The organism is Nonomuraea angiospora (assembly GCF_014873145.1).
In the GTDB taxonomy this organism is placed as follows: domain Bacteria; phylum Actinomycetota; class Actinomycetes; order Streptosporangiales; family Streptosporangiaceae; genus Nonomuraea; species Nonomuraea angiospora.
The window spans coordinates 6253573-6311243 of record NZ_JADBEK010000001.1; the positions used below are offsets into that span (position 1 = coordinate 6253573).

A 57671-nucleotide genomic window follows, 5' to 3' on the forward strand; every position below is an offset into this window, starting at 1 on the left:
GCGCCCGATCCCCCATCAGCACCGACCGGCCGACGACGCCTCTCCGGCCTGACCGGGGGCGACCGCGCGGTTCATCGAGCGAAAGCGAGCGAGGACATGGGAGCAGACCGCTGAAGAAGCGGGAGTACGACGAGGACGACGTACGGGTCAGGCCGGGCAAGGGCTCCAGGCCGCGGACCCGGATCCGTCCTGCGCATGAGGATGCCGTGCAGGGCTTCGTGGTGGCCGTGGACCGCGGCCGCTACACGACGCTGGTCGAGCCCGAGCGCCCGAAGGGGTCCGCGCAGAAGCGCAAGCAGCAGCCGCAGCGGCGCCTGGTGATGGCCATGAAGGCCCGCGAGCTGGGCCGCAAGGGCATCGTGGTGGGCGACCGGGTGGCCCTCGTCGGCGACGTCTCGGGCCGCCCCGACACGCTGGCCAGGGTCGTCCGCGTGGAGCCCCGCACGTCGATGCTGCGCCGCTCGGCCGACGACACCGAGGACACCGACGGCATCGAGCGCCCGGTCGTGGCCAACGCCGACCAGCTCGTCATCGTCACCGCCCTGGCCGACCCGCCGCCCCGGCCCCGCATGATCGACCGCATCCTCGTGGCCGCGTTCGACGCCGAGATCGACACCCTGCTCTGCCTCACCAAGTCCGACCTCGCCCCGCCCGACGAGCTGGTGGCCCTCTACGAGCCGCTGGGCGTCCCGCACGTCGTCGTGCACAAGGGCGGCTCCCTGGAGGAGCTCCGCGACCACCTGAAGGGCCGCATCAGCGTCCTGGTCGGCCACTCGGGCGTCGGCAAGTCCACCCTGGTCAACGCCCTGGTCCCGGACGCCAACCGCGCCGTCTCCCAGGTCAACGCCGTAACAGGCCGCGGCCGCCACACCTCCACCTCGGCCGTGGCGCTGGAGCTACCGGAGAGCGGCTGGATCATCGACACGCCGGGCGTACGCAGCTTCGGCCTGGCCCACGTGTCCATGGAAACGGTCCTGGCCGCGTTCCCGGACCTGGTGGAGGGCACGGTCGACTGCCCGAAGGGCTGCACGCACCTGGGCCCGGAGTGCGCCCTGGACGCCTGGGTCGCCGCCGGCAACGCCGAGCCCGCCCGCCTCCGATCCCTGCGCCGCCTCCTCTCCAGCCGCGAAGGCACCCTCGACGACACCCCCTGACCCCCACCCAGCGTCCTCGTCCCCCACCAACCGCCCAGCCACCGAGCACCCCCAGCGACGCCCCGCGGGCCCCGCGCACCAACCAGGGCACGCCCCGCACGCGCCCACCAAGTGCCCGCCACCGTGCGTCCAGCCGGGGAGCATGCCCAGCGACGCCACGCGACCCCCGCGCCACCGAGCCACCGGGCCACCGGGCCACCGCACCGGGCACTGCCGCCGTGCCGTGTCGTCACCGTCACCCCTCGGACCCGGGCGAGGGCGACACGGGCGGGATGGACACCGTTACCAGAAAAGGGGCGTTGGTGACTGATGTTCTGTATGGCGGACACGGTAGCGTGGGCGACCGTGCAGGGTTACAACGATGATCTCCGGCTGGCGCACGTCATGGCGGACGCCGCCGATGACCTGACCATGCGGCGGTTCAAGGCGGTCGATCTCAAGGTCGACACCAAGCCCGATCTGACGCCGGTCAGCGATGCCGACCGCGCCGTGGAGGAGGCCATCCGGGGGACGCTGCGCCGCGCCAGGCCGCGCGACGCCGTGGTGGGCGAGGAGTTCGGGAAGACCGGCTGGGGCGCCCGTTCGTGGATCATCGACCCCATCGACGGCACGAAGAACTACGTGCGCGGCGTCCCCGTCTGGGCGACCCTGATCGCGCTCATGGAGTACGGCAGGGTCGTCGTCGGCCTGGTGTCGGCCCCCGCGCTGGGCCGCCGGTGGTGGGCGGCGACCGAGGGCGGCGCGTGGACCGGCAAAAGCCTGACCAAGGCGTCCCGGATGCAGGTTTCGTCCGTGTCGACCCTGGAGGACGCGTCGTTCTCGTACTCCAGCTTCGGCGGATGGGAGAAGACCGGCAAGCTCGACAACTTCCTGGACCTCAGCCGAGCCTGCTGGCGCACCCGGGCCTACGGGGACTTCTGGTCGCACATGATGGTCGCCGAGGGCTCGGTCGACCTGTCGGCCGAGCCCGAGCTGTCGCCGTGGGACATGGCGGCGCTCACCGTGATCGTGGAGGAGGCCGGCGGCAAGTGGACCGACGTCTCCGGCGTGAAGGGCCTGGAGGGCGGCAGCCTGGTCTGCACGAACGGCATCCTGCACACCGAGGTGATCGACCGCCTCAACGGCACCTCCATCATCTCCTGAGGCCCGCCCGGGACTGGATGGCGGCGGTGGCGGCGTCCAGCTCGGCGCCGTCCTTGATCGTCACGTTGTCCTCGTAGCGGACCCCGTCCGGCGGGTTGTCGTGGCCGATGGGGTCGGCGTCCCAGAAGTTGCCCCGGTAGACCACGTTCTCCAGCGGCGGCCCGACCTCCAGGACGGCGGTGCTGTCGGCCCGCATGACGACGTTCCCCTCGACCGTCACCCACGAGGCGCCGTAGTCGGTGTAGAGCCCGAAGTTGTACGGCGTCCGCGTGTCCTTGATGACGTTCCCCTGGACCAGGGCCTGGTTGTCAGGCGAGTCGCCCTGCACCCCGGACAGGTAGATGCCGCCCCCGTCGGCCAGCGTCCCCATGGTGTCCACGGTGAGGTTGCGCAGGACCTGCGTGCCCTCCCCGGGGCCGACGGTGATGCCGCAGTGCGGAACGTCGGTGACCTCGTTGTTGGCGACGACGCATCCGTACGTGCCCGTCACGCCGATCCCCGGCGAGCCGCTGAATTCGAGCCCGATGCGGTGAACCCTGTTGTCCTCGACAGAGGCGTCGCGCGTCCCGGACACCACGATGCCGCCGCCCGACAGGGTGTCGAAGTCGCAGGCCCGCACCACGACCTCGGAACCGCCGGAAACCCCCAGCCCCGTGGCCCCGAGCCGGGTGAACCGGCAGCCCTCGACCTCCGCCCCCACCACGTCCTCGAACCTCACGCACGCGGGAATCGTCACGGACGCGGTCGGATACGTCACGGACGCGCCCTCGCCGATCACCGCCGTCTCGACGCCGCCGCCCTCGTAGTAGCCGCTCCCGTGATAGTGCAGGAACCCTTCCGGACGGCTCGGCCGCAGCCACGTCGCCTCCGCGAACACCAGCCCCTTGAACGCCACGTCCCGCGCCCCCGCCACGCTCACCAGCGTCTCCAGGACCGGCGCCACCACCCGCGTACGAGCGGGATCCTCGCCGGGGAGCGGCAGGTAGAGCAGCACGTGACGCCCGGGCCGCGAGCGGTCGAGCACGAAGGTCCCGGGCTCGCGCAGGAAGCTCGGGTCGTTCTCGATCCTGGTCGGCAGCCCCGGACCGCTCGACGTCTGCCCCGCCCAGACGGAGTTGTACAGCTCGGCGGCCCACCCGAACGCCGGCTGCGCCATCGTGACCACCGTGTCCCCGGACACCGACGCCACCCCGCAGCGCGCCTCGGTCCACGGATAGACGCCCCGGTGGACGAACTCGACGTCCCCCGGGCTCCGCCACCCGAGCGGCTCGTCCGTGACGTAGCCGGTGGCGGTCGCCCGCGCGTCGCCGGGCAGGCCGGGGATCCAGGCGCGCTCGGCCCGGCGGCCGTCCACGTAGAGCTGGCGGGTGTCGAGGTCGCCGACCTCCGCCGTCCAGACGCCGTCCCGCACCTGCCATCCCGTGATCTGCCGGCCGCCGCTGACCACCGCCTCCTCCCGCTCGGGAGTGCCGTGGCCGTACGCCTGGTACACCGTCCCGGAGTCGGCCTCGCCGAGCGCGAACGGCTCCGCCAGCACGTGGATCCCGCCCCGGAGGTGTACGACGGCGCCGCCGGCCGCCTCGCGGGCCGCGGAGCGCGCGCGTCCGAGGGTGGCGAACGGGTCGTCGGCCGAGCCGGGACCCGAGTCGTCGCCGGAGGGTGCGACATGGAAGTGGAACATCGAACACCGCCTTTGCTGTTTATGCCGTACACGTAGTAGTACACCATAAACAGGAGGAGGCGACATGACAACCGACCCCGAAGTCGAGCTGCTCTGGGGGGAGCAGGACCGCGAGCCGCGGCCCGGCCTGAGCCTGGGCAGGATCGTGCGGGCCGCCATCGAGGTCGCCGGCGCGGAGGGCCTGGAGGGCCTGTCGATGCGCAAAGTCGCCGACCGGCTCGGCTTCACGACCATGTCCCTCTACCGCCACGTCCCCGGCCGCGACCAGCTCGTGGACCTGATGGTCGACGAGGTCCACCGCGAACGGGCGAGCGCCCCCGAAGAGCCCGCGGCGGGGCAGGGGTGGCGGGCGCGGCTGGAGGCCGCGGTCCGGGAGGGCTGGCGCCTGCGCCGGCGGCACCCGTGGCTGGCCGAGGTACGCGGCACCCGCCACCTCCCCGGACCCAACGCCATCGCCTACTACGACCACCTGCTGAGCACCCTCGTCGACACCGGCCTGGCCCCTTCCGAGGTGATCGCCGTCGTGGGCATGCTGGGGCGGTTCGTGGACGCCGAGGCGCTGACCCTGGTCGAGACCCGGCGCGAGGAGCGCCGCAGCGGCGTGTCCGAGCAGGACTGGTGGGGCGGCCGCGACGCCCTCTACGAGCGCCTCGACCGGTTCCCCACCCTTTCCCGTCTCTGGGCGGAGGGCGGCTGGGACCATCCTGAGGACTCGTTCGAGTTCGGCCTGCGCCGCCAGCTCGACGGCATCGAGGCCCTCATCCGCGATCGTGATGAAAGTCGTGACGAAAGCGCCGGGTGCCTGGAGTGCGGCACCCCGCTGGAGCCGGCGCCGTCCGGCCGTCCCCGCGTCTACTGCTCCCGCGCCTGCCAGCAGCGCGCCTACCGCAAGCGCAGGAGCGGCTAGAGCGCGAGCACGGCCCGGACCGCGTTCATCAGCCCGTCACGATAGGACCCGCCGAACAACACCACGTGAACGAGCAGCGGATGCAGCTGGTGCAGCGGCACCCGCTCCCGCCACCCCTCCGCCGGCGGAAACTCCTCCTGGTAGGCCCCCAGCACCCGATCGAGGTACGGCAGCCCGAACAGCGCCAGCATGGCCAGATCGGTCTCCCGATGCCCGCCGTGGGCCGCCGGATCGATCAGCACGCCCGACCCGCCCGACCACAGCACGTTCCCGTTCCACAGGTCCCCGTGGATCCGTGCCGGCGGCTCGGCAGGCCCCGCGACCTCGGCGAACCTCTCCATCGCCCGCTCGACCAGCGCCACGTCCGCGGCGGGCAGCCGCGCCTGCCGCAGGAACGGCAGCACCCGCCGGGAGGCGTAGAAGCCGGGCCAGTCGGAGCAGGGCGAGTTGTCCATCGGCAGCTCGGCGATGAACCCCGGCCACGGCGCGCCGAAGTCAGCCGCCCCCGCCCGGTGCAGCCGGGCCAGCGAACGCCCGAACCGCTCTGCCGCCGCCGCGCTGGGCGCCTCCTCCCGTACCCAGGACAACACCAGCCGGTCGGGCCCCACGTCCACCACCTCGGGCACCGCGACGGCCTCCCCCAGCCAGCGCAGCCCGGCCGCCTCCGAGGCGAACACCTCGGAGGCGGCCCCGGTCTTCGCGAACACCTCGCGCCCGTCGTCCAGCACGCCCTTCAGCAGCCGCCAGCCGTGCGACGAGCCGAGGTCCGCCGTCGGATTCATCAGCCGATCTCGTCGGCGATGTGCTTGGCGACGCCCTCGGAGGCCGACTCGACCAGCGCGAGCACCTCCTCGAACCCCTCGCGGCCCCCGTAGTACGGATCGGGCACCTCGGCCCCCTCCTCCGCCGCGGGATCGAACGACCGGAACAGCCGCACCTCCACCCCCGCCGACGCCAGCCGCCGCAGATTGGCAAGGTTGTCCTGGTCCATGGCCAGCACCAGGTCGTAGCGGTCGAACCAGTCCTTGGTGAACTGCCGGGCCCGGTGCGCCGAGCCGTCGTAGCCGTGCTGCTCGAGGATGGCCAGCGCCCGCTCGTCCATGGGGTCCCCGGCGTGCCAGCCGCCGGTTCCGGCGCTCTCCACGGTGACGCGGTCGCCCAGCCCGCGCTCGGCGAGCGTCTGGCGGAGCACCACCTCCGCCATGGGGGATCGGCAGATGTTGCCCATGCACACCAGGCATACGCGATAAGTCATAACTCCCATCATGGGGGCGACCGGGCCCGTTCACCGAACGTTCACCCTTGTCAGGGGGCTGCGGTCACCTTCGCTGCATAGCTTCATGGCGACTAAGGACCAAGTGGGAGGAAACCCAACCGTGAAGTATGCAGGCCGGCTCGCCGCCGTAGCCGTTGTCGGCGCGCTCTCCCTCGCTGCGTGCGGCACAGACAACAACGCCCCCGCGGGCAGCACCACGTCCGCCAGCGCGCCCGCCGCGGGCAATGACAATGGTCTGAGCGGTACGATCAACGCCGCGGGCTCCTCGGCCCAGGCCAACGCGATCACCGAGTGGACGAAGAACTTCACGGCCACGAACCCCGGTGTCACCCTCAACTACCAGCCCAGCGGCTCCGGCGCGGGTGTGCAGGCGTTCATCCAGGGCACGGTGGCCTTCGCCGGCTCGGACTCGGCGTTGAAGGATGACCAGCCCGCGCAGGCCGACGCCCGCTGCAAGACCGGCAAGGCCATCAACATCCCGATGGTGACCGGCCCCATCGCGGTGGTCTACAACCTGCCCGGCGTCGAGGGCCTGCAGCTGTCGCCGAAGACCCTCGGCGGCATCTTCGACAGCAAGATCACCAAGTGGGACGACGCCGCGATCAAGGCGGACAACCCCAGCGCCAAGCTGCCCTCCACGCCGATCCAGGCCTTCCACCGCTCGGACGAGTCGGGCACCAGCGACAACTTCACCAAGTTCCTCAAGGCCACCGCCGGCTGGGCCTACGAGCCCGCCAAGGCGTGGCCCGCCGAGGCCAAGGGCCAGGGCGCGAAGGGCTCCGACGGCATCGCCTCCTCCGTGAAGGACACCGAGGGCGCGATCAGCTACGTCGAGCTCTCCTACGCCGAGAACTCGTCGCTGCAGAAGGCCAAGGTCGCCAACGGCGCCAACGAGTTCGTCGAGCTCACCCCCGAGAGCGCGGCGAAGACGGTCGAGACCGCCACGGTCAAGGGCACCGGCAACGACCTCGCCCTGTCGATCGACTACGCCACCAAGACCCCGGGCGCCTACCCGATCGTCCTGGTGACCTACGAGATCACCTGCGAGAAGGGCCTGTCGGCGGAGGAGACGAAGCTGGTCAAGGGCTTCCTCACCTACACCGCCAGTGACGAGGGTCAGGCGGCCCTGAAGGAGCTGGGCTACGCCCCGCTGGCCGGCGACCTGCTCACCAAGGTCCGCACCGCTGTCGAGGCGATCTCCTAGCCGCCGATGGCCACCGATCTGAAGACCCGTGACGGCGGACCGGCCATGAGCCGGTCCGCCTCGCGGCGCAGCCATGGTGAAGGCACCTTCCGCTTCCTCTCCACGGCGGCGGGCGTCCTCCTGCTGGCGATCATGGCGGCCATCGCCGTGTTCCTCATCAGCGAGGCGATCCCCGCCCTGCAGGCGAACAAGGCATCCTTCTTCACCGAGCTGACCTGGGACCCCAACGGCCAGAAGGTGTTCGGCATCGGCGCCCTGGCGTTCGGGACCGTCCTCAGCTCGACACTCGCGCTCGTCATCGCCACCCCGATCGCGGTCGGCGTCGCGCTGTTCATCTCCCACTACGCGCCCCGCCGCCTGGCCTCGGGGCTCGGCTACCTGGTCGACCTGCTCGCCGCCGTGCCCAGTGTGGTCTACGGCCTGTGGGGCCTGGCGTTCCTGGTGCCGCTGATCCGAGAGCCGTCCCAGTGGCTCAACGAGACCTTCGGCTGGTTCCCGCTGTTCGCCGGAGAAGGCGCCATCGGCGGCAAGACCATGCTCGCGGGCTCGATCGTGCTGGCGATCATGATCCTGCCGATCATCGCGGCGATCTCGCGTGAGGTGTTCCTCCAGGCACCGAAGATGAACGAGGAGGCGGCCCTGGCGCTCGGCGCCACCCGCTGGGAGATGATCAGGATGGCCGTGCTGCCGTTCGGCCGCCCGGGCGTCATCAGCGCCGCCATGCTCGGCCTCGGCCGCGCGATGGGCGAGACCATCGCGGTCGCGCTGATCTTCCCCGCGACCTTCGACATCACGTTCGAGATCCTGACGCCCCACGCCAACAGCATCGCGGCGAACATCGCCAACGGCTTCGGCGAGGCGACCCAGATCGGCCGCGGGGCGCTGATCGCCTCCGGCCTGGTGCTGTTCGTCATCACCTTGCTGGTGAACATGGGAGCGCGCATGATCATCAACCGCCGTAAGGAGTATTCGAGGGCCGGCGCATGACAGCAATCCAGCACATCTCGACCAGCCGCCGGGTCAAGGACAAGATCGTCCAGGGGCTGGTCTACCTGGCGTTCGGGCTGGCCGTCGTGCCGCTCATCTCGGTGCTCTGGCTGGTCATCTCCAACGGTCTGGCCCGCTTCGACCTCGAGTTCCTGACCCACTCGATGCGCGGCATCGGCGCCCGTGACGCGGGCGGCGGCGCGTACCACGCGATCATCGGGACGCTGGAGCAGGTCCTGCTCGCCTCGGCCGTCTCGGTCCCCATCGGCCTGCTCACCGCGATCTACCTGGTCGAGTACGGCAACGGCGGCCGGCTGAGCCGGTCGATCAGCTTCTTCGTGGACGTCATGACCGGCATCCCCTCGGTCGTTTCCGGTCTGTTCGTCTTCGCGTTCTGGATCCTCGTCCTGGGCTTCCAGTTCTCCGGCTGGGCGGGCGCGCTCGCACTGTCGATCCTGATGATGCCGACCGTGGTCAGATCGGCCGAGGAAATGCTCCGGCTGGTGCCCAACGACCTCCGAGAGGCCTCGTACGCGCTGGGTGTGGCCAAGTGGCGCACGATCATGAAGGTCGTGCTGCCGACGGCGTTCACCGGCATCGTCACCGGCGTCATGCTGGCCGTGGCCCGCGTCGCCGGAGAGACCGCGCCGCTGCTGATGACGGTGTTCTTCACCAACTCCATCAACAACGATCCGTTCACCGGACCGCAGATGGGCCTGCCGCTCTTCGTCTTCGACCAGGCGGCCCGCCCGAACGACACCGCCATCGACCGGGCGTGGACCGGCGCCCTCACGCTCATCCTGATCGTCATGCTGCTCAACCTGGTGGCGCGCCTGATCGCCTGGTGGCGTGCGCCCGCCAGGGGCCGATAGGGGGTTAACGCCGCAATGTCCAAGCAGATCCAGGTCTCGGGTCTCGACGCGTACTACGGGTCGCACAAGGCGATCGAGGACGTGTCGATGACCATCGAACCCCGTTCGATCACCGCGTTCATCGGCCCGTCCGGGTGCGGCAAGTCGACGTTCCTGCGCACGCTCAACCGCATGCACGAAGTGATCCCGGGCGCCCGCGTGGATGGCAAGGTCCTGCTCGACGGCGAGGACCTGTACGCCCCCACCGTCGCGCCCGTCTCTGTGCGCCGGATGATCGGCATGGTCTTCCAGCGCCCCAACCCGTTCCCGACGATGTCGATCTACGAGAACGTGGCCGCCGGACTCAAGCTCAACGGCCGGGTCGGCAAGTCGCAGCTCGACGGGATCGTGGAGGAGTCGCTTAAGGGCGCCAACCTCTGGAACGAGGTCAAGGACCGCCTGCACAAGCCGGGCGCCGGCCTGTCGGGCGGTCAGCAGCAGCGTCTCTGCATCGCCCGGGCCATCGCGGTCAAGCCGCAGGTCCTGCTGATGGACGAGCCGTGCTCGGCGCTCGACCCGATCTCCACGCTGGCCATCGAGGACCTGATGGCCAAGCTCAAGGACGAGTACACGATCGTCATCGTCACCCACAACATGCAGCAGGCCGCCCGGGTCAGCGACAGGACCGCGTTCTTCAACCTCGCCGAGCAGGGCAAGCCCGGCAAGGTGATCGAGATGGACGAGACGTCCCGCATGTTCACCAATCCGTCCCAGAAGGCAACAGAGGATTACATCACGGGGCGCTTCGGCTGATGACCCAACAGCAGGCGGCATCCACGGTGTTCGGGGACGCGCGGACGAAGCCCGTACTGCTCATCGCCGACCCCGACGGCGCGGTCGTGGAAGACCTCGCCACGGCGCTCGAACGGGAGGGCGTGTCCGTCACGGGCACGCCCGACGGGGCTCAGGGCCTCCTCCAGGCGGGAGCCCTGCAGCCTGACGTGGTGCTCGTCTCGGCCACGCTGCCGGTCATAGACGCGGTGGAGTTCGTCCGCGCGGTCCGGCTGGCGCGCGCCGTGCCCGTCCTGCTCGGCGTCGGCGAGGGCCACGCCGAGCAGGCGGTACGCGCGCTCGCCGCCGGCGCGGCCGCCTGCGTGGCCAGGCCCTACCGGGTGCCGGAACTGCTGCCGTTCATCCAGGCGGCCTCGCCCGGCGCGCGCCAGGTGCTCGCCGTGGGCGGGGTCGAGCTGGACGTCCAGGCCTACCAGGTACGGGTGGGCGGGCGAGCGGTCCACCTGCCCCTGCGGGAGTTCGAATTACTGCAGTATCTGATGCGCAACGCCGATCGCACGGTGACCCGCGAGCAGATCATGCGCCACGTGTGGCACGCCGCGGCCAACACCTCGACGAACACGATCGCGGTGCACGTCAAACGCCTGCGCGCCCGGCTGGGCGACGAGGACGACCAGCTCATCCAGACCGTCAGGGGCGTCGGCTACCGCCTGGTCACGCCGGGCACCGCCGGAAGTCCTGCATGATCCGCTTTGTCACGCCTTCGACCGTCGCTATGCCGTACGCCACCTCGGGACTTCCCTCGGTGAGTACGGCAACGGCGTAGTCGTGGCCGTCGCCCCTGATCAGGCCCACGCTGACCGTGGCCCAGAGCTTGTTCGAGACGTGCTTGAGCCAGCCGTTCTTCAGCGCCACGCGGTCGCCCGCGCACGCGGCGGCGCTGATGCCCCAGTCCTGGCCCGCCACGACGTGCCCCATGAGCTTCAGCACCTGATCGCGGTCCTTGGCCTTCAACGGGCTCTTGCCGGACACCAGGGCCCGCATGAGGCGGATCTGGTCGTCCACCGACGTTCGGGTGATTCCCCAGCAATACAGGTCTACGCACTCGCCTGGGACGCCCTGGGTGTGTTCGAGGCCGAGCCTCCTGCCCGCCTGGGTGAATCCGGGCGCGCCGCCGATGCGTGACCAGAGGCGGTCGGCGGCGTGGTTGTCGCTGTAGCGGATCATGATGCCGGCGTCGTGGCGGACGGCCGCCGGCAGCTTCTTCCACGAGGTCCGCAGCAGCAGCGCCATGAGGATCTGCACCTTGGCCGTGCTGGCGGTGATCAGGCGCTCGCCCGGGTGGTAGCGGTAGAGCCGGCCGGTCGTCAGGTCCTTGACCATGGCGGTGACCTGCCCGGACCGGCCTGCGAGATAGCGGTCGAGCCGCTTGCCGATCCGCCCGGCCGGGATCGGCGTGAGGATCTCCCCGGCCGAGACCCGCTCCAGCCGTGCCCCGAGGGCCGCCTCGCGTACGCCCAGGACCGCTTCCCGCCGGACGGGTACGGGCGACTGCGCCCGGACCTGGGCAGGCATCGGTAAGAGAGCTGTGAGCAGGGCGAGGGCGATGACCGCTCGTGGTATCGCTTGGCTGCGGCCCGCGATCATTGACGCATTATCACGAAAAATCACGACAGGCCGCTAGTCGGCCGCGGCGATCAATTTCTCGACCCAGCTGTCGCCGCACGTCGCCCAGAAGTCCACCGCGAACCAGAAGACCTTCGCCCCGAACTCCAGCTCCTCCTCGGACTCCACCCACCGCGCCGCCCGACGGGGCGGGACAGGCCGCGCAGGTCGTCTCCAGGAACTTCCCGGCGGGCGGCACCGACCTCCGCCCGGCCCGGCTGGTCACCATCGACATCCGGACCGGAAAGGCGGTCCATTACGTACGTCGCTCGCTTCCGTTGAAGGAACAGGGCGAGCATGTGCGACGTCAGTCGGTGGGCCGGCTCCCGAGAGGTTCTGCTGAGATGCGGGACGGGCGAGCTGTTCCACGAAATCGTCTTCCGCGTGGACACCCCGGACAGGGCACTACGCCAAAGCGGGAGAGACGTGGCCGCTTCGAGCTGGCGCGGGCGGCGGATCAGCCCGCAAAACAAGAATGGCCCCACGCACCGGCGTGGGGCCATTCTATAAAGATTGTCCGGCGGCGACCTACTCTCCCACACCCTCCCGAGTGCAGTACCATCGGCGCAGAGAAGCTTAACTTCCGGGTTCGGAATGTAACCGGGTGTTTCCTTCCCGCCATAACCGCCGTAACCCTATGAAACTATCAAGCACTACCGCTTGTTGTTTCAGAATTGCCTAGTGGACGCGAGCAAGAAGCTTTGTGGTCAAGTCCTCGGCCTATTAGTACCGGTCAGCTCCACACGTTACCGTGCTTCCACCTCCGGCCTATCAACCCGGTCGTCTACCGGGAGCCTTACCCACTCTCGTGGTGGGAGACCTCATCTCAAGGCAAGCTTCCCGCTTAGATGCTTTCAGCGGTTATCCCTCCCGAACGTAGCCAACCAGCCGTGCACCTGGCGGTACAACTGGCACACCAGAGGTTCGTCCGTCCCGGTCCTCTCGTACTAGGGACAGCCCCTTTCAAGTCTCCTGCGCGCGCAGCGGATAGGGACCGAACTGTCTCGCGACGTTCTAAACCCAGCTCGCGTACCGCTTTAATGGGCGAACAGCCCAACCCTTGGGACCTACTCCAGCCCCAGGATGCGACGAGCCGACATCGAGGTGCCAAACCATCCCGTCGATATGGACTCTTGGGGAAGATCAGCCTGTTATCCCCGGGGTACCTTTTAGCCGTTGAGCGACACCGCTTCCACACGCCGATGCCGGATCACTAGTCCCAGCTTTCGCTCCTGCTCGACCCGTCAGTCTCACAGTCAAGCTCCCTTGTGCACTTACACTCAACACCTGATTGCCAACCAGGCTGAGGGAACCTTTGGGCGCCTCCGTTACCCTTTGGGAGGCAACCGCCCCAGTTAAACTACCCACCAGACACTGTCCCCGATCCGGATCACGGACCAGAGTTAGACATCCAAAACGACCAGAGTGGTATTTCACCAATGACTCCACCCGAACTAGCGTCCGAGCTTCCCAGTCTCCCACCTATCCTACACAAGCCGTTCCAAACACCAATGTCAAGCTGTAGTGAAGGTCCCGGGGTCTTTCCGTCCTGCTGCGCGAAACGAGCATCTTTACTCGTACTGCAATTTCACCGGGTCTGCGGTTGAGACAGCGGGGAAGTCGTTACGCCATTCGTGCAGGTCGGAACTTACCCGACAAGGAATTTCGCTACCTTAGGATGGTTATAGTTACCACCGCCGTTTACCGGCGCTTAAGTTCTCACCTTCGCCCAGCAAGCTGGACTAAGCGGTCCCCTTAACGTTCCGGCACCGGGCAGGCGTCAGTCCGTATACATCGTCTTACGACTTCGCACGGACCTGTGTTTTTAGTAAACAGTCGCTTCCCCCTGGCCACTGCGACCCCCACCAGCTCCGAGTGCAAGACTCATCACCAGCAGAGGTCCCCCTTCTCCCGAAGTTACGGGGGCAATTTGCCGAGTTCCTTAACCACAGTTCACCCGATCGCCTTAGTATTCTCTACCTGACCACCTGAGTCGGTTTAGGGTACGGGCCGCCACAACACTCGCTAGAGGCTTTTCTCGGCAGCATAGGATCATCCACTTCACCACAATCGGCTCGGCATCACATCTCAGGCTTAAGGAACGCGGATTTGCCTACGTTCCGCCCTACATGCTTACCCCAGGACAACCATCGCCTGGGCTGGACTACCTTCCTGCGTCACCCCATCGCTTACCTACTACCCAATCAGGCCGAGCGTTCGGTCTAACACCAGTCCCGAAGGACCAGCTGACTTAAGGACTCTTAGTATCAAGGGGTTCAGTATGGGCGCGTTAAAGCGGGTACGGGAATATCAACCCGTTGTCCATCGACTACGCCTGTCGGCCTCGCCTTAGGTCCCGACTTACCCTGGGCGGATTAGCCTGCCCCAGGAACCCTTGGTCATCCGGCGCGAGGGTTTCTCACCCTCGATTCGCTACTCATGCCTGCATTCTCACTCGCACAGCCTCCACAACTAGATCACTCTGCTGCTTCGCCGGCTGCACGACGCTCCCCTACCCATCAACACAACATGTGCGTCAATGCCACGACTTCGGCGGTGTACTTGAGCCCCGCTACATTGTCGGCGCAGAATCACTTGACCAGTGAGCTATTACGCACTCTTTCAAGGGTGGCTGCTTCTAAGCCAACCTCCTGGTTGTCTCTGCGACTCCACATCCTTTCCCACTTAGCACACGCTTAGGGGCCTTAGTCGGTGATCTGGGCTGTTTCCCTCTCGACTACGAACCTTATCGCCCGCAGTCTCACTGCCACGCTCTCACTTACCGGCATTCGGAGTTTGGCTGACGTCAGTAACCTTGTCGGGCCCATTAGCCATCCAGTGCTCTACCTCCGGCAAGAAACACGCGACGCTGCACCTAAATGCATTTCGGGGAGAACCAGCTATCACGGAGTTTGATTGGCCTTTCACCCCTACACACAGATCATCCCCCAGGTTTTCAACCCTGGTGGGTTCGGTCCTCCACCCAGTCTTACCTGAGCTTCAACCTGCCCATGCGTAGATCACTCCGCTTCGGGTCTACAGCATGCGACTCAACGCCCTATTCAGACTCGCTTTCGCTACGGCTCCCCCACACGGGTTAACCTCGCCACACACCATAACTCGCAGGCTCATTCTTCAAAAGGCACGCAGTCACATCACACAGAAGCAAGCTTCTGTAAGCTCCTACGGCTTGTAGGCACACGGTTTCAGGTACTATTTCACGACCCCTCACCGGGGCACTTTTCACCTTTCCCTCACGGTACTCGTGCACTATCGGTCATCAGGGAGTATTTAGGCTTACCAGGTGGTCCTGGCAGATTCACACAGGATTTCTCGAGCCCCGTGCTACTTGGGATCCCCTCAAACAGTCGACAAGATTTCGCCTACCCGGCTCTCACGGTCTACGGCAGCCCTTCCCAGAGCTTTCAACTACCCCATCGATTTCTTACTGTCCGGCCGATCGGCAGATCGACCAAGAGGGTCCCACGACCCCGGACATGCAACGCCTGCCGGCTATCACACACGCCCGGTTTAGCCTCATCCGCTTTCGCTCACCACTACTCACGGAATCACTGTTGTTTTCTCTTCCTACGGGTACTGAGATGTTTCACTTCCCCGCGTTACCACCAACCGCCCTATACATTCAGGCGGAGGCAACACCACATGACTGGTGCTAGGTTTCCCCATTCGGACATCCCCGGATCAACGTCTGGTTGGCGACTCCCCGAGGCTTAACGCAGCCTCCCACGTCCTTCATCGGCTCCTGATGCCAAGGCATCCACCGTGTGCCCTAAAAAACTTGGCCACAAAGATGCTCGCGTCCACTATGCAAATCTCAAACAACAAACAGCAACCGCCTCCAGATCTCGGAAGACCTTTCAGCGGCCCTGTACTCCAGAAGAACCGGTCACCCGTTTCCTCAGGACCCAACAGTGTGTCCAACCAGCCCGGACCCTCGAAACCCCGTTCCCACTCCCTCACGGGCGGTACTAGCAGTCCGACAATCACGGCCTGATTGAGTAGCCAGTGCTCCACTAGTGAGCTGTCACCCCACCACACATTCGGTGGTGAAGGGTGAAGATGCTCCTTAGAAAGGAGGTGATCCAGCCGCACCTTCCGGTACGGCTACCTTGTTACGACTTCGTCCCAATCGCCAGCCCCACCTTCGACCGCTCCCCCCAGCAAGCTGGTTGGGCCACGGGCTTCGGGTGTTGCCGACTTTCGTGACGTGACGGGCGGTGTGTACAAGGCCCGGGAACGTATTCACCGCAGCATTGCTGATCTGCGATTACTAGCGACTCCGACTTCATGGGGTCGAGTTGCAGACCCCAATCCGAACTGAGACCGGCTTTTAGGGATTCGCTCCACCTCACGGTATCGCAACCCTCTGTACCGGCCATTGTAGCATGTTTGCAGCCCAAGACATAAGGGGCATGATGACTTGACGTCATCCCCACCTTCCTCCGAGTTGACCCCGGCAGTCCCCCATGAGTCCCCACCACCCCGAAGGGCGTGCTGGCAACATGGAGCAAGGGTTGCGCTCGTTGCGGGACTTAACCCAACATCTCACGACACGAGCTGACGACAGCCATGCACCACCTGTCACCCAGTCCGAAGAGGCGCCTGTCTCCAGGCGTTTCCGGGTGATGTCAAACCTTGGTAAGGTTCTTCGCGTTGCGTCGAATTAAGCAACATGCTCCGCCGCTTGTGCGGGCCCCCGTCAATTCCTTTGAGTTTTAGCCTTGCGGCCGTACTCCCCAGGCGGGGCGCTTAATGCGTTAGCTCCGGCACGGAGATCGTGGAAGATCCCCACACCTAGCGCCCAACGTTTACAGCGTGGACTACCAGGGTATCTAATCCTGTTCGCTCCCCACGCTTTCGCTCCTCAGCGTCAGGTAAGGCCCAGCAAGCCGCCTTCGCCACCGGTGTTCCTCCTGATATCTGCGCATTTCACCGCTACACCAGGAATTCCACTTGCCCCTACCTACCTCTAGCCGGCCCGTATCCACCGCAGACCCGCAGTTAAGCTGCGGGCTTTCACGGCAGACGCGACCAGCCACCTACGAGCTCTTTACGCCCAATAATTCCGGACAACGCTTGCGCCCTACGTATTACCGCGGCTGCTGGCACGTAGTTAGCCGGCGCTTCTTCTGCAGGTACACGTCAACTTCGTCCCTGCTGAAAGAGGTTTACAACCCGAAGGCCGTCATCCCCCACGCGGCGTCGCTGCGTCAGGCTTCCGCCCATTGCGCAATATTCCCCACTGCTGCCTCCCGTAGGAGTCTGGGCCGTGTCTCAGTCCCAGTGTGGCCGGTCGCCCTCTCAGGCCGGCTACCCGTCGTCGCCTTGGTAGGCCACTACCCCACCAACAAGCTGATAGGCCGCGAGCCCATCCCCAACCGAAAAACTTTCCACCACCACCCGATGCCGGGGGCGGTCGTATCCGGTATTAGACCCAGTTTCCCGGGCTTATCCCAGAGTCAGGGGCAGGTTGCTCACGTGTTACTCACCCGTTCGCCGCTCGAGTACCCCGAAGGGCCTTTCCGCTCGACTTGCATGTGTTAAGCACGCCGCCAGCGTTCGTCCTGAGCCAGGATCAAACTCTCCAAACAATGTCTTTCGTTTGGATTGTGAATCCAAGCAATTTCCGTCAATAATGACGGGGATATGCATGTATCTCATGCACTGGCTTTTAACACACTGTTGAGTTCTCAAGAAACGGACGCGTACTTCCTTGCTCAAAACCGTTCCGGTCTTTCGCTCGGAGGCGTTCATTTCGTTGTGTCTTTATTCTTTCAGCCGTTCAAGTCCCTGTCAAATTGACCCGACTCGCTCGACTTGCTGGAATTAAGACCTGCCCCGTTTCCGGGACAACCCCTCTAACTTATCAGGCCATCCGAACCGATGCGAATCCACCGGAGGACGACCCTCGAAGTAAGTGGGATTTGCCGGGCATCTCCGGGAGTCTCTGTGGACCCCCTCGGCCGCCCTGCGCGAAGCAACTCTAGCAGCCCGACGCACCCACTTCGCGCCACTCAGGTAATCACGTGGTTGTTCCCTCACCACGCAACGCCCAAACCTCACCAAGGACACCCAGGTCGGCACCCCAGCCGTCAAGCCGACGGCAAGTCATCCGCAACCGCCGCCAGGTACGAAGGTACCTACGAGCAGACTGCGCTCTCGGAGGTGTCCGCTATGACCCGCTCGGAGTTCGACGACATCCGTGCCTTCCTCGCCGACGAGGCGACCCATGCCGGAGACCTGCTGAGAATCGCCAGGACCCTGATCGACGACCTCGAACACGCCCGCATGCGCGAGGCCGTACTCCGTACCCACTACCTGCGTCTGCTCACGGCGGCGCGGGCGACGGTGGCGGCCGACCTCGCGGACGCGCCCGACCCCATGGCGTTCGTCAAGCACGAGCTGTCGGAGCGCGGTCAGATGCCGGCGGACGGCGAGGCCGTGCAGCGCATCCTGGCGGACGCCCGTACGGCGGCCCTGCTGCTCGCCTGCCTGGAGGAGTCCGTCCCCCAGCGCCCCCGCGGAATGCGCCTGCGCCGGTGCGTCGGCATGAGGCGGGCCCTCCCGCATTAGCCGCTGACCCGATGAGCACTCGGCCCATACCCGGCCTTGGCTGACCGGCTGTAAGACTTCGCATATGTGGCAGCGCAGGTTGAACTGGGCGGCAGTCGCACTAGTCGGGATATTTGGCCTGATGTGGGTTGGTGTCGTGATCTATGCAGATCAGAACTCTTCCCTCTGGATGCGGGTCGTGCAGGTGGCCTTCGGGGTCCTGCTGCTGGGCTGGGCCGTGCAGCGAGCGGTCATGATGCTCGTCAAGCCGTCAGCCGGCCGCCGCTAATCGGAGGAAGCCGACGGCTGGAACCGGTAGCCCATCCCCGACTCGGTCAGCAGATGCACCGGACGGGCGGGATCCCGCTCGAGCTTGCGCCGGAGCTGGGCCATGTACTGGCGCAGGTAGTGCGTCTCCTTGAGGTAGGAGTCTCCCCAGACCTCCCGCAGCAGCTGGCGCTGGCTGATCAGCTTGCCCGGGTTACGCAGCAGGATCTCCAGGAAGTGCCACTCCGTGGGCGTCAGCCGTACCCCTCCCGAGATCGTCTTGCTGGAGAGGTCGATCACGTGATCGCCCAGCCGCACCGTGGCGGCCTCCTCCTCGTGCTGGCCCGTGCGGCGGGTCACCGCGCGGACGCGCGCGAGCAGCTCGTCGATGCTGAACGGCTTCGTCACGTAGTCGTCGGCGCCCGCGTCGAGCGCGTCCACCTTGTCGGTACTGTCCGCGCGCCCCGAGAGGACGATGATCGGCACGGCGGTCCAGCCGCGCAGGCCCTCGATGACCTCCACACCGTCCAGATCGGGCAGCCCGAGATCGAGGATGACCAGGTCGGGATGCCATTCGGCGGCCTGGCGCAGCGCCGAGCCGCCGTCGGCGGCGACCGCCACCTCGTATTGCCGGGCGGCCAGGTTGACGCGCAGCGCACGCAGGATCTGCGGCTCGTCGTCCACCACCAGCACGCGGGTCACGGGTGCCTCCGCAGCGAGACGGTCATGGTCAGTCCCCCTCCGGGCGTGTCCTCCAGCACGAGCGTGCCTCCCATCGCCTCGGTGAGGCCGCGCGAGAGCGCCAGGCCGAGCCCCACTCCCGTGTGGCTGTCGCGGTCGCCGAGCCGCTGGAACGGCATGAACACCCTTTCATGCGCTTCCGGCGGAATGCCGGGGCCCCGGTCGATGATGCGGATCTCCACGTTCGAGCCGTGCCAGCTGGCGTTGACGAGCACGGGTTCGCCGTCGGGGCTGTAGCGGACGGCGTTCGACATGAGGTTGACGAGCACGCGCTCCAGCAGGGCGGGGTCGGCCATGATCTCGGGGACGATGGGCGGCAGGTCGCTGCGGATCTGGTCGCTCAGCGGTCCTAGGTCGTCGATGGCGTGCGGCAGCACGTCCTCGATCGCCACGGGCTCCAGGTTCACGCCGAGCACGCCGGCCTGGAGACGGCTCATGTCGAGAAGGTTGGCGACGAGCCGGTCCAGCTTGATCAGCGACTCGTCGGCGGTGGCCAGCAGTTCGCCGCGGTCCTCGTCCGACCAGGTCACGTCGGTGCTGCGCAGGCTCTCGACCGCCGCCTTGGCCGAGGCGAGCGGCGTACGAAGGTCGTGGCTGACGGCGGCCAGCAGAGCGGTGCGCATCCTGTCGGCCTCGGCCAGCGGCTCGGCCTGCTCGGCCGCCTCGCGCAGCCGCTGCTCGCGCAGGGCGACCGCCGTCTCCGCCGCGAACGCCTCCAGCACCCGCCGGTCGCTCGCGTCCAGCAGCCGCCCCCGGGCGGCGAGCACGAGCCGTTCGTCGATCATGACGTCGGTGTCGGCCGTGCCCGGGCTCGTGCACGGCATGCCGCCCGAGGTGGCGACGATGTGCCAGCCGTCCGTACGCTCCAGCAGGGTCACCGAGCTGAACCCGAACGTCTCCCGCGTCCTGGCCAGCAGCGACGGCAGCGCCGCCTCGCCCCTCAGCACGTGACCCGCCAGCGTGGACAGCACCTCGGCGTCCGCCCGCGAGCGCGCCGCTTCCCTGCTGCGCCTGGCCGCCAGGTCCACGACCGTGCTGACCATGACCGCCACCAGCACGAACGTGGTGAGCGCGAGCACGTTCTGCGGCTCGGCGATCGTCAACGTGTGCAGCGGCGGCGTGAAGAACCAGTTGAGCAGCCCGAACCCGAGCACCGCCGCCGTCAACGCCGGCCACATGCCGCCCACCAGGGCCACCCCGACGACCAGCAGCAGGAAGAGCGGGATCTCGCTGGGCAGCGACAGGCCCAGCGGCTGGAGCCCGGTTGTGAGCAGCGGCGGCCCGAGCAGCGCCAGCCCCCAGCCGGACAGCCGCCGCCTGCGGGTCAGCGCGGCGCTCGACCGCGCCCGCCCGCGGCCCGTCCTGGTCGCCTCGTGCGTCACCATGTGCACGTCGATCGACCCGGACAGCGCCGTCGTCGTCACTCCCACGCCACGCGCGAGGATCTGCGCGAGCCGTCCCCTTCGCGACGCGCCCAGCACGAGCTGGGTGGCGTTCACGCCACGGGCGAACTCCAGCAGCGCGTGCGGGATGTCGTCGCCGACCACCTGGTGGTAGGACCCGCCGAGGGCCTCGACGAGGGCCCGCTGGTGCACCAGGTTCGCGGGGTCGCCGGCGGAGGTGAGGCCGTCGGCGCTCGTGACGTGCACGGCCAGCAGGTCGGCCCCCTTGCTCCTGGCCGCGATGCGCGCGGCCCGGCGGATGAGCGTGTCCCCTTCCGGGCCTCCGGTGAGGGCGACGACCACGCGCTCGCGGGCCTCCCAGGTGCCCGCTATGGCATGGTCGGCGCGATATTGGTCGAGTTGCTCGTCCACCTTGTCCGCCAGCCAGATCAGGGCGAGCTCCCGCAAGGCGGTCAGGTTGCCGACGCGGAAGTAGTTGGCCAGCGCGGCGTCGACGCGATCGGGCGGGTAGACGTTCCCGTGCGCCATCCGCCGGCGTAGCGCCTCGGGTGACATGTCGACGAGCTCGATCTGGTCGGCCCGCCGCACCACCTCGTCGGGCACGGTCTCCCGCTGCGACACACCGGTGATCTGCTCGACCACGTCGTTCAGGGATTCGAGGTGCTGGATGTTGAGGGTGGAGACGACGTCGATGCCGGCGTCGAGCACTTCGTCGATGTCCTGCCAGCGCTTGACGTTGCGGGAGCCGGGGACGTTCGTGTGGGCGAGCTCGTCGATCAGCGCCACGGTGGGGGCGCGGGCGATGACGGCATCGACGTCCAGCTCGGTGAACGTCGCTCCGCGGTAGGTCATCGTCCGCCTCGGCAGGACCTCCAGCCCGTCGAGCAGGCGGGCCGTCCTGGCGCGGCCGTGGGTCTCGACGAAGCCCACGACCACGTCCTTGCCTCGTTCGCGGGCGCGGTGGGCCTCGCTCAGCATGTCGTACGTCTTGCCCACGCCGGGCGCCGCACCCAGGTGAACGCGCAGCCTCCCGCGGGACGTGCTCCCCATTCCTCCAGGTTACGGCTGGTACGGCGGCGCGACCCCCCAACCCCAGTGGGGCACGGGGGCCTCGAGCGGAGGCGTGGCGTCCGGCTGGGAGTTGTGCCTGGCCAGCCTGGTGCCCCATTCGATGTAGCCGGCGAACGCCGCCCTGAACTCGGGGTCGTCAGGCAGTCCCACCTCATCGGCCGCGTCCATGAGGAGATTCACCCACCTGCGGCGCTGGGGCTCGGTGATGGCCTTGCCGAGGTGGTGGCGGAGCATGTTCGGGTAGCCGCCGCGCTCCTTGGTGTACCGGTCGGGGCCGCCGAAGACCTCGCTGAGCCACATCGCCACGTATGCGGGGTGATCGGGGTCCATGTGCGCGAACAGCGGACCGATCAGGTCGTCCTTGACGACCGTGCGGTAGAACGCTTCGGTCAGCCGCTCGAACGCCTCGGCGCCGCCGGCCCAGTCGTACAGCGTGGGCACTGATTCTTCAGTCATGTAATGATGTAATCATTCGCGGATGAAGGCGGCAAGATCGGAAAACGACAAAGTCCCCGGTCTCCGGATCTCTCCGGTGACCAGGGACTCTGGCTTTGTAGCGGGGACAGGATTTGAACCTGCGACCTCTGGGTTATGAGCCCAGCGAGCTACCGAACTGCTCCACCCCGCGTCGGTGTCTCTGAGATAACTATACAGGGCCCGCGAGAGTGCTTTGACCGCCGCCGACCCGGAGTACGGTGAGGGCGCCTGAGAGGAAGGGGCGCGGGGGTCGGCGAAGGATCTCCGCCGAAGGGCGTCCCCGCAGCCGGGCGGCCCGAGCGACCGTCCGCCGGCGCGGCAGCGGTTGGACGGGGAACACATCCCCGGCCGATTCGGCGCACCCCGCCACCGGGAAAAGCAAAAGCCCGGACTCCGTTTAAGGAGCCCGGGCTTCTGGGCTGGTAGCGGGGGCAGGATTTGAACCTGCGACCTCTGGGTTATGAGCCCAGCGAGCTACCGAACTGCTCCACCCCGCGTCGCGTTGTTGCCTTTAAAGACTAGTGGGCGGCGAGGGGTGGGCGCAAACTGATTGAGCTAGGACGTGCCCGCCGCTTGCGATCCCGTAGGCGATGGCGAGCCCGAAGGCGTGGCCGGCGGCGAGCCTGACGGGGTCGCCGACGGGGTGGCGGATGGGGTGGCCGACGGGGTCGCCGAGGGCTTGGGCTGCTGGGCGTTGGCCCCCTCCAGCGCCTTCAGCGCCTCCTCCAGCCGCTTCTGCGCCTCGCCGTAGGCGTCCCAGTTGGGCGGACTGGACTGCAGGGCCTTCTGCGCGTCCTCGTACGCCTTCTTGGCGTTGGCGATCGCCGAGTTGATCGCCGTGTTGGCCTGGTTGGGGACGTTCTGCTCGGTGGGGGTGTTCGGCTGCTGTTGCTGGCCGCCGAAGACCTCCGCGAGCGCCTTCTCCAGGTCCGGCCCGACGCCGATCTTGTTGCCGTACGACACCAGGACCCGTTGCAGGATCGGGTACGGCTCCTGGCCCCCGCCCGCGGCCACCTGGACGTACACCGGCTCGACGTAGAGCAGTCCGCCCGCGTACGGCAGCGTCAGCAGGTTGCCGTACCGGAGCGACGAGCTACCCACGCCCATCACGTTGAGCTGACCGGCCAGGCGGCTCTGGAAGGCGTTCTGCACCTGCCCGGGGCCCGGGATGGGCGTGTTGGACGGCATGCGCAGGATGCGCAGCCGGCCGTAGCCGGAGCCGGCCGACGAGTCGACCGCCATGAACGCCGACAGGTTGGCGCTCCCCTGCCGCGGCACGAACGTCGTCGTCAGCGAGAACGTCGGCGTGCCGCCCGGCATCGTGGTGGTCAGGTAGTAGGGCGGCTGCTTGATGTTCTTGTCGTTCTGCGTGGGGTCGCCCGGGACGTTCCAGAAGTCCTGGCCGCTGTAGAAGGCGGCGGGGTTGGTGATGTGGTAGCGCGACAGGGTGTAGCGCTGCACCTTGAACAGGTCTTCGGGGTAGCGGACATGGTTGCGCAGGTCGGCGCTCATCTCCGAGGCCGGGCGGATGATCCCCGGGAACGCCTTGCTCCAGGTCTTGAGCAGCGGGTCGTTGGTGTCCCAGCCGTAGAGCGTGACCGTGCCGTCGTAGGCGTCGACCGTGGCCTTGACGGAGTTGCGGATGTAGTTGATCTTGTCGCTCGGCTGCTGGGCGATCACGCGGCGGTCGGTGGACGCGTCGCGCGTCATGTCGCCGAGGCTCTCGCTCTGCGAGTACGGGTAGTCGTTGGACGTCGTGTACCCGTCGAGGATCCAGGTGATGCGCCCGTCGACGATCGCCGGGTAGGGGTTGCCGTCGAGCGTGAGGAAGGGCGCGACCTTCTGGACCCTGTCGCGCGGGTTGCGCACGTACAGGATCTGGGAGTTGTCGTTGATGTCGCCCGACAGCAGGATGTTCGCCTCGCCGTATTTAGCGGCGTAGACGAGCCTGTTGATGAACGAGCCGACGCGGACGCCGCCCTTGCCGTCGTAGGTGTTGTTCGCCTGGCCCGTGCCGCCCGTCTGCGGGTAGTCGAGCTCCTGCGGGTTCTTCGGGTTGCCGCCCGCGATGACGTACTCCTCGGCGGACGGCTCCTCGCCGAAGTAGACGCGCGACTGGCGCAGCCCGGTGGTGTTCACCAGAGGGCCGGTGACCGGCATGTCCTTGGCGTCGTAGTTGGGCAGGCCGCCGCCGTCGACCTGGTTGCCCGGCGCGGCGACGAAGCCGTAGCCGTGGGTGTAGACCAGGGCCCGGTTGATCCAGTTGTTCTGGCCCTCGGGCGGACCGGTCATCTCGCGCACGCCGACGACATGGTCGACCAGCTTGCCGGTGCTGTCAGGGTAGCGGTCGACGTCGAGCGTGTCGCCGAAGTTGTAGAAACCGCGGATGCGCTGTGTCTGCTCGTACGTCGAGGACAGCAGCGCCGGGTCGAGCAGCCGGACGCCGGAGACGGAGGCGTCGCCCTCCTTCTGGACCTTGGACGGGTCGGACTCGGCGTTGTAGTTTTCGACCTCGGTCTTGTCCAGGTTGTACGCCTCGCGCGTGGCGTTGATGTTGCGCTGGATGTAGGCCGACTCCTTGCCCTGCTGGTTGGGCTTGACCTGGAACTGCTCGACCAGCGCCGGGTAGACGCCGCCGATCAGGATGGCCGAGAGCACGAGCAGGCCGGCCGAGACGCCGGGGAGCATGCCGCCGGGCCGGAAGATGCCGGCGAAGAACAGGGCGGCGCAGATCAGCGCGATGATCGCGAGGATGGTCTTGGCCGGCAGGACGGCGTTGACGTCGGTATAGGAGGCGCCGTGGACGAACCCGCGGTCGGAGAAGACCAGGCCGTAGCGGTCGTAGAAGTAGGCGACGGCCTTCAGCAGGACGAAGACGCCGAGCAGCACGGACAGGTGGATGCGGGCCGCCCTGGACGCGTGCACGCCCGGCGACTGCAGCCGGAACCCTCCGTACAGGTAGTGCGTGATCGCCGCCAGCACGATCGAGATGATCACGGCGGTGAACAGGAAGTTCAGCACCATCCGGATGAACGGATAGTCGAACACGTAGAACGAGATGTCCTCCTTGAACAGCTCGTCCTGCTTGCCGAACGACTCGCCGTTGATGAACTTCAGCCACGTCTCCCACTGGCCGGCGAACGAGGAGCCGGAGAAGAGTGCGAACAGGCCCATGCCGACAATGAAGATCAGCTTGCGGTGGGGGTCGAGCGCCATGCGGTAGCGGTCGGCGCCGCTGCCCCCGCCGAACATCGCGGGCCCGAACATCGGCCGCGTCCGGAAGGCCAGCAGCATGTTGCCGCCCGCGATGCCGACCATCAGCAATGCCCCGACCAGGAACAGCACGATCTCGGTCAGCAGGACGCCGGAGAAGATCGTTGTGTAGTTGGCCGCGTCAAACCATAGATAGTCGGTATAAATTCCGGAAAATAGGAAAAATAGCGCCACGATCGCCACCAGAGCGATCGCCACAGGCAGAAGCAGTCTCGGACGGCGGGGCAAGCGCATCGCCCTACCGGCTCCTGGGGTCCGGAAGCTCAAGGCCAACCCCTCGTCGTGATGAAGAAACGGTCCGTGTCTGGCAACCTACACCGCAGGGCCAGCCCTACGGCTAACGCACGGCGAGCTCCAGAAGTTTCATCCGGCCTCGCACGCGGGCACGTTGCCCTTGCCGGTGCGCAGCGCGTCGAGCGCCAGCACCGCGTCATGCAGCGTGTCGGCCCTGACCAGCCGGAGCCCGTCGGGCACGGCTTGCATGGCCTCGGCGCAGTTGTCGGCGGGCGTCAGGAAGACCGTCGCGCCGGAGTCTTTCGCGCCCACCATCTTCTGGGCGATGCCGCCGATCGCGCCGACCTCGCCCGACGGCTGGATCGTGCCGGTGCCGGCGATCCGCTTGCCGCCGGTGATCTCGCCGGGCGTCAGCTTGTCGACTATGCCGAGCGAGAACATCAGCCCCGCGCTCGGCCCGCCGACGTCGCCGACGTTGATGTCGACGTCGAACGGGAACTTGTACTTGGCCTGCATGACCACGCCCACGAGGGTCTGCCCCTTGGGGCCGGCCACGGTGGGCACGGTGACGTCGAGCTTCTGGCCTCCCCTGGTGACGGAGAAGGCCACGTTGTCGCCCGGTTTGTGCGCCTTGACCGCGTCACCCACGACGTCGACGTCCTTCGCGGGCTTGCCGTCCACGGAGTTGATCTCGTCGCCCTTCAGCAGCTTGCCGTCGGCGGGCCGGCCCTTTTCCGTGGAGACCACGGTCACGACCATGTTGAAGGGGATCTTGAGCTCGTTGAGGGCGGCGGCCCTGGCGGAGTCCTGGGAGTTGGTCATCTCGACCGTGTTCTCCTCCTCGACCTCCTTGGGGTCGCGGTTGGGAGCGAAGATGGTCTCCTGCGGGACCACCGCCACGGTCGGGTCGATCCAGCCGCGCAACGCCGTCAGCAGGTCGATCTGGGCGGCCGGGCCGCCTTGGTAGGCCACCGTGACCAGGCTCAGCGCGCCGCTGGTCGGGTATGTCTCCCGCCCCTTGATCGAGATCACGGGCTTCTTGTCGACCTCGCCGATCGTGTTCTCGGTCGGGCCGGGGCTCAGCACGACGTACGGGACCGGACTGAACGCGCCCACCACGCCGAGCGCGAGCACGAGGAATCCCGCGAGCAGAAGGGTCAGGGCGCGTCGTGACATGTCGATGAGCTTATTCGCCGGCGCCGACCCATTCGGTCTCACCGTCGGCGAACACCTGGTGTTTCCAGATGGGGACGTTTGCCTTGAGGTCGTCGATCAGCCGTCTCGAGGCCTTGAACGCCTCGTCCCTGTGGGGTGCGGCCACCGCGACGATGACGGCCGCCTCGCCCAGCTCCAGGTCGCCCACGCGGTGGACGGCGGCCAGCGCCGTCACGGGGAAGTCGGCGGCCACCTTCTCGGCGACCTGCCGCAGCTCGGCCTCCGCCGAGGGGTGGGCCGAGTAGGAGAGCCTGGTCACCGGCTTTCCGTGGTCCTGCTCGCGCACGGTGCCCACGAAGACGGCGGTGCCGCCGGCGGCGTGGTCGCCCACGGCGGCCAGCACCTCGTCGGTGGAGAGCGGGGTATCACGAATGCCGAGCAAGCGGATGACGTCCACGCAAAGAGCCTACCAACAAGAAATCCGCCCGCTGGACTGCCGAAACGCCATCGTTCCTGGTCAAAGCCGGGTTGGCGGCGAATTTCTCAGGCGCGCCGCTTCTTGCGCACCTGGCGGACGATCGCCGCGGTGCCGATGACGGCCACGGTGGCGCCGGCCGCGGTGAGCGTGGCCTCCTTGACGGGCAGGCGCCGGCCGACCACGGTCGTCCTGTTCTCGCGCAGCTCCAGGAGCTGCTCGAACGCGGCCTCGTTCGTCCACGAGGGCTTCCAGCCCGCCTCGCGCAGCGCCGTGCAGTCGACGACCCACGGGTAGACGACGTAGTGCAGGTCGGTCGCCGGGGCCGGCGTGATGCCGAGCCGGTGGAGGCGCTGGGCCGTGCTGAACGTCAGCCCCGCGGGCAGCTCGAACCTGCGGATGTTCGACAGCTCCTCGACCTGCTCCTGCTCCATCCATCCGTCGGAGCCGACGGCGACCACGCCCGTGACGGCGCCGCGGGCGGCCAGCTCCAGGGCGGAGACCAGGTCGTCGATGTGGCAGAACTGCCAGCGCGGGTTGCAGCCCTTGACCGTCAGGAGCCTCGGCGACTCGAAGTGACGGGTGATGACGGTGTCCGCTCCCGGGCCGACGACCGCGGCCGGGCGCAGCACGGTGACCTCCAGGCCGGGGTGGCTGCGCAGCGACCGGCGTACGAGGGACTCGATCTCCAGGTAGTCGCCCACGACGCCGGTGTCGGGCTCGGCCGCCACGGGGGCGTCCTCGGGCAGGGGCACCTCGTTGTCGGGCGCGGCGCCGTACACCATCGCGCTCGTGACCAGCACCACACGCCGCACGCGCGCCGCCGCGCTGGCCGTCAGCACCGTCTGGGCGGCCCGCAGGTTGTACGCCCGCCGCTCGGACGGGTCGGAGTCGACGGCGTAGTCACCGGCCAGGTGGACCAGGACGTCGATGTCGGAGATCCGGTTCGCCAAGAGCGGATCCCGTACGTCGATCACTCTCCACGTGGCTTCCCCAACATCTCCGCGCTCCTCGTCAATGGCCACCACCCTGCGGAAATCCGCGGAGGATACGAGCCTCGCGAGCAGCTCTCGGCCTATGCCGGAGGCCGCTCCGGTGACGGCGACTACGGGTTGGCTCGGGCGTTTCGAGGTAGGCACCAGGTCCTCACTTTGCACTGATCCGCCGTAGGACGACTAACGTGGCGGATGTGGACTCCTCCATCCTGCACGAGGTAGAGCGGTGACTGACCTGCCAGGTCGCGAAAACGACCCTAACGAGAACCCGTTCGCCATGTTCGGCAACCCTGAGCAGATGGCTCAGGCGATGCGCCAGTTCGCCGACATGCTGTCGGCACCGCAGGGCTCAGGCCCTGTCAACTGGGACATGGCGAAGAACATCGCCCGGCACGCCGTGGTCGCCCAAGGCGATCCGAGCGTCATGGAAGGCGAGCGCCGTCAGATCGTCGACGCGCTGAGCCTGGCCGACCTGTGGCTTAACGAGGCGACGACGCTGCCCAGCGGCGTGTCCAACCCGCGGGCCTGGAGCCGGTCCGAGTGGATCGAGAACACCGTCCCGGTCTGGCGCAAGCTCTGCGAGCCGATCGCGGAGCGCATGGTCGAGACCATGGGCGGCGCGCTCGGCGGATCCGGGCTGCCTCCCGAGGCCCAGCAGATGGCCGGCCCGCTGCTCGGCATGCTCAAGCAGATGGGCGGCATGATGGTCGGCCAGCAGATCGGGCAGGCGCTCGGCTCGCTGGCCCGCGAGGTGGTCGGCACCACCGACATCGGCCTGCCGCTGTCCGACACGGCCGCGCTGCTGCCGGGGGGCATCGCCTCCTTCAGCGAGGGCCTGGAGATCCCGTCCGACGAGATCAGGCTCTACCTGGCGCTGCGCGAGGCCGCGCACCACCGGCTGTTCCAGCACGTCCCGTGGCTGCGCTCCCACCTGCTGGGCGCGGTCGAGGAATACGCCAAGGGCATCACGGTCGACACCTCGGCGCTCGAAGAGCAGATCCGCGGGCTCGACATCAACAATCCTGAGGCGATCCAGGAGGCGCTGAGCGGGGGCAACCTGCTCAAGCCCGAGGAGACCGAGCGGCAGAAGGCCGCTCTGGCGCGGCTGGAGACGATGCTCGCCCTGGTCGAGGGGTGGGTGGCCACCGTGGTCGACCGGGCCGCCGAGGGCAAGCTGCCCTCCGCCGTGGCGCTGGCGGAGACCGTACGCCGGCGGCGCGCGACCGGTGGGCCCGCGGAGCTGACGTTCGGCACGCTGGTGGGGCTGGAGCTGCGGCCCCGGCGGCTGCGTGAGGCGGCGGCGCTGTGGCGCGCGCTGGAGAGCGAGCGCGGGATCGAGGGGCGCGACGCGCTGTGGGGCCACCCCGATCTCATGCCGACGGCCGACGACCTCGACGATCCCGACGCGTTCGTACGCGGTGAGGCCGCCTGGGACATCTCCCAGCTGGAGGCCAAGCCGGAGGACAAGGACGACGAGGACGACAAGGGCGACGAGAGTTGAGCCTGCACGGCGACGCGGTGGCGGTGCTGTCCGCGTGGAGCGCGCCCACGCCCGAGGAAGAGGCGTTGCGCCTGGAGTTCCTGGAGCATTTGCGGGCGCATGACGACGCGATGCTGCGGGAATGCGTACCGGGGCATCTGACGGCGACGACGGCGGTGCTGTCGCATGACGGCACGCAGGTGCTGCTCACGCTGCATCCGAAGGCCAAGATGTGGCTGCCCATGGGTGGCCACTGCGAGATTTCCGACATGTCGCTCGCGGAGGTTGCTCTGCGGGAAGCATGGGAGGAGTCGGGAATTTCCGGGCTTGAGCTGCTACCTGGGCCGCTCGCGGTCGACAGGCACGAGGTGTGGTGCCATCCCCCGCGCAGCTGGCATCTCGACGTCGAGTACGCGGCCGTGGCCCCGCCCGGCGCCGATGCCGTGATCAGCGAGGAGTCGCTCGACCTGCGCTGGTTCCCCGTGGACGCGATCCCCGAGCTGTCCGACGAGGCGACGCGGCGGTTGGCCGCACGCGGACGGGCGGCGCTTAGCTCGGGCACACGCGCGTTTGGCTAGAGTCTTTTGCGTCGTTCCAAATAGGGGGCTGCGTGGAGACTTCTGCCGTCGGCGGCACCATCGTGACACCCGGGCGCAAGCGCCGGAAGTTCCCCGCAACGGCCTTGACCTGGCTGGCCGTGACCCCGTTCGCGGCATGGGCGGTGGTGCGGGTGGCCGGTCTGGAGCGGGGGTCGCTGCCCACGCAGATCATGACCGCCACCCCGTACGCCGCGGCCGGCTCGCTGGTCCCGCTCCTGATCGCCGCGGTCGGGCGTAAGCGGGCCGCGACCGCCGTCGCGCTGCTGGCCACGACCGCGCTCGGCTTCAGCGTGCTGCCCAGGGCGCTGGGCAGGGCGGAGGCCACCACGGGCAGGCCGCTGAAGGTCATGACGATCAACATGCTGTTCGGCCGGGCCGACGCGGCGACGATCATGGAGCTGGTACGCGAGTTCCAGCCCGACGTGCTCAGCACGCAGGAGCTCACCCCCGGGGCGGTCACCGACCTCGACGAGGCCGGGCTCAAGGAGCTGATGCCGTACCGCGTGCTGCAGGACGAGTGGAGCGCCGGCGGGAGCGGGCTCTACTCCAGGCATCCGGTGGAGCCTCTGTGGGACGTGATGCCGCCGGTCGGGCATCAGATGCCCGCCGCGCTGATCTCGCTGCCCGGCGGGAAGCCGGTCGAGTTCATCGACGCGCATCCGTTCCCGCCGCTCGGGCCCCAGGTCGTCGAGTGGAACGAGGCCATGGCGGCCTTTCCCTCCGCTTCCCCCGACCGGATCCGGATCATCGCCGGTGACTTCAACGCCTCGCTCGACCACGCCGCCCTGCGCGGGCTGCTGGCTCGCGGCTACAAGGACGCGGCCGACACCGTGGGAGCCGGGCTGATACCGACGTGGCCGGCGAACAAGCGGGTGCCGCCGATCATCACGATCGACCACGTGCTGGTGGACGAGCGGGTGGGGGTGAAGGAGGTCAGCGTGCGCGACGTGCCGAAGACCGACCACCGGGCGGTGCTGGCCGAGCTCACCGTGCCCTGATCAGCGCCCTGGTGCTCTCCCAGCCTTCGAGGCCGGGGTCGAGGCGTTCGACGTCGTCGGGGGTGCGCAGGCGGTGCCAGCCCGGGGTGGTGGCGACCCTGCGGGGGCCCGGGGCCTGGGAGCGCAGGGTGGTCACGATCCGCTCGTCGTCGAGGTCGGGGTCCGCCCAGGTGGGCGGGGGGAGCGCGCAGGCCATGGCCACGGCGCCGCCGTTCTCCGCCGGGCAGACGGTGATCTCTGCTCTGCCGAGCTCCCTGAACAGCTTGCCGACGAGGAGGGGCGGCAGGTCGGGCGCGTCCGCGCTGATCACAGCGGCCTGGTCGACTTTGAGGCGCTCAAGGATGATTTTTAGCGGTTCGTCGTCTTTTATCGTGATTACTTCGGTGCCCGGCCAGACGATCTCCTCCAGCTCGGGAACGCTGGTGATCAGGACCGGGGTGACGAGCTCCAGCCCCGCGACCATCTCGTAGGTGTCCTCCGCCACCGCTTCGAGGAACCGCGCGGGATCCACGCCCGGGGGCGCCGCCTGTGCCATGCGCTGTCGTACCAGGACCGCGGCGATGCGCGTCAACACTCCTCCGGTGCCGTCTGGGCCGCGGCCGAGAATCCCTCCAGAAACCCGCGCGCGCGTTCGGCCTTGGGATACTGTTCTACCAGCGCCCAGAACTTGGTCCCGTGACTGGGCACCAGCAGATGCACCAGCTCGTGGATGATCACGTAGTTGATGACCCATTCGGGCAGGCCCTTGAGCCTGGTCGAGATCCTGATCGTGCCGTTCTCGGGGGTGCACGAGCCCCAGCGGTGCTGCTGGTTGTCGACCCAGCGCACGCTCGCCGGCTCCGCCTTGCCGTCGAGGAATTTCGCTGACAGCTCTCTGGCTCGTTCGAGCAGCGCCTCGTCGGTGGGCCTTCGTCGGCGTTCCTTCGCAGCCAGCCGATCCAGCATCCGGCTCACCCATTCATCTGCGTCTTCGCCACTCAGCCAGGCGGGCAGGAGCACGATCGTCTTGTCGCCGTCGCGGTAGGCGGAGACCGTACGCCGGCGACGAGAACTGCGACGAACCTCGACTGTCTCGGGGGGCACATATGCACGGTAGCCGACCCTGGCGAAATTCCACAGAGGGTGGACGTTGTTTCTGCTGGTCAGATGATTAAGAGCCGGTGAATTTGGGCACGCGGCGTTTCCCGATGGGCGTTGAGCGCCTGATCATCCGGGCGGAGGCCGTGGTCACGGGCCAGACAGAAGATTCCCACCTCAGCACGGCTTCCAAGCCTTGATGGTCTTGGTTCTGGGGTAGTTTGCGGGGTCTTGTGGGGATGGGAGCGTTCTAAATGATCTTCATTCCGGGCCGTCGAGCTTCCGACATTCGGTCATTTTTCGGGAAAGCTTGATTTACCAGACCTTTATCTACGATCCCCGTCCCTGGCCTCCGTGGCAGCTGTCACGTCCCCGCGCCAGGCCCCCGAGGCCACCCTTTCCCGCCCAAGCTGTCGCCTGCAGACCCCAACCACCCCCGCCGCACCATCCACACCGCCCCGTCATGACGCCACCAGCCGCGCTGCACCATCAGCGCCGCACCCATCCGCGCTGCACCATCAGCGCCGTCAGGGCCGCACCGTCCAGACCGCACCATCAGAGCCAGACCATCAGGGCGGCACCATGCGGCAGCCGCTGTCCGAGGCCGCGTTGCGGCCCTCGCCACACAGCTCGCCCGCAACCGCCAGCGCCAGCCCCAGATCCAGCCCTCCTTGTACGGCCTCGCCCGCCATCAGCCGGATATGCCCGCCCATCAACGCTCTGACCTGCTTGCCTCCACAGGCCGCCTTCGGGATCCGTAGTTATCCACAACCACCGCCGAACCCTCCCGGGATCTTGCTCAGGCATGGAACCCTTCCCGCCATGAGGCCACGTGTGAAGCCCGCCCTCCGGCGCATCATCCGCGACAAGCACACTCTCCAGTACGGCGCACACCCTCTCCGGGCCGTCATGTTGAGCGGCCTGACCGAAGCCGTCCGGCAATGGATAGAGGGCCTCGACGGCACCCGCGACCTGGAGTGCGTCCTGAGCGACGCGGCCGCCGCCGGCCTGGACGAGGTCCAGGCCCGATCCCTGCTGGATCAGCTCGCCGCCCAAGGCGCTCTCCACGACGCCGCCACCAGCCCCGCGCCGATCGCCGACCTCTCCTTGGCCGAACGAGACCGCCTGCGACCGGACCTCGACGCCCTCGACCTCGCCTCGACCGCCCCCGACGGCGCGATCGGCCTCATCGCCCGCCGCCGTGAGCGGCGGGTGCGCGTCTATGGAGCGGGCCGGGTGGGCGCCCAGGTGGTCGCCCTGCTCGCCGCCTCCGGAGTCGGCACCATCCGGATCCTCGACCCAGCCACGGCACGCCCGTGCGACATCACACCGGGCGGCCTGACGTGGACGGAGGTGGGCCTCCCCCGTGAGGTGGGCGCCGCGACGATCGCCAGACGACTCACCTCAGGCGGCCACACCCCCACGGCGAGGCACAGTCCGGCCGCCGCCAACACCACACCTCCCGTCCCCCACCACACCGCCCCACCCCAACCCTCCCCGCGTCGACCGCCTGGCGCCGGCACCGTCCCACCCCAACCCACCCTCACCACCGGCACCACCCCGCCCCCGCCCGCTGCCACCGCAAGCACCGCCCAACCTCGGCCCATCGCCACCGCGGGCACCACCGCACGCCAGTCCGCCGCCGCCACTGGCACCAATCCACCTCGGCCCACAGCCGCCGCACCTCAGCCCACCACCGCCGCGGACACCGTTGCACCCCACTCCACCACCACCGCTGGTACCAGCCCACCTCGGCCCACAACCGCCGCACCTCAGCCCACCACCGCCGCGGACACCGTTGCACCCCACTCCACCACCACCGCTGGCACCAGCCCACTTCGGCCCACAGCCGCCGCGCCTCAGCCCACCACCGCCGCGGACACCGTTGCACCCCACTCCACCACCACCGCTGGTACCAGCCCACCTCGGCCCACAGCCGCCGCGCCTCAGCCCACCACCAATGCCGGCGCCGTCCCGCCTCAGCGCATGGCCAGCACAGGCACCGGTTCCACCCGGGCAAGCGACGACTCCCGCGCCGCCGCAAACAGTCGCAGCGCCGAAGGAAGCCCGGCAGCCCAGCCCGCCCAAGCCCAACGCCCGCAAGCCGGGAAAGGCCCTCGCGCCACCCGAGCCACGCCAGGCACCCACGTCCCCCACAGCGATGAAGACCCCCACACCACACGCACGCGTGGGGGCGTCCGCTCCGCTCGAACCGCGGAAGGGGCGCAGCCCACCGGCTCGACAGCTTCCACTCGAACCACACAAAGCGGACAGTCCACCAGCCCAGCAGCTTCCACTGGCACCACCCGAAGCGGAGAGCCCACCAGTTCAGCAGCTTCCACTAGCACCACGCAAAGTGGGCAACCCACCAGCCCGGCAACCTCCATTCGAACCACCAAAAGCGGGCAGCCCACCAGCTCGGCACGGGCTACAGCAGTCCCCACGGTGGACGGAAGCCATCAGGGTGGTCTGGAGCACGAGTCCGACGACAGCGTGTGGCGGCGGCCGTCCGTCAATGCGATGGCGGGAGGCTCATACCTCGGGGATCAGTCGGACCGCCCCGACCTCGTCATCCTCACGCCCGTCGCCCCCCTCGACGGGGTGCTGGTCAACGAGTTGACCTCGCTCGGCATCCCGCACCTCCTGGCCTCGGCCTTCGAAGGGCACGGGACCGTGGGCCCGCTGGTCATCCCGGGCAAGACGGCGTGCCTACACTGTCTGGACCTGACGCGACGGGATCGCGACCCGATGTGGCCGATCGTCACCGCCCGCCTGGGCGGATATCCGCCGGGCGAGATAGCCTGCGACGTCACCCTGGCGACGCTGGTCGCGGCGGCGGTAGCTGGCCATGCGCTTGCTTACCTTGATGGCAGAGAGTCGGCTGTGACCAACGGCACAATGGACGTAACCCCTGATTGGCGCTGGAAAAGACGGTCCTGGACCATGCATCCGCAATGTCGTTGTATGCGAAACAATCCATATTCGCTAAGAATGGTCATGTCTCCTAACCGCGACTGACGTGCTCAGAGGACGACCATGAAGGGGGGAAGCGGTATCTCGTCGAGGTTCCGCGCATGAGGGTGAGCGATCTTCCGCGCCGTGCTGTCACGCGTTCCGCCAAGCTGGCCACCCTTCCGCTCGGTTTCGCCGGCCGCGCCGCTCTCGGGCTGGGCAAGAGGCTCGGCGGCAAGTCCGCGGAGATCGTGGCTCAGGAGGTTCAGCAGCGTACGGCCGAGCAGATCTTCAAGGTGCTCGGCGAGCTCAAGGGCGGCGCGATGAAGCTCGGGCAGGCGCTGTCCATCTTCGAGGCGGCGCTGCCGCAGGAGATCGTCGGTCCCTATCGAGCCACGCTGACCAAGCTTCAGGACGCCGCTCCCCCGCTGCCCGTGTCCACCGTTCACAAGGTGCTCACCGAGCAGTTGGGTGACGACTGGCGGGAAAACTTCCTGTCGTTCGACGACCAGCCGACGGCCGCGGCGTCCATCGGCCAGGTGCACAAGGCCGTGTGGCACGACGGCAGGGAGGTGGCCGTCAAGATCCAGTATCCGGGGGCGGGCAAGGCTCTGCTCGGCGACTTCGCGCAGCTGGCGCGGCTGGGCAAGCTGTTCGGCGTGATGTTGCCCGGCCTCGACGTGAAGGCCGTGCTGGCGGAGCTGCGCGAACGGATCGCGGAGGAGCTCGACTATCTCCGGGAGGCCGAGGCCCAGCACGCCTTCGCGCTGGAGTTCAACGACGATCCCGACTTCCACGTCCCCGATGTGGTCGCGGCCAACGAGATGGTGCTGGTCAGTGAGTGGATGGACGGCACCCCGCTGTCCCGCGTCATCACCGAGGGCACCAAGGAGCAGCGTGACCGAGCGGGCTTACTCTTCGTACGCTTCCTCTTCTGCTCCCCCGCACGGGTCGGGATGCTCCACGCCGACCCGCACCCGGGCAACTTCCGCATGCTGGCCAACGGCAAGCTCGGCGTCCTCGACTTCGGCGCGGTCAACCGCCTGCCCGGGGGCTACCCCAAGGCGTTCGGGCAGCTGACGCGGATCTTCAACGAGGGCGACATGGAGACCGTCATGGCGGGCCTGCGCCGGGAAGGCTTCATCCGCAGCGGCATCGAGATCGATCCGGACGCGCTGCGGGCCTTTCTCGCGCCGTATGTGGAGCCGACGGCGGTGGAGGAGTTCACGTTCAGCCGGGAGTGGCTGCAGGCTCAGGCCGCGAGTGTGACAGATCTGCGGCCTACCAACGTGGTCCGTCAACTCAACCTGCCTGCCTCGTACGTGCTCATCCACCGGGTCCATGCGGCGGGCATCGGCGTCCTCTGCCAGCTGGGCACCACGGCGCGCTTTCGCGACGAGGTGATCCGCTGGGTCCCCGGCTTCACCGACGACCCCAACGACGAGGCCCTTGCCATCGGTTGATCGCCCGACCTTGGGGGCTGATCCGGCGACCTGTTAGCGGGTCACCTTCAGCCGATCCGGCGGCCTGTTGGCGGGTCAGCCCCCGGCCCCTCCGGCGGCCCGTTGACGGGTGAGCCCCCAGCCGATCCGGCGGTCTGTTGGCGGGTCAGCCCTCAGCCGATCCGGCGGTCTGTTGGCGGGTCGCAGGGATTTTACTGAACATCAGGTTAACTTCTGATCTCGCTGTGTAATGATACAAGTGCAAGCCGTTACCCACGCGAAAGGATCCACATGCGCCGATCCGCGCGCCTGCTCACCACCTCCGCGGACCCACTCGCTCCCCCACCCCCCATGGCGCGGGTAGCACGAACGCGGTCAGGACGGCATGAGCTCGCGCACGGTTCGGCGTCGTGGTTCCTGAGGTGAGTGCGGCGCCCTGATGTCCGTGACCGATTCGGCTTCCCGCACGGCCCGTCCGGGTTCGTGACCCCTGGCCGGCTCGGTCCACCAGGCCCGTGCATGTGCCCGTGCCATGCTCGGTGATCCCACCGGCGCTGATGGTCAGCACACCCCCTCCAGGGTGCTGAGCCGGCGCCGGTGGGTGAGCACCACGGCACGTCGTCCGACAGCACCGAGCCGTAGCCTGAGGCCGGGGATCGAGTTCAGGGCGCATCTATCGGCAATGCCGAACCGAGGCCAGGAGCCGAGCACTGCGATCTGGATCCTCCATGGTGGTGGCCGACAGCAGCACCGCGCGCCGTACTGCTTGCTTGAGGGCGAGCTTCAGTGGTTCGCGTACGGCCGGGGCCCGCGCGCACGCGGGCCGACTCTGCGTTGCTTTCGCTCCTTCCACCAGCGCCGCCTCGATCTAGTGAGGACGAAACGATCACTGCGCCGTCAGGAGTGGGCCTTGCCGGGGGCCGTGGGTGACGGCGGCGACGGCCGCGCCGTCCTGCAGCAGCAGGTTCATCACTTGATGTCCCATAACGCCGTTGGCTCCGGTGATCAGGATCGGGATGGTGTTTCCTGGCTCGATGTGCGGATCGCGGCGAGCCGCCCCCCAGTCGGGCAGGTGCCCTGGAGATCAGGTGTCCGCCAGACCGGGGAGGCGTTCAGTCACCAGGCGACTGGGCCAAGGCGGTCGATGAAGATGCCGGTCGGACCGTCGGCGTCGATCATCGCGAGCTTGATGATCGGATCGGTGCCCTCGGTGACCGTCAGCTGGCCGGTGTGATTGTTCATGTCGGTGGCGGTGAACTTGCGGTTGGCGACTTCTCCGGGAGTGATCAGGTTGAATTTGATCTCTGGGAGCGCTTGGGCGTACCGGACGGTGATCATGTTCAGCGCCGCCTTCGACGAGCTGTAGGCGAGCTCGTGCATTTTTGAGGCGGTCTGCTCCGGGTCGGTGACGACCGAGAAGGCACCGACGGCGCTGGACACCATCACCACCCGCGGATTGTCCGCCGCCTGCAGCAAGGGAAGGAACGCATGCGTGACCCTGATCGGTCCGTACACGTTGGTGTCGTAGACGGAGTGGATCTCGTCAACCGTCGCGTCCGCAGGCGCGATGGCCCTTCCCGGCGCGCCGGCGTTGTTGATCAGGACATCCAGTCGGCCGGTGTGTTCGCGAACGAGCCGTACCGCGTCCTTCACCGACTCATCCGAGGTCACGTCCAGCGGGACCATGACCACGTTCGCGCCGCCGTCGGTCAGCTTGGCGGCAGCTTCCCGCCCTCGGCCTTCGTCGCGCGAGCCGAGGAAGATCGTCCAGCCCTGCTCGCCCAGCCGCCGGGCCGCCTCAAAACCGAGCCCCTTGTTGCCGCCGGTGATCAGGACTGTGGTCTGTTCCGAGTTCGTCATGCCCTCTGAGACGAGACACTCCGTTGAGCTGTGACACGGTGTGAGCGTCCTCACAAGCGGGAGCCCGTTACGGGCTGGCAGCCGGTGCCGGGGAGCGGGCGCGCTTGAGAAGGCGGTACGCGCGGGTGGTCGGAGATGTCACTGGCGGGGGTTGCTGTCTCGTCTAGGGAGTGCAGGCAATCCTCTGTCAAGGAGTGGACGATGAACCTCGCGTTGTGGATCGCTGCCGGGCTGCTGGCCGTGGTGGCGGTGAGCGGCGGGATCAGCAAGACGTTCGTGCCCAAGGAGAAGCTGGCTGTGGTCCGTGGCGGGGGGTGGACCGCAGACGCCAGCGCAGGATTCGTCCGGACCTTGGGCGTCCTTGAGCTGTTGGCTGCGGTGGGCTTGATCGTGCCCGCTGTGCTCGACATCGCGCCGGTTCTGGTGCCGGTGACCGCGCTGTGCTGGATTCTGCTGATGCTCGGCGCGATGATCACCCACGGCCGGCGTGGCGAAGCCGCGTTCGTGGTGCTGAATCTGATCTATCTCGCGGTTGCGGCGTTCATTGTGTGGGGCCGCTTCGGTCCCGGGCCTTTCAGCGGGTGACCGGTGGTGACGCGCAGTTTTCGGATCGTCTGCCCCGAGGCTGTGGAGAGATGATCAGGCGCGTGTTCGTGGCAGGTGGGAGTGGGTTTCGGGGCGGCGGTTGATGTCGCAGCTCGTGGTACGAGGTCAACAGGTGGCCGAGGGCCATGAAGACGAGTGGGGCCAAGTTGGGGTTGCCGGCGGAGTCGGGCGTGGAGGGGTGGCGGCGGACAGCCCTGCATTCGATGGGCCTGGACGGCGGATCGGCCCCGGCCCGCGACCTATATGGCAGGGCGCGCGGGAGCCAGATGGAGGCCCATGTGGCCGGCCCTGCTGCTGGGCCGGCAGGTGGCGGTGACGATGATGGGCGAGGGGCGGGGTTTGTCCGACGTCAAGGGCAAGCGGGAGCGCGGCCGGCGGCTGCGCGGGCCCTCGTGGTGGCGGAGTTTCAAGGAGGAGTTGGCATGAGCAGGGCCGAGGAGTTTCAGGGGCTGCGGCCGCTGTTGTTCTCGCTCGCGTACCGGATTCTGGGCAGCGTGAGCGAGGCCGAGGACGCGGTCCAGGAGACCTGGCTGCGCTTCGAGGCCGCCGCGACCGAGCCCAGGTCGACCAAGGCGTTCCTGTCGGCCACGGTGACCCGGATCTCCATCGACGTGCTGCGCTCGGCCCGCGTCCGGCGGGAGGAGTACGTCGGGCCATGGCTTCCCGAGCCGCTGCTCGCCGACCCTTACCAGGACCCGGAGCGGTCTGCGGAGCTGGCCGACTCGTTGTCGATGGCGGCCTTGGTGCTGCTGGAGCGGCTGTCCCCGCTTGAGCGGGCGGTCTTCGTGCTGCGGGAGGTGTTCGACTTCGGCTTTCCCGAGGTCGCGTCGGCCGTGGGGCGTTCGGAGGCGGCGTGTCGCCAGCTGGCGGTACGGGCGCGGCGCCATATGGCCGCAGGCCGGCCCCGCTTCGAGGCGGATCGCAAGGAGCGGGAAGAGCTGGCGTCGCGATTCTTCGACGCCCTCCGCGAAGGCGACGTCGTCGGTCTGCAGAACCTGCTGGCCGCCGACGTGTCGATGGTCGGAGACGGCGGCGGGAAGGCTCCGCAGTTGGCCAAGGCCGTCGTCGGCGCCCAGAACGTGGCCCGGCTGCTCGCCTCCGCCTTCCCCCGGATGGCCCTGGTCGGCGTGACGTGCGAGCCGCACGAGGTCAACGGCCAGCCGGGCGCGATCTTCCGCGACCGGGACGGCAAGGTGCTTCACACCCTGACGCTCGATGTGCTCGATGGGCAGATCCAGACGATCCGCGCGGTGATCAACCCCGACAAGCTCGGGCACCTGGGCTCAGTGGCGGACGCCTGGGCAATCGACCGCGAAGTAAGGCAGGTACGCCGGCCCGTGGAGTAGCCGCGACGAGAGCTGCAGGGAGTTGTCAGCCTGCTGCGGATTCCTCGGCTGCGGCGGCCTGAGTCTTGGCCGGCCGGTAGGAGTCGGTGCCGGTCTCGAGGGGTGTTCTCCCCGGGTGCCGACATCACGCAGGCTGTTCAGGTGAGGCCCGCGAGGAGGGCGTGGACGCCGTCGGTGAGTACGCGTTCGCCTTCCTCGCGCGAGTTCAGGAACCAGCCCGGAAGTGGGCTTCGGAGTGAGCAGGTCAGCTCGATGCTGACGATGCCGTGGATCGTGGTCCACACCAGGTACGCCGCGCGCACCGGGTCGTTCGACTGGATGAGCCCGGTCTGGGCTGCGGCCGAGGTGGCCTGGGTGAGGAGGTCGAAGGTGAGGCCGAGAGCGTCGTTCCGGCGCTGGGGTGACGGGTCGAAGTCGGGGAGCGGGCGCTCGAACATCAGCGCGTAGAGAGCGGGATCCGCCAGCGCGAACTCCCGGTAGCCGCGCGCCACCGCCATGATCCGGGCGAGCGGGTCGGTGTGGCCGTTCAGTGACGTGGTCATGGCGTCGTGAAGGATGCTGAAGCCGTACTCGTAGATCGCTTCCAAGAGGCCGGCGCGGCCGCCGAAGCAGGTGTAGATGCCCATGGTGGAGGTGCCCGCGACGTCCGCGACGCGGCGGAGGGTGAGGTGGAGGGCGCCCTGTTCGCGGAGGACGCGCATGGCCGCGTCGAGCAGGCCCTGGCGCAGTGCGCCGAGTTCTTTCGGGATGCTTACGTCTCGCGGCACCCTCTCACCATATCTGGCGATAACGCGCATCATAACGAGCGTTATCACTTGATATCACCGAGAGAAAGGGCTCCAGAGATGGGTGTCCATCGGGTCACGGCGGCGGCGGGGTTCGTGTGCGCCGTCCTGCTCGTGGTGAACTCGGCCCGACGCGCCGGGTTGCTGCCGGAGACGGCGTTCACGCATGCCATCGCGCCGTTCGGGGCGCTGACGGGTCTCCTCGCGATCACCGGCATCTACCTGGTCATCCGGGGTACGGCAGGCAGTCTCGGACTCATCGGGTACGTGCTCAACTCGGCCGGGCTGGCCGGGGCGTTCGCCGTCGAGTACATCCTGCACTTCGTCTTCCCCTATCTCGGCGCCGGCACGGTCAGCGAGCTGCTGGCCGGGGGCACGGGGCGGGCCTTCCTGGTCACGTCGGCCGTGCTGTTGGCGGGGGTGCTGACCTTCAGCGTGGCGGCGATCAGGAGCGGGACCATGCCCGTCGCCGGCGTGGTGCTCTATGCGGTGGGGATGGTTCCGGGGTCGTTGCGGAGCGTGGTGCCGGTGCCGGTGTATCTGGCCGGGCTCGTGGTGGCGGCGATCGGGGTGGCCTGGATGGCGGCTCGGCTCTGGCGCGTGGAGGAGGAGTTCATCGCGCGTCGGTCACGGACGACGGGCGTACGACCGACGGTCTGAGCGATCACCGGCGGGCCGGGTCGGGGCCTGCAGTGCGGGCTGCGGGTCCGGGTTTGGAGGGCGGGGTTCGGGCTCCGGGCGGCAGGGGCCGAGGGGGCGAGGAGCCGAAGGGGCTGGCGCTGGGGGCCGAAATGCCGAGGGAGCGAAGGTCTGCCGCTGAGGGCCGGGGCGTGGGGCTTGGGGCGGAGCCAGGGCAAGGGGCCAGTGGGGGTTGGGGTGGCTGCGGGGTTGGGGGTGGTGCGGGCGCGTGGGGGGGTGGAGGTGGGCGGGGGTTGGGGGTGCGGGTGGCTGGGGGGTTGGGGTGCGGGTGGCTGGGGGGTTGGGGTGCGGGGGGATGAGGGGGTTGCGGTGGTGCCGGGGGTGCGGCGGTTGGCGTGGTGGCGCGGTTGGGGTGGTGCCCGGGGGTGCGGGGGTTGGCGTGGTGGCGCGGTTGGGGGGTGCGGGGGTTGGGGTGGTGCCCGGGGGTGCGGGGGTTGGGGTGGGGGCGCGGTTGGGGGGGTGCCGGGGTTGGGGTGGTGCCCGGGGGTGCGGGGGTTGGGGTGGGGGCATGGAGAGAGCCGGGCGCTTTGGGCGCCCGGCTCTCCAAGGAGGATCTGTTTGGGAGATCCTGCGCCGGCGGCAGGACCTCCCAGGTCAGATCTGGCGGCTCAGGGCTTCGCGGAGGCGATCGTTCGCCAGCTGGACCTTGCGCCGCGCACGCTGCACACGGGTGACGCGCGCGATGAGGCGTTGCTCCTCCGCCTCGCGGTGGAGGGTTTGTATTCGGTCATTCACCAGGTCATGGATGAGATCCGGCACTGCTCGGCTCCTCGAGATCTGAGTGCTCATGGGTTTGTTCGCTTTCTGGTTGAAGGTGCGGTGTTCAGGCAGCGACCGGGTGCTTGCGGGGACGCCCGCGCGGACGCTTACGGGGAACGACGGCTCCCCTGAGGATGAGTTCGCCGCCCCAGACGCCCCACGGCTCCTCGCGCTCGAGCGCGCGGGCCAGGCAGGCCTTCTGGATCGGGCAGCCGCCGCAGAGAGCCTTGGCGAACTCGACGTCCTCCGGCGACTCGGCGAACCACAGGTCAGGGTCGGTACGGCAGGGGATCTTGGCTTCGTCGATCAGGTCCATGATCGTCTTCGCCCCCATCTGCTTTCTCCTTTTGTCAGATCTTTTTGATCTTGGTCGGACACCTCGTAGGTGGTCGGGAATCACGGACAAATAAGTAAGGCCGCGGATCCGTCTGGGGATCCGCGGCCTGGGGGGCTGTATACGCCGGTCAGGTTGTGACCGGTGTATCCCTCCAGGGTTGCGGACCCCACAGTCCACCCTTGGTGAGCTGGTAGGCCGGCAGTTCGATACGTGCGTTGTAGACAGGAGCAGCTGGCTTGGCAGCGCCGAAGTGGGCGCGCGCGCCGTAGGCGGCGGCCTGGCTACGGGCAGACTTCTCCTGCCGCAGTCTGGCGGGGCCATCGACGAGCCTCACCGAGACACGGCATGCGGAAGCGAGCCACTGCGTAGCTGCCATCTGAATGCTGATCACCGGTGACTCACCTCCACTCTCGAGACCGTCGGACAGTAGTGTCCGACTCGCTTGACCATGACCCTAAACCGGGAACCCGGGAACGGGCAACATATTTTCTACCTGCGATTTTGTTACATTGACCGCGCCTGACGGCCTATTGCTACGCGGCGTGTCGGCACTATTTCGTCAGGCGGATCATGGCCTCTTGGACGACCGAGACCACGAGCTCACCCGACGCGGTGAACATCTCGCCGCGCGCGAGCCCCCGAGCTCCCCCCGACCAGGGGGACTCCTGAGCATAGAGCAACCAGTCGTCGGCCCTGAAGGGGCGGTGGAACCACATGGCGTGGTCCAGCGAGGCGCCGGAGACGTTGGAGGCGCCCCAGGCCATGCCGTGGGCCAGCAGGATCGTGTCGACCAGCGTGAAGTCGGACGCGTACGCGGCCAGCACGACGTGCAGCAGCGGGTCGTCGGGCAGGTCGGCGTGGTAGCGGAACCACACGTTGGTCTGGGCGCTGCGCAGGTCGGGGTTCTTGAACGCCTCCCAGGTGAGCGGCGAGACGTACCTGGCGTCCACCGGGCGGGGGCGGGAGAACCACTCGAGCAGCTCGGGGTGGTCGCCGACCGCGTCGTGCATCCGGTCCCGGAACGTGGGGAGCGTCTCGGGGTCGGGCACCTGCGGCATGACGGACGCCTGATGCGTCACGCCCTCCTCGGGGATGTGGAACGACGCCGACATCGTGAAGATCGCCTTGCCGTGCTGGACGGCGACGATCCTGCGGGTGGTGAACGAGCGGCCGTCGCGGAGGCGGTCGACGTTGTAGATGATCGGGATGGTGGGGTCGCCCGGGCGGATGAAGTAGGCGTGCAGGGAGTGGACGTGCCGGTCCTTCGGCACCGTACGGCCGGCCGCCACGAGAGCCTGGGCCGCCACCTGGCCGCCGAAGACGCGCTGGATGCGCTCCTCCGGGCTCCGTCCCCGGAAGATGTCGAGCTCGATCTGCTCCAGGTCGAGCAGATCCAGCAGCTCCTTCAGCGCCTCGTTCACGTGTCCGTCCCCCTTGGGATCTCGGGTGTTGGGGACCAGTCTGACGTGCCCCTTATATGGGACTAAAGGGGGGCTGTCAGTCGGTGCGGCAGAGAGACAGCACGGCCTCGCCGTAGCGGTCCACCTTGATCTTGCCGATGCCCGCTATCGACAGCAGCTCCTGCTCCGTGGACGGCGCGCGCTCCGCGATGGCCTGGAGGGTCACGTCCGTGAAGACGACGTACGGCGGGATCTTGGCCTCCTTGGCGGTGGCGGTGCGCCAGGCCTTGAGGCGTTCGAGGAGGGCCTCGTCGTAGTCCGCCGGGCACGTGGAGCAGCGCCCCAGCTTCTGCTCGGCCGCCGCCACCAGCGTCTTCGCGCACACCCGGCAGCTCACCGGCGCCGCCACCGCACGCCGTTCGCGGGGCGCGGTCGAGGCGCGGGGCGGGGACGAGGAGGAGGTGCGGGTGCCGAGACCGTCGAGGAAGCGGGAGGGACGGCGGGTCCTGCGGGCGCCGGGGGCGCGGGCGCCGGCCCAGGAGAGGGAGAGGTGCTCGCGGGCGCGGGTGACGCCCACGTAGAGGAGGCGGCGCTCCTCCTCGATCTGCTCCGGGGTCTCGGCGTAGATGATGGGGAGCATGCCGTCGGTCAGGCCGACCAGGAAGACGGCGTCCCACTCCAGGCCCTTGGCGGCGTGGAGCGAGGCCAGGGTGACGCCCTCCACGGGCGGGGCGTGCTGCTCGGAGGCCCGGCGCTCCAGCTCGGCCACGTACGCGGGCAGGTCGGCGCCCTCGGCCGCCAGGTCTTCGGCCAGGTCCGCCAGCGCCTTCAGGGACTCCCACTTCTCCCTGGCCTTGCCGCCGCCCGGAGGGGACGGGGTCAGGCCCACGCCGGCCAGGATGTGGTGGACCTCGGCGGCCAGGGGCTCTCCTGCATAGGCGCGGGCGGCGCCGCGCAGGAGGACAACGGCCTGCCGGACCTCCGGGCGGTCGAAGAAGCGCTCGGCGCCGCGCAGCACGTAGGGGATCTCGGCCTTGGACAGGGCCTCCTCGTACGCCTCCGACTGCGAGTTGACGCGGAACAGGATCGCGATCTCCCGCGACGGCACGCCCTTGTCCAGCAGTTTCCTGATCGCGCGGGCCGCCCCCGCGGCCTCGGCGGGCTCGTCGTCGTAGTCGGAGATCGACGGCTTGGGGCCGTCGGGGCGCTGGGCCACCAGGTCGAGCCGGTGCGGGGATCTGACGATCAGCCGGTTGGCCAGGTCGACCACCTGCGGGGTCGAGCGGTAGTCGCGCACCAGCTTGATGACGGCGGCGTCGGGGTGCTCGACCGCGAAGCCCGTCAGGTAGCGCGGGGTGGCGCCGGTGAAGGAGTAGATCGTCTGGTTGGGGTCGCCGACCACGCAGAGGTCGTCGCGGCCCCCGAGCCAGGTGTCGAGCAGGAGCTTCTGCAGCGGGTTGACGTCCTGGTACTCGTCCACCACGAAATAGCGGTACTGCTGGCGGATCTGCCCCGCGACCTCCTGGTGCTCGGTCATCACGGCGGCGGTCAGCTCGAGGATGGTCTCGAAGTCGACCAGGTGGCGTTCGCGCCTGATCTGCTCGTACGCCTCATAGAGGCGAGCGACCTCCTCCGGCGGGACCGGGGGCGTGCGGTGGTATTTCGCCGCGGCCGTCACGTAGTCCTCCGGCCCGATCTGGGTCACCTTGGCCCACTCGACCTCGGCCGCGATGTCCCGCAACTCGGACCGATCCGGATTTTTCCGGATCTGGCGGCAGGCTTCCACCAGCACCGGCAGCTTGGACTCGATCACCGAGGGCGCCTCGCCCCCGATGACCCTCGGCCAGAAGTAGGTGAGCTGCCGCAGCGCCGCCGCGTGGAACGTGCGGGCCTGCACCCCGGGCGCCCCGAGCGCGCGCAGCCGCTGGCGCAGCTCCCCCGCCGCCCGAGTGGTGAACGTCACAGCGAGCACGCTCCGGGCGTCGACCACCCCGCTGCGGACCGCGTGCGCGATGCGATGGGTGATCGCCCTGGTCTTGCCGGTGCCGGCGCCGGCCAGCACGCACACCGGACCGCGCACCGCCTCGGCCACCGCGCGCTGCTCGGGGTCGAGACCGGCCAGGACGTCATCCACGTTGTTCACCCGTACATCCTCTCAGGTGTAGCGGACAGCCTCTTTATTCTGGCAACATGCGGGCCGACGTATGTTCATAGCCACCAGATGCAAAGAACCGGTCTCTTCCCTCACAATGGGTCCGACCATCTGCATGGGGGAAAGGAAGGCCGTGCGAACTGCGGTTTTCGCGGGCGTGCTCGCGCTCGCTGCCGTCGTGCTCACACCCGTGGCCGCCAGCGCCAACAAGGAGCCGACGCCCGGCCCCACGGACGCCATCGACCAGTACGGGCTCGGCGACTTCGGCTCCGAGACCGTCTCGTACGGCCCCCAGGCACGTCAGGCCATGGACGTCTGGTGGACGCCCGACGGCCAGCAGCGCCCCGGCGTCTTCCTGATCCACGGCGGCTGGTGGTCGGGCGGCGACAAGCGCTACATGAAGGAGATCGTCCGCCAGTACGCCGAGCTGGGCTACACGGTCTTCAACCTCAACTACCGGCTCTCCAGCGACGCGGCGTGGCCCGCGCAGCGCTCGGACGCGCTGGCCGCCATCGCGCTGGCCCGCAAGCACGCCGATCGGTGGGCGTTCGACCCGAGCAACTACGTGGTGGTGGGCTTCTCCGCCGGCGGCCACATCGCGGCGGCCGTGGGCACGTACGGCGACGGCATCTCCGGCCTCAAGGGCGTCGTGGGCCTGTCGCCGATCATCTCGCCCCTGCGCGCCTACTCCGACGGCGAGAAGTCCGACGACCCCAACAAGCGCAAGCTCCGCACGGCCGCCATCCGCCTGGCCGGGGGCTGCGCGCCCAAGGGCAAGTGCTCGCGGATCTGGGCCAGCATGGAGGTGGCCTGGCACGCCAGCCGCAAGGACGCGCCGATGCTGACCGTGCACTCCAAGGACGAGTTCGTGCCGCCGGCGCAGAGCCAGCTGCTCAAGACGATGCTGGGGCAGGTGGGCGTGCCCGTGACGGTGATCACCCAGCCGGGCGTCAACCACAGCAACCCGCTCTACCGTGAGCCCGGGGTGGCCGAGCAGGTGCAGGCCTGGATCGCCGACCGCATCGGCTGAGCGCCCGCGGCGAGGCACCCCCGCCGCCGGAATGAACGTGCGCGGTCCGGTTGTTGCATGGAACGCCTATTTTCCTGACCTCCGGAGGGATCCCCCGACATGGCGCTCACCGTCTACAGCACCACGTGGTGCGGCCCCTGCAAGCGGCTCAAGTCCCAGCTCACCCGCGAGGGCATCAGCTTCAAGGACATCGACATCGAGCGCGACCCGTCGGCGGCGGAGTTCGTGATGAGCGTCAACAACGGCAACCAGGTGGTGCCGACCGTGGTGATCGACACCCCCGACGGCCGCGTGGTGCGCACGAACCCTTCGGCTCTCGAGGTCAAGGCCCTGCTCGGGGCCTCCTGATCACCAGTCGCCGGTCAGCTCGCCGCCGTACCAGGTCTCGATCAGGCGGCGGGCGATCGACACCGGCGGGGGCAGGCGCAGCTCGCCGGACTCCAGCGCCCGCGCCAGCTCCTCGCGCGAGAACCAGTGGGCCTCGGCGATCTCCTCGGCGTCGGGCGTGAGCTCGGTCGAGATCGCGTCGGCGAAGAAGCCCAGCATGAGGCTGCGCGGGAACGGCCAGGGCTGGCTGCCGAGATAGCGCGGGCGGACGACGGTGACGCCGACCTCCTCCGCCACCTCGCGGGCGACGGCGTGCTCCAGCGACTCTCCCGGCTCCACGAACCCCGCCAGGATCGACAGCCGCCCCTCCGGCCACTGCGGGCCCCGGGCGAGCAGGCAGCGGTCATCCTCGTCGCGGACCAGCATGATCACGGCGGGGTCGACGCGGGGGAAGTGCTGGCTGCCGTCCTGCGGGCAGACGCGGATGTGCCCCCCGCCCCTGACCTCGGTGCGGGTGCCGCAGCGCGGGCAGTATTCGTGGGTCGTGTGCCAGGCCTCCAGCGCCACGGCGTAGACCAGCAGGCCGGCGTCGCGGTCGCCGAGCAGGCCCCCGACCTGGCGCAGCCCGGCCGCCACCGGCTCGCCCTCGGGCGTGTCGCGCAGGCTCATGGGGACCGTCACGCGCCCGTTGACGTCGCCCCCGGGAACGCCGGGCAGCGGCGCGGCCACCGCGAAGTAGGCGACGCCGTCCTCGACCCCGAGCAGGTAGCGCTCGCCCGGCGGCGCGTCGGCCGGCGCGTAGAGCACCGCCTGCACCGCGTCTCCCGACCGCCGCACCAGCGTGTGACCGTCGTCGATCACCAGCACCCTGGTCGACGGATCGGTCCACGCCCGCTCCAGCCACTGCTCGTTGGCCCGCAGCGCCGAGGATCTGTCGATGGTGCCGCGTGCCAGAAGCAGAGGCCCGATGAGTTGCTCTTCCGCGGTCGTCTCCACAGGCCGTCCCCTCCCGAAATCCCCTGTCATCCTATGACCTCGCAGTTAGCCGGCGATTACGGTATCCGGGCACCGGAGTGATCTCTCTCGGGCTAAGATCGACGAGTTAGGTTAGCCTTACCTGATCCTTCGGGGGTGCCTTCGCGTTGCGGCTCTACCTGACCGCGCTCAAAACAACCGATTCCGTGACGGACGGCTTCCTGCCCGCGGCCGAGGCGCTGGGGCTGGAGGTCACGGTCCTGACGGATCGGCCGGAGCGGCATCCGTACGCGGTGGCGTGCGACGTACGCGACCCACGGGCCCTCATCGACGCCGTCGAGAGCCTCGGCAGGCCGGACGCGATCTTCACCAACTCGGACCACCTCCAGGCGGAGACGGCGCTCGCGGCGGCCTACTTCGGGCTGCCCGGCAAGGACTGGCGGGCCTGCGTGGCCGCCAAGAACAAGTTCCTGACACGTCGCAGGCTCCTCGAGGCCGGGGTCGAGCAGGTGTGGTCGATCCGGCTCGCCCCCGGCGATCCGGTGCCCGAGCGCCTGCCCTACCCCGTCGTGCTGAAGCCGCGCGAGGGCGTGGCCAGCGAGGACGTCATGCTCGTCGAACGCGACCTGGCCGCCGCCGTGGCCCTGGTCAGGAAGCGGCGGCCGGGCGAGACGCTGGTCGTCGAGGAGTTCCTGGAAGGGCCGCTGCGGACGCTCGAGACGCTGGGGGACGCGTCCGGGACGCGGGTGCTCGGCGGGTTCGAGACGACGCTGGGGGCGCTGCCGTACTTCGTCGAGGAACGGCTCGACTGGGCTCCGCGGGACGGGGCGCACGAGCACGTGCTGGCGGCGCTGGGAGCGCTGGGGGTCGGGTTCGGGGCCTGCCACACCGAGTACGTGCTCACCCCGCGAGGGCCCCGGATCGTCGAGGTGAACTACCGGGTGATCGGCGACAACTGCGACTTCCTGCTCGGTGATGTTCTCGGGGTGCCGCTGTTCGAGTGGATCCTGCGGGTGCACCTCGGGGAGGCCGTGCCCGACATTCCGGAAATTTCGTCGTACGGGAGTGCGGTCAGCCTCGTCGCCGACCGGGCCGGGACCGTCAAGGACGCCCCCGGGGCCGAGACCCTCGTCGAAGGAGATGTCCGGCTGTGGCACCGGCCGCTGCGGGCCGTCGGGGACGTCATCTCGCTCACGCACACGAACCGGGACTACCTGGGCGTCCTACGTGCCGTCGGGCCCTCCCGGGACGCCGTGGACGCGGCCGTCGCGTCCTACCGGGCCGCGCGGCCGTGGGTGGTCGAGTGAGCGGTCGGGAGGCCTATCTGGCCGCCCGGGTCCTGAACGCGCTGCTGCGCGAGGACTACGGCGGGCTGTCCTCCCGGATCAGCCGGACCAAGGACGGCGCGGGGCTGCTTCTGGCGGACGGCCGGTGGGTGCGCCTGGAGCCCGGCGCGCTGTTCCAGGACTTCGTGGTCGCGTCGGAGGAGCGGCTCGGGCTGGAGCAGGTGCTGGAGACACTGGTGGAGGTCGCGGACCCGGCGGACTCGGAGGGGGTCGCGGCCTTCTTCGAGGAGTGCCTGGCGGCGCTGACCGCTCTGGAGCTGCACGATTCGCATGCCGGGGAGGTGCTCGCGCGGGGGCCGTCCTATGAGGCGCTGGCCGCCTTCGTGGACCATCCCGTCTATCCGACGTCGCGGGCGCGGGTGGGGCTGTCGGAGCGGGAGCTGCTGGCCTACGCGCCGGAGTTCGCGCCCTCGTTCGAGCTGCGGTGGGCGGTGGTGCCCGGCTCCACCGAGCGCCTGCCCGCCGACGTGGCGCCCTGGGAGAGCGACGAGGCGCTGTTCCCCGTGCATCCGCTCGCCGTCGGCGAGGTGCGGAAGATCGACGGGGTACGGGTCCTCGACGAGGCCCGGGTGACCGTGCGGCCCACCCTGTCGATGCGGACCGTCGAGCTCGATCCCCGAACCCACCTCAAGCTGCCCCTCCCCATCAGCACCCTGGGCGCCAGGAACAGACGGTCGATCAAGCCGGGCACGCTCGGCGACGGCGCGAAGGCCGAACTGCTGCTGCGGGAGCTGGCCGATCCGGACGTCCTGCTGGCCGACGAGCAGACCTACGGGCACGCCGGGCACGAATACCTGGCCTGGATGGTCAGGCGGCTGCCCGAGGGGAAGATCGTGCCGGTGGCCGCGCTGGGCGCGCCCGGGGTGCTCGACGAGCTGGGCGACGTCGTCCCCGCCTACCTGCGGCTGCTGCTGCGCTGGAACGTACGGCTCTTCGTGCGCTACGGCGTCGCCCTCGAAGCCCATCAGCAGAACCTCGCCCTGGTCTTCCACGGCGACCGGATGCGGCTGCTCGTCAAGGACAACGACGGGCTGCTGGCCTCACCCGCGAGGCTGCGGGCGGCCGGGATCGAGGTGCCCGGGTTCGCCGACGAGCGGATGCTGAACGACGATCCGCACGCGCTGGCCGACGTGTTCGTGACCATCACGCTGCATCTGGCCGCCGCCGCCGTGGCGTTCGGGGCGATGCCGCACGCCGAGGCCGCGGCACTGCTGCGCGGCACGCTGGCCGAGGCCCTCGACGCGTACGGAGACGACCCCATGGCCAGGATCCTGCGCGCCAGGACCCTGGACGCGGCCAGGCTCACCGGCAAGTCCATGATCACCGCTGGGACGCTCGTCGCGAAGGAACGCTCCGGCGCCCGCGACGTCAACAAGTTCTACGGCACCAGCGGGCCCAACTACCTGAGGAGAGCTTGAATGCACGCTCCGGCCCTCGACGCGGCCTCCGCCCCAGCTGACGAAACAGCTGAGGAAACCGCCGAGGAGGCGACGCTGGCGGCCCTGCTGCGCTGCTGCGTGCGGGAGGTGGCCGGGCCGCGCGGCCTGGTCTGGCCCGCGCCGCCGTACCTGCTGCTGCGGGTGGCGGGCACGCTGCTGCGGGTCCGCACCCACGGCGGCGCCGCGCTGCGCTTCGACGGCCGGCCCGAGCGCTTGGAGGAGGGCGCCTGGCAGCCGCTGACGACCGGCGAGCTGGTACGGCTGGTCGAGTCCGACCTTCACGGAGCCAACGGCGAGTTCGCCGAGCAGGTGGCGGCCAGCCGCGAGGCGGTGGCCATGATCCTGCGCGCGAGGCAGGACGCCGCCCCGCCCGCCGATCCGTGGCTGGCCTCGGAGCAGGCGCTGGTGTACGGCCATCCCTTCCACCCCAGCCCCAAGGCGCGCGGCGGGGACGGCTGGCTCCGCTACGCGCCCGAGGCGCACGCCGAGTTCCCCGTCCGGCTGCTCGGCGTGCGCGAGGACGTGCTGGCCGAGGGCGGCGACGCGTCGGTGCTCGACACGATGGGCGCGGCGCCGCGCGGCTACCGGCTGCTCCCGGCGCACCCGTGGCAACTGGAGCTGCTGGCGCCCGCGTTCGGGGCCGAGCTGATCGACCTGGGGCCGGGGCCGGTGGTGCTGCCGACCTCGTCCGTGCGGACCGTGTACGCGCCCGGGGCGGAGGCGTGCCTGAAGTTCTCCCTGGACGTGCGGATCACGAACTGCGTGCGCAAGAACGCCTGGTACGAGCTGGCCGGCGCCGTGGAACTCACCTCCCGCCTGGGCCCGATCCTCAAGGAGGTCGCCAACAGGCATCCCGCCACCCGCTGGCTCCCCGAGCCCGGCTACCGCTCCGCGGCCCTCGGCACCCGGCTCCACGAGGGCCTGGGCGTGATCGTCCGGCAGAGCCCCTGGACCGCCTGCTCCCCCGGCGTGACCCCGGTGCTGGCCGCCGCGCTCGCCCTCGACGCGCCGGTCAGGGACCCGCTCGCCTGGTGGCGGGCGTACGTGGCGGCGGTCGCGCTGCCCGTCCTGGAGCTGTATTTCGCGTACGGCGTCGTTTTGGAGCCCCACCTGCAGAACGTCCTGGTCGGCCTGGACGCCGACGGGCTCCCCGCGGAGGCCGTCTTCCGTGACCTGGAGGGCACCAAGCTCGTCGCCGGCCGCCACGACCTCGGCGGCCTGCACCCCGAGGTGGCCGCGGCCCTCACCTACGACGCCGAGCGCGGCTGGGCCCGCGTGGTGTACTGCCTGCTCGTCAACCACCTCACCGAGATCGCCGCCACGGTCGCGGGAGCCGACGACGGGCTGCTGCGCGAGCTGTGGCGGATCGCCCGCGACCTGCTCGCCGGCCAGGCGGACGAGCTCGGCCGGCCGCTGCCCCTGTCGGACCTGCTGGCCGGCGCGCCCCTGCCCGCCAAGGCGAACCTGGGCGTCCGCTGGGCGCGGGCCGCCGACCGCACCGCCGGTTACGTCCCGATCGCGAACCCGCTCGCATGATCACCGACCGCGTCCAGGACGCCGCGCCACGCCTCGGTGAGGTCCCCGCCTACCTGTACGACCTGCCCGCGCTGGACGAGCACGCCGCCGCCGTACGGCGGGAGCTCGGCGGGGTCGAGCTCTACTACGCCGTCAAGGCCAACCCGGACGCCGAGCTGCTGCGCGTGCTGGCCGGGCACGTGGACGGGTTCGAGGCGTCGTCGGCGGGCGAGCACGCCCACGTCACGACGTTGTTCCCGGGCAAGCCGGTCGCGCTCGGCGGCCCCGGCAAGACCGACGCCGAGCTTCGCCTGCCGCACCACCGCATCCACGTCGAGTCCCCGAACGAGCTGCGCCGCCTCCTCGCGACCGGTCTGGAGGCCGACGTGCTGCTCAGGCTCAACCCCGACCTGCCGGTGGAGGGGGCCGCGCTCACGATGAGCGGGCCGTTCGGCATGGACGAGCAGGGCGTGGCGGAGTGCCTGCCGCTGTTCACCGAGCGGGTACGCCTGCGCGGCCTGCACACCCACCTGGCCAGCGGCCTGGACGCCCCCCAGCTCCTGACCCTCGCCAAGGCCCTGCTGGACAACGGGCACGACGAGGTCAACCTGGGCGGCGGCATGGCGGTGTCCTACGCGGCGCCGGAGTCGAGGTTCGACTGGGCGGCGTACGGGGCGGGCCTCGCGGCCCTCCGGGGCGGGAAACGCCTGCGGATCGAGCCCGGCCGGGCGCTGACCGCGTACTGCGGCTACTACGTGACCAGGGTCGTGGACGTGAAGCGGGTGCGCGGCGAGGCGTACGCGATCCTGCTGGGCGGCACCCACCACCTGCGGACGCCGGCGACCAAGGGCCACGACCAGCCGTTCACGATCCTGCCTACGGGCGCGGGGCCGGGCCTGGCGGACGAGCCGATCACGTTCGTCGGCCAGCTATGCACCCCAAAAGACGTTTTTTCCCGAAAAATCGTGACCTCGGCCCGCGTCGGGGACACCGTGGTCTTCGAGATGGCCGGCGCCTACGCCTGGAACATCTCCCACCACGACTTCCTCATGCATCCGAAGCCGGCCTTTCACCATCTACGAGCTTGACCCCCTCGATGAGCGCCACCAGGCCGTCGGCGTCGAGCAGGTCGACCGGGCGTACGGTGCGGTTGGCGCGTACGTAGTGGAAGGCTGCCCGCACCTTCTCCAGCGGCACCCCCGCCAGGTGCGACCAGGCCAGCCGATAGGCGGCGAGCTGCACCGACGCCACCCTGGTGGCCTTCTTCCCCCGGGGCGGCTCGCCGGTCTTCCAGTCGACGACCTCGTAGCCGCCATCGGGCAGCTCGAAGACCGCGTCCATCCGCCCCCGGACGAGCCGGTCGGCGATCATGGTCTCGAACGGCACCTCCAGGTCGACCGGCCGCCGATCGGCCCACTCGCTGGCCTCGAACCGCTCCTGCAGCTCGGCTAGGCGCACATCCGCCTCTTCGAGCTCCTCGTCGTACAGCTCCAGGTCGTCGATCAGCCGCTGCTGGTCCCACCGCGTCTCCAGCCACTTGTGGAACGACGTGCCCCGCCGCGCCAGCGGCGCGGGCCTGACCGGGACGGGCCGGCGGATCCTGCGGGCCAGCTCGCGCGGGTCGCCGGCCAGCGTGACCAGCGACGACACGGTCAGCTTGGCCGGCAGCTCGACGATCGTGGCGGGCCTGCGCCGGTGCAGCTCCCGCTCGCGCAGCAGCAGGTCGGTGTCGCGTTCCCAGGCCCGCAGCCGCTCCTCCTCGAACGCCCGCAGCGGCTCGTCCTCCTCCTCGTCGTCGGCGAGCGCCCCGGCCAGGGCGTCCTCGACCAGGCGGGCGCCGTCGAGCACGGACTCGTAGCGCAGGCCCTCGGGCGTGACCGGCCAGATGGCCTCGGCGGGCTCGGCGAGCAGCGGGTTGGTGGCGCCGTCGGCCAGGTCGCCGGCCCAGACCGAGACGCGGTCGGCGGTGTCGCGGATCTCCAGCAGGAAGTCGGACGGCTCCAGCGGCTTGGTGGCGCTGCCCCACCGGTAGCCGGAGGCGATCAGGTGGTAGTGGGCGCGGGTCACCGCCACGTACGCGAGCCTGCGCTCCTCCATCAGGTCACGCTCGCGGCAGTGCTCGTCGAACGCGCCCAGCTCCTCCTTGCTCAGCCCGCTCAGCCTCGGCAGGTCGGCGGCGTCGCCGCGCAGCGGGTAGGGGAGCTTGCGCGGGTTTTCGGTCCAGCGGCTGTTCATGACCGGCGTGGCGGGGAAGATGCTGCCCGTCGCGATCGTCCCCTTGGAGCTGACGAGCTGCGACAGGCCCGGCACGACCACGATCGGCCACTCCAGCCCCTTGGAGGCGTGCACGGTCATGAGCTTGACGCTGTTGCTGTCGCCGACCCGGCCCGCCTCCAGCCCGAACTCCTCGCTCTCCGCCGCCTGCAGGTAGGCCAGGAACGCGCCCAGCGTCGGGTCTTCCGCGTCGCCCGCGAACCTGGACGCGGCGTCGAGGAACGCGTCGAGATCGGCCCGCGCCGCGAACGTGCTCGTCGTGCCGCTGCGCGCGGCCACCTCGACGTCGAGGCCGAGCGTGCGCTCGACCTCGCTGATCAGGTCGGGGAGCGGCTGCGCGGTGTGGGCCCTGAGCCGGCGCAGCTCCTGGGCGAGCGCCACCAGCCTGGTGCGGGCCAGCGGCGAGAACGCCTCCAGCCACTCCTCCCGGTCGGGCAGCTCGTCCAGCGCGTCGACCAGGCTGCCGCGCTCCTCGGCCAGGTCGGCCACCACCTGGTCGAGCGGATCCTCCTCCCGGCCGCTGTCGCTCAGCTCGCGGGCCAGCAGCCTGGCGTGCTCGCCCAGCACCCGCAGGTCGGCGGGCCCGATCCGCCAGCGGGGCCCGGCCAGCAGCCTGGCCAGCGCGTCGCCGGCCGTCGCGTCGTACAGGACGCGCAGGGTGGCCACGATGTCGGTCACCTCGGGCACGGTCAGCAGGCCGCCGAGACCGACCACCTCGACCGGGATGTCGCGCTCCTCCAGCGCCCTGCGCAGCGCGGGGAACTGCGAGCGCTTGCGCGCCAGGATCGCGACGTCCTGGGGCTGCACCGCGAGCGTCTTCTTGCGCTCCTTCTCGCCCCAGGGCAGGCCGTCGGGCGCCGTCTCCGTGCCGAGGATCCTGGCGATGCCGTCGGCGACCCACTTCGCCTCGTCCTCGGCCGTCTCGTGGAAGGCGCAGGTGACCCGGCCGCGGTCGACCCGGTTGGGGCCCGGGACCAGGACCGGCACCTCGCGGGCCTCCATGCGCAGCGGGAGCTGGACCCGGGCGGCGACATCGAGCACCCGGTCGCCGTTGCGGAAGCTGACGCTGAGCTGGCGGACCTCGGCGGCGTCGCCGGAGCTGTTGCGGAAGTCCTGGGGGAAGCGGCGCAGGTTGCCCGCGGAGGCGCCGCGCCAGCCGTAGATGGACTGGCAGGGGTCGCCCACGGCGGTGACGGGGTGGCCGCCGCCGTAGAGGGAGCGCAGCAGGACGAGCTGGGCGTGGCTGGTGTCCTGGTATTCGTCGAGCAGGACCACGGAGTAGCGGGCGCGCTCGATCTCGCCGACCTCCTTGTGGTTGGCGGCGATCCTGGCGGCCAGCGACATCTGGTCGCCGTAGTCGATGACCTCCCGGCCGCGCTTGAGCCGCTCGTACGCCTCCACCATCGGCAGCAGCTGCTCCCTGGCTGCCTGGACGCCGATCGGCTTGCGCTGGGCCACGGTCGTCCTGCCGGGCAGCACGTCGAGCCTGCCCCGCAGCCACTCCCCCACCCGCCGCACGTCGCCGGCCGATCGCAGGTGCTCCGACAGCTCGCCGGCCAGCTCCAGCACGGCGGCGGTGACCGACGGCGGGCCCAGCTCGATCCGGTCCATCGGCCCGTCGTACATCGCCACCACCCGCGAGGCGAGCTGCCACGACACCGCCGGCGTGACCAGGCGCATGGTGGGCTCCAGCCCTTCGCGCAGGGCGTGGTCGGTGACCAGGCGCGCGGCGTAGGCGTGGTAGGTGGACACGGTCGGCTCGTTGTCGAGCGCGCCCGGCTCCACGAGGCCGGCCTCGGCCAGGCCGTTCAGCCGCTCCCTGACCCGGTTGGCCAGCTCGGCGGCGGCCTTGCGGGTGAAGGTCAGGCCCAGCACGTTTTCCGGTTTGACCAGGCCGTTGGCGACCAGCCAGACCACGCGCCCGGCCATGGTCTCGCTCTTGCCCGAGC

General features: G+C 69.0%; 47 protein-coding genes, 2 tRNA genes and 3 rRNA genes (1 of these 52 running past the window's edge). 25 read left to right on the plus strand and 27 right to left on the minus strand.

Features of this window, described 5'->3' with window-relative positions:
• The first annotated feature begins 110 nt into the window (after positions 1 to 110).
• Both rsgA and hisN read left to right on the plus strand, forming a co-directional pair.
• The gene (gene rsgA / locus H4W80_RS28155; protein ID WP_192793781.1) at positions 111 to 1154 is read left to right on the plus strand and encodes a ribosome small subunit-dependent GTPase A; all 1044 of its coding nucleotides are present in this window, start codon (positions 111 to 113) and stop codon (positions 1152 to 1154) included.
• Positions 1155 to 1463: 309 nt separating this feature from the next.
• Positions 1464 to 2297, plus strand: a complete 834-nt coding sequence (hisN, locus tag H4W80_RS28160) for a histidinol-phosphatase (RefSeq protein WP_378526206.1) — start codon at positions 1464 to 1466, stop codon at positions 2295 to 2297.
• Here hisN and H4W80_RS28165 read toward each other — a convergent pair.
• Positions 2287 to 3978, minus strand: coding sequence for a right-handed parallel beta-helix repeat-containing protein (locus tag H4W80_RS28165; RefSeq protein ID WP_192787839.1), 1692 nt, complete (start codon positions 3976 to 3978; stop codon positions 2287 to 2289). The two genes, hisN and H4W80_RS28165, sit on opposite strands and share 11 nt — an antisense overlap.
• A 64-nt stretch (positions 3979 to 4042) precedes the next feature.
• Here H4W80_RS28165 and H4W80_RS28170 point away from each other — a divergent pair, with 64 nt between their 5' ends.
• Positions 4043 to 4885: a TetR/AcrR family transcriptional regulator gene (locus H4W80_RS28170; RefSeq protein ID WP_192787840.1), complete on the plus strand. Its 843-nt coding sequence runs from the start codon at positions 4043 to 4045 to the stop codon at positions 4883 to 4885.
• Here H4W80_RS28170 and H4W80_RS28175 read toward each other — a convergent pair.
• Positions 4882 to 5667 (minus strand): fructosamine kinase family protein, encoded by a 786-nt coding sequence (locus H4W80_RS28175; protein WP_192787841.1) that lies wholly within the window; start codon positions 5665 to 5667, stop codon positions 4882 to 4884. The genes H4W80_RS28170 and H4W80_RS28175 overlap by 4 nt on opposite strands.
• Positions 5667 to 6140: a low molecular weight protein-tyrosine-phosphatase gene (locus tag H4W80_RS28180; protein ID WP_192787842.1), complete on the minus strand. Its 474-nt coding sequence runs from the start codon at positions 6138 to 6140 to the stop codon at positions 5667 to 5669. Before H4W80_RS28180 ends, H4W80_RS28175 begins: the two co-directional genes overlap by 1 nt.
• Positions 6141 to 6261: 121 nt before the next feature.
• Here H4W80_RS28180 and pstS point away from each other — a divergent pair, with 121 nt between their 5' ends.
• Genes pstS through H4W80_RS28205 form a run of 5 tightly spaced genes read left to right on the plus strand, consistent with a single transcriptional unit; the run spans position 6262 to position 10741 of the window.
• Positions 6262 to 7365 carry a phosphate ABC transporter substrate-binding protein PstS gene (gene pstS, locus H4W80_RS28185; RefSeq protein WP_192787843.1) on the plus strand — a complete coding sequence of 368 codons (1104 nt, stop codon included), beginning with the start codon at positions 6262 to 6264 and terminating at the stop codon, positions 7363 to 7365.
• A 6-nt stretch (positions 7366 to 7371) separates the two neighbouring features.
• A complete protein-coding gene (gene pstC / locus H4W80_RS28190; RefSeq protein WP_192787844.1) occupies positions 7372 to 8352 on the plus strand; it encodes a phosphate ABC transporter permease subunit PstC in 981 nt (326 codons plus the stop codon).
• Positions 8349 to 9224 (plus strand): phosphate ABC transporter permease PstA, encoded by an 876-nt coding sequence (gene pstA / locus H4W80_RS28195; RefSeq protein WP_192787845.1) that lies wholly within the window; start codon positions 8349 to 8351, stop codon positions 9222 to 9224. Before pstC ends, pstA begins: the two co-directional genes overlap by 4 nt.
• 15 nt (positions 9225 to 9239) lie before the next feature.
• Positions 9240 to 10016, plus strand: a complete 777-nt coding sequence (gene pstB, locus H4W80_RS28200) for a phosphate ABC transporter ATP-binding protein PstB (RefSeq protein WP_192787846.1) — start codon at positions 9240 to 9242, stop codon at positions 10014 to 10016.
• Entirely contained in the window at positions 10016 to 10741 is a 726-nt protein-coding gene (locus H4W80_RS28205) for a response regulator transcription factor (protein ID WP_192787847.1), read from the plus strand. Before pstB ends, H4W80_RS28205 begins: the two co-directional genes overlap by 1 nt.
• On the opposite strand, the gene H4W80_RS28210 is transcribed toward H4W80_RS28205, so the two are convergent.
• From H4W80_RS28210 to H4W80_RS28225, 4 genes are all read right to left on the minus strand, one after another.
• The gene (locus H4W80_RS28210) at positions 10710 to 11570 is read right to left on the minus strand and encodes a serine hydrolase (RefSeq protein WP_225963707.1); all 861 of its coding nucleotides are present in this window, start codon (positions 11568 to 11570) and stop codon (positions 10710 to 10712) included. The genes H4W80_RS28205 and H4W80_RS28210 overlap by 32 nt on opposite strands.
• 605 nt (positions 11571 to 12175) lie before the next feature.
• Positions 12176 to 12292: ribosomal RNA gene (gene rrf / locus H4W80_RS28215) — 5S ribosomal RNA — on the minus strand.
• A 71-nt stretch (positions 12293 to 12363) separates the two neighbouring features.
• A 23S ribosomal RNA gene (locus tag H4W80_RS28220) occupies positions 12364 to 15465 on the minus strand.
• A 286-nt stretch (positions 15466 to 15751) separates the two neighbouring features.
• Positions 15752 to 17272 (minus strand): 16S ribosomal RNA (locus tag H4W80_RS28225).
• Together the 16S, 23S and 5S rRNA genes form the textbook arrangement of a ribosomal RNA operon.
• A gap of 583 nt (positions 17273 to 17855) precedes the next feature.
• On the opposite strand from H4W80_RS28225, the gene H4W80_RS28230 reads away from it, so the two are divergent.
• Together H4W80_RS28230 and H4W80_RS62885 are read left to right on the plus strand one after the other, a co-directional pair.
• The gene (locus H4W80_RS28230) at positions 17856 to 18254 is read left to right on the plus strand and encodes a hypothetical protein (RefSeq protein ID WP_192787849.1); all 399 of its coding nucleotides are present in this window, start codon (positions 17856 to 17858) and stop codon (positions 18252 to 18254) included.
• 136 nt (positions 18255 to 18390) lie between these two features.
• On the plus strand, positions 18391 to 18522 hold the full coding sequence (locus H4W80_RS62885) for a hypothetical protein (RefSeq protein WP_264086008.1): 132 nt from the start codon (positions 18391 to 18393) through the stop codon (positions 18520 to 18522).
• On the opposite strand, the gene H4W80_RS28240 is transcribed toward H4W80_RS62885, so the two are convergent.
• The 9 genes from H4W80_RS28240 to H4W80_RS28280 all read right to left on the minus strand — a co-directional run bounded on the left by H4W80_RS28240 (position 18519) and on the right by H4W80_RS28280 (position 28471).
• Positions 18519 to 19202: a response regulator gene (locus tag H4W80_RS28240; protein ID WP_192787851.1), complete on the minus strand. Its 684-nt coding sequence runs from the start codon at positions 19200 to 19202 to the stop codon at positions 18519 to 18521. The two genes, H4W80_RS62885 and H4W80_RS28240, sit on opposite strands and share 4 nt — an antisense overlap.
• Positions 19199 to 21694, minus strand: a complete 2496-nt coding sequence (locus H4W80_RS28245) for a sensor histidine kinase (RefSeq protein WP_192787852.1) — start codon at positions 21692 to 21694, stop codon at positions 19199 to 19201. The genes H4W80_RS28240 and H4W80_RS28245 overlap by 4 nt, the downstream gene beginning before the upstream one ends.
• A 9-nt stretch (positions 21695 to 21703) precedes the next feature.
• Positions 21704 to 22171, minus strand: coding sequence for a group II truncated hemoglobin (locus H4W80_RS28250; RefSeq protein WP_192787853.1), 468 nt, complete (start codon positions 22169 to 22171; stop codon positions 21704 to 21706).
• 98 nt (positions 22172 to 22269) lie between these two features.
• Positions 22270 to 22343, minus strand: a tRNA-Met gene (locus tag H4W80_RS28255).
• A 269-nt stretch (positions 22344 to 22612) separates the two neighbouring features.
• A tRNA-Met gene (locus H4W80_RS28260) sits at positions 22613 to 22689 on the minus strand.
• 58 nt (positions 22690 to 22747) lie between these two features.
• Positions 22748 to 25699, minus strand: a complete 2952-nt coding sequence (locus tag H4W80_RS28265) for a UPF0182 family membrane protein (RefSeq protein WP_192787854.1) — start codon at positions 25697 to 25699, stop codon at positions 22748 to 22750.
• 129 nt (positions 25700 to 25828) lie between these two features.
• Positions 25829 to 26875: a YlbL family protein gene (locus H4W80_RS28270; protein ID WP_192787855.1), complete on the minus strand. Its 1047-nt coding sequence runs from the start codon at positions 26873 to 26875 to the stop codon at positions 25829 to 25831.
• A 10-nt stretch (positions 26876 to 26885) separates the two neighbouring features.
• Positions 26886 to 27311: a molybdenum cofactor biosynthesis protein MoaE gene (locus tag H4W80_RS28275; RefSeq protein ID WP_192787856.1), complete on the minus strand. Its 426-nt coding sequence runs from the start codon at positions 27309 to 27311 to the stop codon at positions 26886 to 26888.
• Between the two features lie 86 nt (positions 27312 to 27397).
• Entirely contained in the window at positions 27398 to 28471 is a 1074-nt protein-coding gene (locus H4W80_RS28280; protein ID WP_192793783.1) for an NAD-dependent epimerase/dehydratase family protein, read from the minus strand.
• Between the two features lie 79 nt (positions 28472 to 28550).
• On the opposite strand from H4W80_RS28280, the gene H4W80_RS28285 reads away from it, so the two are divergent.
• The 3 genes from H4W80_RS28285 to H4W80_RS28295 are packed head-to-tail and all read left to right on the plus strand — an operon-like array spanning position 28551 to position 31401.
• Positions 28551 to 29825, plus strand: coding sequence for a zinc-dependent metalloprotease (locus tag H4W80_RS28285; protein WP_192787857.1), 1275 nt, complete (start codon positions 28551 to 28553; stop codon positions 29823 to 29825).
• Positions 29822 to 30382: an NUDIX hydrolase gene (locus tag H4W80_RS28290; RefSeq protein ID WP_192787858.1), complete on the plus strand. Its 561-nt coding sequence runs from the start codon at positions 29822 to 29824 to the stop codon at positions 30380 to 30382. The genes H4W80_RS28285 and H4W80_RS28290 overlap by 4 nt, the downstream gene beginning before the upstream one ends.
• A gap of 32 nt (positions 30383 to 30414) precedes the next feature.
• Complete coding sequence (locus tag H4W80_RS28295) at positions 30415 to 31401, plus strand: endonuclease/exonuclease/phosphatase family protein (protein WP_192787859.1); 987 nt, start codon at positions 30415 to 30417, stop codon at positions 31399 to 31401.
• Here the strand turns inward: H4W80_RS28295 and H4W80_RS28300 are convergent.
• From H4W80_RS28300 to H4W80_RS28310, 3 genes are all read right to left on the minus strand, one after another.
• Entirely contained in the window at positions 31388 to 31972 is a 585-nt protein-coding gene (locus tag H4W80_RS28300) for a hypothetical protein (protein ID WP_192787860.1), read from the minus strand. The genes H4W80_RS28295 and H4W80_RS28300 overlap by 14 nt on opposite strands.
• Positions 31969 to 32400 carry a M48 metallopeptidase family protein gene (locus H4W80_RS28305; RefSeq protein WP_185078319.1) on the minus strand — a complete coding sequence of 144 codons (432 nt, stop codon included), beginning with the start codon at positions 32398 to 32400 and terminating at the stop codon, positions 31969 to 31971. Before H4W80_RS28305 ends, H4W80_RS28300 begins: the two co-directional genes overlap by 4 nt.
• 647 nt (positions 32401 to 33047) lie before the next feature.
• On the minus strand, positions 33048 to 33191 hold the full coding sequence (locus H4W80_RS28310; protein ID WP_192787861.1) for a hypothetical protein: 144 nt from the start codon (positions 33189 to 33191) through the stop codon (positions 33048 to 33050).
• Between the two features lie 1732 nt (positions 33192 to 34923).
• Here H4W80_RS28310 and H4W80_RS28315 point away from each other — a divergent pair.
• Together H4W80_RS28315 and H4W80_RS28320 are read left to right on the plus strand one after the other, a co-directional pair.
• The gene (locus H4W80_RS28315; protein WP_192787862.1) at positions 34924 to 35496 is read left to right on the plus strand and encodes a hypothetical protein; all 573 of its coding nucleotides are present in this window, start codon (positions 34924 to 34926) and stop codon (positions 35494 to 35496) included.
• A 56-nt stretch (positions 35497 to 35552) separates the two neighbouring features.
• A complete protein-coding gene (locus tag H4W80_RS28320; protein WP_225963708.1) occupies positions 35553 to 36893 on the plus strand; it encodes an ABC1 kinase family protein in 1341 nt (446 codons plus the stop codon).
• A 1095-nt stretch (positions 36894 to 37988) separates the two neighbouring features.
• Here H4W80_RS28320 and H4W80_RS28325 read toward each other — a convergent pair.
• The gene (locus tag H4W80_RS28325; RefSeq protein ID WP_192787863.1) at positions 37989 to 38732 is read right to left on the minus strand and encodes an SDR family NAD(P)-dependent oxidoreductase; all 744 of its coding nucleotides are present in this window, start codon (positions 38730 to 38732) and stop codon (positions 37989 to 37991) included.
• Between the two features lie 201 nt (positions 38733 to 38933).
• Between H4W80_RS28325 and H4W80_RS28330 the strand changes: the two genes are divergently transcribed.
• The 3 genes from H4W80_RS28330 (at position 38934) to H4W80_RS28340 (ending at position 40684) form a co-directional block, all read left to right on the plus strand.
• A complete protein-coding gene (locus H4W80_RS28330) occupies positions 38934 to 39317 on the plus strand; it encodes a DoxX family protein (RefSeq protein WP_192787864.1) in 384 nt (127 codons plus the stop codon).
• Between the two features lie 297 nt (positions 39318 to 39614).
• Positions 39615 to 39764: a hypothetical protein gene (locus H4W80_RS28335; RefSeq protein ID WP_192787865.1), complete on the plus strand. Its 150-nt coding sequence runs from the start codon at positions 39615 to 39617 to the stop codon at positions 39762 to 39764.
• A complete protein-coding gene (locus H4W80_RS28340; RefSeq protein ID WP_192787866.1) occupies positions 39761 to 40684 on the plus strand; it encodes an RNA polymerase sigma-70 factor in 924 nt (307 codons plus the stop codon). Before H4W80_RS28335 ends, H4W80_RS28340 begins: the two co-directional genes overlap by 4 nt.
• Before the next feature lie 137 nt (positions 40685 to 40821).
• Here the strand turns inward: H4W80_RS28340 and H4W80_RS28345 are convergent, their stop codons facing one another.
• Positions 40822 to 41451 carry a TetR/AcrR family transcriptional regulator gene (locus H4W80_RS28345; protein WP_192787867.1) on the minus strand — a complete coding sequence of 210 codons (630 nt, stop codon included), beginning with the start codon at positions 41449 to 41451 and terminating at the stop codon, positions 40822 to 40824.
• A gap of 78 nt (positions 41452 to 41529) precedes the next feature.
• Between H4W80_RS28345 and H4W80_RS28350 the strand changes: the two genes are divergently transcribed.
• Positions 41530 to 42129, plus strand: coding sequence for a hypothetical protein (locus H4W80_RS28350; protein ID WP_192787868.1), 600 nt, complete (start codon positions 41530 to 41532; stop codon positions 42127 to 42129).
• Between the two features lie 633 nt (positions 42130 to 42762).
• On the opposite strand, the gene H4W80_RS28355 is transcribed toward H4W80_RS28350, so the two are convergent.
• The 4 genes from H4W80_RS28355 to H4W80_RS28370 form a co-directional block, all read right to left on the minus strand.
• Positions 42763 to 42927: a hypothetical protein gene (locus H4W80_RS28355; protein WP_192787869.1), complete on the minus strand. Its 165-nt coding sequence runs from the start codon at positions 42925 to 42927 to the stop codon at positions 42763 to 42765.
• Between the two features lie 64 nt (positions 42928 to 42991).
• The gene (locus H4W80_RS28360) at positions 42992 to 43261 is read right to left on the minus strand and encodes a WhiB family transcriptional regulator (RefSeq protein ID WP_185068409.1); all 270 of its coding nucleotides are present in this window, start codon (positions 43259 to 43261) and stop codon (positions 42992 to 42994) included.
• A gap of 554 nt (positions 43262 to 43815) precedes the next feature.
• Positions 43816 to 44685 (minus strand): acyl-CoA thioesterase II, encoded by an 870-nt coding sequence (gene tesB, locus H4W80_RS28365; RefSeq protein ID WP_192787870.1) that lies wholly within the window; start codon positions 44683 to 44685, stop codon positions 43816 to 43818.
• 76 nt (positions 44686 to 44761) lie between these two features.
• The gene (locus H4W80_RS28370) at positions 44762 to 46798 is read right to left on the minus strand and encodes an ATP-dependent DNA helicase UvrD2 (protein ID WP_192793785.1); all 2037 of its coding nucleotides are present in this window, start codon (positions 46796 to 46798) and stop codon (positions 44762 to 44764) included.
• Positions 46799 to 46949: 151 nt separating this feature from the next.
• Here H4W80_RS28370 and H4W80_RS28375 point away from each other — a divergent pair, with 151 nt between their 5' ends.
• Positions 46950 to 47846 carry an alpha/beta hydrolase gene (locus H4W80_RS28375; RefSeq protein WP_318787093.1) on the plus strand — a complete coding sequence of 299 codons (897 nt, stop codon included), beginning with the start codon at positions 46950 to 46952 and terminating at the stop codon, positions 47844 to 47846.
• Positions 47847 to 47945: 99 nt separating this feature from the next.
• The gene (locus tag H4W80_RS28380; protein WP_192787872.1) at positions 47946 to 48194 is read left to right on the plus strand and encodes a mycoredoxin; all 249 of its coding nucleotides are present in this window, start codon (positions 47946 to 47948) and stop codon (positions 48192 to 48194) included.
• Here H4W80_RS28380 and nudC read toward each other — a convergent pair whose 3' ends face one another.
• Complete coding sequence (gene nudC, locus H4W80_RS28385) at positions 48195 to 49169, minus strand: NAD(+) diphosphatase (protein ID WP_318787094.1); 975 nt, start codon at positions 49167 to 49169, stop codon at positions 48195 to 48197.
• A gap of 146 nt (positions 49170 to 49315) precedes the next feature.
• Here nudC and H4W80_RS28390 point away from each other — a divergent pair, with 146 nt between their 5' ends.
• From H4W80_RS28390 to H4W80_RS28405, 4 genes are read left to right on the plus strand one after another with little or no spacing between them, the layout of a single operon-like run.
• Positions 49316 to 50455, plus strand: coding sequence for an ATP-grasp domain-containing protein (locus H4W80_RS28390; protein ID WP_192787874.1), 1140 nt, complete (start codon positions 49316 to 49318; stop codon positions 50453 to 50455).
• A complete protein-coding gene (locus tag H4W80_RS28395) occupies positions 50452 to 51912 on the plus strand; it encodes an IucA/IucC family protein (RefSeq protein ID WP_318787095.1) in 1461 nt (486 codons plus the stop codon). The genes H4W80_RS28390 and H4W80_RS28395 overlap by 4 nt, the downstream gene beginning before the upstream one ends.
• Positions 51913 to 53469 carry an IucA/IucC family protein gene (locus H4W80_RS28400; protein WP_192787876.1) on the plus strand — a complete coding sequence of 519 codons (1557 nt, stop codon included), beginning with the start codon at positions 51913 to 51915 and terminating at the stop codon, positions 53467 to 53469. It abuts the gene before it with no gap.
• A complete protein-coding gene (locus H4W80_RS28405) occupies positions 53466 to 54536 on the plus strand; it encodes a type III PLP-dependent enzyme domain-containing protein (protein ID WP_192787877.1) in 1071 nt (356 codons plus the stop codon). Before H4W80_RS28400 ends, H4W80_RS28405 begins: the two co-directional genes overlap by 4 nt.
• On the opposite strand, the gene H4W80_RS28410 is transcribed toward H4W80_RS28405, so the two are convergent.
• Positions 54496 to 57671 carry the 3' portion of a UvrD-helicase domain-containing protein gene (locus H4W80_RS28410; RefSeq protein ID WP_192787878.1) on the minus strand. Its footprint extends 112 nt past the window's final position, so 3176 of the gene's 3288 nt are visible here — the last part of the coding sequence; the start codon falls outside the window, past its right edge; the stop codon is at positions 54496 to 54498. The genes H4W80_RS28405 and H4W80_RS28410 overlap by 41 nt on opposite strands.

What these genes read in the sequence shown, in the direction of transcription:
- H4W80_RS28380 (WP_192787872.1), top strand. Translation starts at nt 47,946, where the DNA reads ATGGCGCTCACCGTCTACAGCACCACGTGGTGCGGCCCCTGCAAGCGG.
- H4W80_RS28405 (WP_192787877.1), top strand. Translation starts at nt 53,466, where the DNA reads ATGATCACCGACCGCGTCCAGGACGCCGCGCCACGCCTCGGTGAGGTC.
- H4W80_RS28250 (WP_192787853.1), bottom strand. Translation starts at nt 22,171, where the DNA reads ATGACTGAAGAATCAGTGCCCACGCTGTACGACTGGGCCGGCGGCGCC.
- H4W80_RS28210 (WP_225963707.1), bottom strand. Translation starts at nt 11,570, where the DNA reads ATGCCTGCCCAGGTCCGGGCGCAGTCGCCCGTACCCGTCCGGCGGGAA.
- pstA (WP_192787845.1), top strand. Translation starts at nt 8,349, where the DNA reads ATGACAGCAATCCAGCACATCTCGACCAGCCGCCGGGTCAAGGACAAG.
- H4W80_RS28205 (WP_192787847.1), top strand. Translation starts at nt 10,016, where the DNA reads ATGACCCAACAGCAGGCGGCATCCACGGTGTTCGGGGACGCGCGGACG.
- H4W80_RS28350 (WP_192787868.1), top strand. Translation starts at nt 41,530, where the DNA reads ATGGGTGTCCATCGGGTCACGGCGGCGGCGGGGTTCGTGTGCGCCGTC.
- H4W80_RS28325 (WP_192787863.1), bottom strand. Translation starts at nt 38,732, where the DNA reads ATGACGAACTCGGAACAGACCACAGTCCTGATCACCGGCGGCAACAAG.
- H4W80_RS28340 (WP_192787866.1), top strand. Translation starts at nt 39,761, where the DNA reads ATGAGCAGGGCCGAGGAGTTTCAGGGGCTGCGGCCGCTGTTGTTCTCG.
- H4W80_RS28400 (WP_192787876.1), top strand. Translation starts at nt 51,913, where the DNA reads ATGCACGCTCCGGCCCTCGACGCGGCCTCCGCCCCAGCTGACGAAACA.
- H4W80_RS28270 (WP_192787855.1), bottom strand. Translation starts at nt 26,875, where the DNA reads ATGTCACGACGCGCCCTGACCCTTCTGCTCGCGGGATTCCTCGTGCTC.
- H4W80_RS28245 (WP_192787852.1), bottom strand. Translation starts at nt 21,694, where the DNA reads ATGGGGAGCACGTCCCGCGGGAGGCTGCGCGTTCACCTGGGTGCGGCG.
- H4W80_RS28170 (WP_192787840.1), top strand. Translation starts at nt 4,043, where the DNA reads ATGACAACCGACCCCGAAGTCGAGCTGCTCTGGGGGGAGCAGGACCGC.
- H4W80_RS28175 (WP_192787841.1), bottom strand. Translation starts at nt 5,667, where the DNA reads ATGAATCCGACGGCGGACCTCGGCTCGTCGCACGGCTGGCGGCTGCTG.
- H4W80_RS28330 (WP_192787864.1), top strand. Translation starts at nt 38,934, where the DNA reads ATGAACCTCGCGTTGTGGATCGCTGCCGGGCTGCTGGCCGTGGTGGCG.
- pstC (WP_192787844.1), top strand. Translation starts at nt 7,372, where the DNA reads ATGGCCACCGATCTGAAGACCCGTGACGGCGGACCGGCCATGAGCCGG.
- H4W80_RS28230 (WP_192787849.1), top strand. Translation starts at nt 17,856, where the DNA reads ATGACCCGCTCGGAGTTCGACGACATCCGTGCCTTCCTCGCCGACGAG.
- H4W80_RS28360 (WP_185068409.1), bottom strand. Translation starts at nt 43,261, where the DNA reads ATGGGGGCGAAGACGATCATGGACCTGATCGACGAAGCCAAGATCCCC.
- H4W80_RS28180 (WP_192787842.1), bottom strand. Translation starts at nt 6,140, where the DNA reads ATGACTTATCGCGTATGCCTGGTGTGCATGGGCAACATCTGCCGATCC.
- hisN (WP_378526206.1), top strand. Translation starts at nt 1,464, where the DNA reads ATGTTCTGTATGGCGGACACGGTAGCGTGGGCGACCGTGCAGGGTTAC.
- pstB (WP_192787846.1), top strand. Translation starts at nt 9,240, where the DNA reads ATGTCCAAGCAGATCCAGGTCTCGGGTCTCGACGCGTACTACGGGTCG.
- H4W80_RS28335 (WP_192787865.1), top strand. Translation starts at nt 39,615, where the DNA reads ATGTGGCCGGCCCTGCTGCTGGGCCGGCAGGTGGCGGTGACGATGATG.
- H4W80_RS28165 (WP_192787839.1), bottom strand. Translation starts at nt 3,978, where the DNA reads ATGTTCCACTTCCATGTCGCACCCTCCGGCGACGACTCGGGTCCCGGC.
- H4W80_RS28265 (WP_192787854.1), bottom strand. Translation starts at nt 25,699, where the DNA reads ATGCGCTTGCCCCGCCGTCCGAGACTGCTTCTGCCTGTGGCGATCGCT.
- H4W80_RS28320 (WP_225963708.1), top strand. Translation starts at nt 35,553, where the DNA reads ATGAGGGTGAGCGATCTTCCGCGCCGTGCTGTCACGCGTTCCGCCAAG.
- H4W80_RS28310 (WP_192787861.1), bottom strand. Translation starts at nt 33,191, where the DNA reads ATGGGCGGGCATATCCGGCTGATGGCGGGCGAGGCCGTACAAGGAGGG.